Here is a 54,542-nt window from a genome sequence, read left to right as displayed (position 1 = left end):
GTCCAGCGGCTCGCCGCCCCGCAGGATGCGCTCCCCGATCATCGCCGGCTCTCGACGAGCCTCGACGAGGTGATCGAGCGGCGGGTCGCCTTCCTCACCGACTACCAGGACGCGGCCTATGCCGGGCGTTACCGTGCGCTCGTCGAGCGGGTCCGCAAGGTCGAGGCGGAGCGCGTGCCCGGCAGCACGGGGCTCGCCGAGGCCGTGGCCAGAAACTACCACAAGCTCCTGGCCTACAAGGACGAGTACGAGGTCGCCCGGCTCTATTCGAGCCCGTGGTTCGAGCGTCGGATCGCCCAGATGTTCGAGGGCGACTACAAGCTCGTCTTCCATCTCGCCCCGCCGCTCATCGCCCATCCGGATCCTGTGACGGGCGAGCCCGAGAAGCGCGCTTACGGGCCCTGGATGCTCAGGGCCTTTCGCCTCCTCGCCCGCCTCAAGGGCCTGCGCGGCACGGCGTTCGATCCGTTCGGCCGCAGCTCGGAGCGCCGGCTGGAGCGCCAGCTCATCAAGGACTACGAGGTGCTGATGGAGGAGGTCCTCCAAGGGCTCACGGCCGAGACCCATGCCACGGCGGTCGAGCTCGCCGCGATCCCCGACCGCATCCGCGGCTTCGGTCCGGTCAAGGGGCGCTTCCTGCGCCATGCCAAGAAGCGCGAGGCCGAGCTGCTCGAAGCCTTCCGCAAGCGCACGCCGCCTCCGACCCAGCCACCCACGCGCCCGTCGGGCGTGGCGGTCATGGCCGGCTGAAACGGACCGTCGGGCACTCGATCGAGGACATCGCGTTTTTGCGCCGAACCGGCAGAGCCGCCGCTATCCAGCGGCGCGTCGCCGCCGGCACATCGTGCCCCCTGCGGGACATCGTTCTCCTCGGCGTCGCGCTTGAAGGCCGAGGAGCGGCGAGGTACGGGCATACGGAATGGTAGCATGGCTCCTTTCCCGGTGCTTTCGCGATCGCGAGGATCGACGATCGATGGGCTGTTCCGTGGCGTTCCCGTTCCTCACCCCCGGCCCGATGCGGGACAGAGAGCTCGCCCTGGTCCTGGCCGGCCGATCGCCGTCCGATCCGGCACATGGTCTCTCCCCTGCCTATCATTTCCGCCTCGTCGTCCAGCGGCAGAAGGCCGGCTCCTTGAGCCTGCGCATCGGCCGCACTCCCTCGCTCGAGCTCTATGCCGGGCATATCGGCTACGAAGTCGTGCCCCGCTTTCGCGGCCGGCACTATGCGGAGCGCGCCTGCCGGCTCGTCCTGCCGCTCGCCCGTCTGCACGGGCTCGACCCTCTGTGGATCACCTGTGATCCCGATAACCTGCCGTCCCGGCGCACCTGCGAGCGTCTGGGGGCGCGGCTGGTCGAGATCGTGCCGGTTCCGCCGGACAGCGAGCTGTACCGGCAGGGCGAGCGCCGGAAGTGCCGCTACCGGCTCGACCTCGGCTGATCTCGCTGGCCTTTCCGCTCCGACAGGAATCGACCCGATGCGGCATGCGCTCCTCGCCCTTGGCCTTGCCTGCCTCCTGCTCGCCGACTGCGTCGGCGAGCTCGAGCCGGGCTCGGTTTCGCCGGCAGGAATCCCCGATCCCATCACGGTGGCGCGCACCGGCCGGCCCAACGACTGGCTGATCTGCCGGTCCGGTACCTGCAAGGCGGAGCCCTCGGAGGCCGCCCAGATCTATCCCGTGCCCGCGGACGCGTTGTGGGCCGCCTGGCGCACCGTGCTGGCGGAGCAGCCGGACGTCACCGTGATAGCCGCCGACGCGTCCAGACGGCTCATCATGGTCCAAGACCGCACGCCCGTGTTCCGGTTCGTCGACACGATCACGATCCGCGTCTTGCCCCTCGAGCAGGGAGCCTCCACCTTCGCCGCCTACAGCCGGAGCGAGATCGGCCATGCGGATGCCGGCACGAACCGGCACCGTCTTCGCGCCTGGGTCGCCGTGCTCGAGCAGCGCCTCGACAGCCGCTGAGCGCCGGTCCGTCCCGCCTTGACACCCGACCGGCGCGCGGGAACGGTGGCCCGGCTGAACGGGCCGGCATGCGGCCGCAAGAAGCAGGAGAGACGAGGGATGAGGAAGCTGTTCGGCTGCGCTCTGGGCGCTGCCGCCGTGGTGGCCCTCATGGCAGGGATCGGCCGGGTCGAGGCCGCGACACCCAAGGACGGGCTGGTCATCGCCGACTTCATCGACGACATGATCAGCCTCGATCCGGCCGAGGTGTTCGAGTTCTCGGCGGCCGAAGCCCAGGCCCAGATCTACGACCGGCTCGTGACCTACCCGGTCGAGGACGTGACCGAGCTCCAGGGTCTCGTCGCCGAGAGCTGGACCGTCTCCGACGACGGCATGCTCGTGACCTTCAAGATCCGTCCCGGGATCAAGTTCCACTCCGGCAACCCGCTGACGGCGAAGGACGTCGAGTTCTCCTTGCGCCGGGTGGTGAAGCTCAACCTGTCGCCGGGCTTCATCCTGACCCAGTTCGGCTTCACCCCGGAGAACATGCAGGACACGATCAAGGCCGTGAGCGACGACACGCTCGTCCTCAAGCTCGACCGGCCTTACGCGCCCACCTTCCTGCTCTACTGTCTCACCGCCGGTGTCGGTTCCGTGGTCGACAGCAAGCTCGCCATGCAGCACGAGAAGAACGGCGACATGGGCCACGAGTGGCTGAAGACCAACTCGGCGGGCTCGGGCCCGTTCAAGCTGCGCGCCTGGAAGCCCAACGAGAGCATCGCCTATGATGCCAACCCCGACTACTGGCGGGGTGCGCCCAAGTTCAAGCGGGTGATCACCCGTCACGTGCCCGAGCCTGCAACGCAGCGCCTCCTGCTCGAGAAGGGCGACATCGACATCGCAAGGAAGCTGACGCCTGAGGATCTGGCCGCGGTCGGCGGCAACAAGGACATCGACATCGTCAAGGCACCCAAGGGTGCGATCTGGTATCTCGGTCTCAACCAGAAGAATCCGTATCTCGCCAAGCCCGAGGTCCGCGAGGCGATGAAGTGGCTCGTCGACTACGACAGCCTCGTGAGCACGATCCTCAAGGGCAAGGCCGAGGTGCACCAGACCTTCCTGCCGCGCGGCTTCCTCGGCGCCATCGACGACAAGCCCTACCGGCTCGACGTGGCGAAGGCGAAGGAGCTTCTGAAGCAGGCGAGGCTCGAGAACGGCTTCAAGGTGACGATGGACACCCGCAACAACTCGCCGACCAAGGATCTCGCCCAGGCGATCCAGGCGAGCATGGCGAAGGCGGGCATCCAGATCGAGATCATCCCGGCCGACAACAAGCAGACGCTCACGAAGTACCGAGCACGCCAGCACGACATCTATATCGGCCAGTGGGGTCCGGACTATCAGGATCCGCACACCAATGCCGACACCTTCGCCGCCAATCCGGACAACTCGGACGATGCGAAGGCGAAGCCGCTCGCCTGGCGTAACGCCTGGGACATCCCGGAAATGACCAAGATCACGCAGGCCGCCGTGCTCGAGCGCGACGCGCAAAAGCGTGCGAAGATCTACGAGGACCTGCAGCGCGACCATCTCAAGATGTCGCCCTTCGTGATCTTCGCCCAGGAGATCGAGAACATCGCCCAGCGCTCGAACGTGAAGGGCATGATCTGGGGCCCGAGCTTCGACGACAACAGGTATTGGCAGGGCTACAAGGAGTAGTAGACCCGAAACCGATGCACCCTTTCCGCCTTCGCACGCCGAGGCGGAAAGGGGCGAGCTCCTGCCCGCCAGTCGAGACCGATGCTCCGTTTCTCAAGCACCGTCCTCCGTTTCGCCCTGACGCTCGCCGTCACCTTCCTGGGCCTCCTGCTCGTCACCTTCCTGATCGGGCGGGTCGTGCCGATCGACCCGGTGCTGGCGGCGGTGGGCGACCGGGCGCCGCCCGAGGTCTACGAGCGCGTGCGGATCGAACTCGGCCTCGACCTGCCGCTCTGGCAGCAGTTCCTGCTCTACATCGAGGCCGTGCTCCAGGGTGACTTCGGCACCAGCGTGCTCACCTCGCGGCCCGTGCTCGAGGACATCGGCCGGGTCTTCCCGGCCACGCTCGAGCTTGCGACCGTGGCGACGCTCATCGGCGTCGTGCTCGGTATCCCGATGGGCGTTGCGGGTGCCGTCTGGCAGGGCCGCTGGCCCGACCATCTCGTCCGCGTGCTCGGGCTCGTCGGCTACTCCGTGCCGGTGTTCTGGCTCGGCCTCATGGGCCTCCTCCTGTTCTATGCCAAGCTCGGCTGGGTCGAGGGGCCGGGCCGGCTCGACGTGTTCTATGAGGATCTCGTCACACCGGTGACGGGCGTCATCCTGCTCGATTCCGCCATGGCCGGAGAGTGGGACGTGTTCTGGAACGCGTTCGGCCACGTCATCCTGCCGGCTGCGATCCTGGGCTACTTCTCGCTCGCCTACATCGCCCGGATGACCCGCTCCTTGATGCTGGAGCAGCTCCGCCAGGAATACATCACGACGGCCCGGGTGAAGGGCGTTCCCGAATGGCGCATCGTCTGGCGCCATGCGCTCGGCAACTGCGCCGTGCCGCTGATCACGGTCGTGGCCCTGAGCTATGGCGGCCTGCTCGAGGGCTCGGTCCTGACCGAGACCGTGTTCGCCTGGCCGGGGCTCGGCGCCTATCTCACCAGCTCGCTGCTCAACGCCGACATGAATGCCGTGCTCGGCGCCACGATCTGCGTCGGCACCGTCTTCATCGGCCTCAACTTCCTCTCCGACCTGCTCTACCGCCTCCTCGACCCGCGAGCCCGCGCATGACCCTGGCCGCCCACGACCCGAGCCCGAGAGCACCCCTCGACCGGCGTGCCTGGCTTTTGAGCGACACGCCACGCTCCGCGCTCCAGGCCCGCCTCGGGCAGGCCTACGCCTCCTGGATCGCGTTCCGCCGCAATCCGCTCGCCCTCGTCGGACTCGCCATCGTCCTTCTCCTCGTTCTCGTGGCGGTGCTCGCCCCCTACCTGGCGCCGCAGTCGCCGACGGCGCAGGATCTCGCCGCCCGTCTGCAGCCGCCTTCGGCCACGCACTGGTTCGGCACGGACGAGCTCGGCCGCGACATCTACGCCCGGATCGTCTGGGGCTCGCGCATCACGCTCACGATCGTGGTTCTCGTCGTCGTCATCGTGGGCCCGGTCGGCCTCCTGGTCGGCACGGTGGCGGGCTATGCCGGCGGCTGGCTGGATACGCTCCTCATGCGCCTGACCGACATCTTCCTGGCCTTCCCGCGCCTGATCCTGGCGCTCGCCTTCGTCTCGGCGCTGGGCCCCGGCATCGAGAACGCGATCATCGCGATCGCGATCACCGCCTGGCCGCCTTACGCCCGGCTCGCGCGCGCCGAGACCCTCACCATCCGCCACAGCGACTTCATCGCCGCCGCGAAGATGCAGGGCGCTTCCGCGGCGCGCATCGTGCTGGGCCACATCGCCCCTCTGTGCACCTCGTCGCTCATCGTCCGGCTCACGCTCGACATGGCGGGCATCATCCTGACCGCAGCGGGCCTCGGCTTTCTCGGTCTCGGCGCCCAGCCGCCCGCGCCGGAATGGGGGGCCATGATCTCGACCGGACGTCAGTACGTGCTCGATTACTGGTGGGTCGCGGCGATGCCGGGCCTCGCGATCGTCGTGGTGAGCCTCGGCTTCAACCTTCTGGGTGACGGCCTGCGCGACGTGCTCGATCCGAAGCAGCGCTGAGCGCCGCTCGACCTAGCTGCCGATGCACTCTGTCCTGCTGCGCGTTCGCTGCCGCTGCCGGATCGATGCCGCCGGCGAGCAGCGCCACCGCAGCCGCCCATGCCAGGATCGCGGTGCGCATGGTCGTTCCTCCCCCGTGTGGACGGACGAAATACGAGGGTATCATGCGATCCACGCTGCGGCTGAGCCTCACCGCAGCATGCGGCATATCTGAGGTGCAACCCCGATCGGCCTCGACGGTTAAGCGTCACCGGCGTGCAGCTTACCGTGCCGGAGGCTTGGGAAAATCGACAGAGATCGGGGAAAAGGCGTCATGAATGCGACCGGCCAGCGCACCGTCGCCGCCGTCACACGGCATCTCATGCCCCCTTTGGGGCCGATGTACCTGATCGCCTACATCGACCGGCAGAACGTCTCCTATACGCCAAGCTGCAGATGGTCGGCGATCTCGGCCTGAGCGAGACGGCTTACGGGCTCAGTTACTGGCTGCCGACCGTGGTCAAGGGCTTCGGCGTCTTCAACACCGTGAACGGCCTGCTCAACATCATCCCGTGGATCTGCGTCGCCTTCGCCTTGTGGTGGAACCCGTGCCATGCCGAGCTCCATAGAGGCAACAGGACGCTTCACATCGTCGCCCCGATGCTCATCGGCGCCGCCGGCCTGACGCTCAGCGTGCTGGTTCCCGGCCATGCGCTCAAGTTCGCTTTCTCGTGCATCGCCGCTGCGGGTATCTTCGCGGGCCAACCCGTATTCTGGACCCTGCCCCCGACCTTCCTCAAGGGGGCCACTGCCGCTGCCGGCATCGCCGCCATCAACTCGGTCGGCAATCTCGGCGGCATCGCCGCCCAGAACGTGGTACCCATGATCAAGGACGCGACCGGCAGCGATCTGGCACCCATGCTCTTCCTCGCTGCCTGCCTCGTCGCCGGTGCCGCCCTGGTCTTCGTCGTTCAGGCAGTGCTCCGCAGCTACGGGCGCCAGCCGGATACCGTGATCGAGAGCGCCGGCTCGGCGGCACCGGGTTGAGCACGGCCGATATCGGAAGGAGCGAAGCCCATGGCAACGAACGAGCCGGCCGAGCAGGCTCCGAAGCCGGAGCGGCCTCCGGTCGAGCGCGAGCCCTACATCCCGCGTCCGCCGAGCCGCGAGGAGCTCGAGCAGATCAGCCGCGAGCAGGCGCTGATCACCGACGAGTGGACCGGGGAGGAGGAGCCGGAAGGCGGCCGTCAGCCGCCCTCCGGCGGGTAGGGGTGCAGCCTGCCCTCGTAGTCGAGGATACGGCAGGTTCCCCCGCCATCGCCCTCGACATAAACCGGACCGACCGGCGACTTGCCGTGCCCGCCCGGAATGTCGAGGACGTAGGTAGGCTGGCACAGGCCCGAATAGCGGCCGCGCAAGGTGCGCATCAGCGCCTGGCCTTCGGCGAGGCTGGTACGGAAATGCGCCGTGCCGGGAGCGAGGTCGGCATGGTGCAGGTAATAGGGCTTGATGCGGGCCTCGACGAAGGCGCGCATGAGCTGGCCCAGCACCATGGGGTCGTCGTTGACGCCTTTGAGCAGCACGGATTGGCTCAGCATCGGGATCCCGGCGTCGATCAGCCGGGCGGCAGCCGCCCGGGCCGCAGCCGTCAGTTCGCGCGGATGGTTGGCGTGCAGGACGACGTAGGTCGCGATGGCCTCGGCGCGCAGCGAGCGGGCGAGCTCGACCGTCACCGTCTCCGGCGCCACGACCGGAACGCGGGTGTGGAAGCGGACGACCTTCACGTGGTCGATCGCGGCGAGCGAGCCGACGAGTTCGCGCAGCCGGCGGGGACTCAGGATCAACGGATCGCCGCCGGTGACGATCACCTCCCAGATCTCGGGCCGACGCGCGATGTAATCCAATGCCGCCGCCAGCGCCTCGGGCGGGAGCGTGCCCTCGCCGTTCGGCCCCACCATCTCGCGGCGGAAGCAGAAGCGGCAATAGACCGGGCAGACATGGACCGGCTTCAGGAGAACCCGGTCGGGATAACGGTGCACGATGCCCGGCACCGGACTGTGGATGGCATCGCCGATCGGATCGGCCCGCTCCTCGGGGTGCCCTGCGAGCTCCGCCGCGGACGGCACGAACTGGCGGGCGATGGGATCGTTCGGGTCGCCCGTGTCGATCAGCTCCACGACGGCTGGGGTGATCGCCACGGCGTAGCGGGCCGCCACGCGCTCGAGCGCTGCGACATCATGCGCGGATGCCAGACCGGCCGCCGCGAGCTCGGCCGGCGTGCGCAGGCTCCTCGCCTTGGGCGGCACCGACATTCTCCGTAAGCTTGCCTCGGACACGGCGGGTACCTAGTGGGAGCGCCCGCCCCGCGCAAGGCCGCGGCCGTCGGATTGCCGGAGTCCTCGAGCGGCTCTTCTCTCACTCGGCGGGCACAGGGGCCTGCCCCGGCGAGGAAAACGGCTCGCGCACGGGCTTTGTCGGGACGGCAGCATTGCGCAGCGCCAGGCTACCCAAGAGGCTCTCGATGGTGATCTCGAGCGCCATGAGGTCGCGATAGCCGACGGAACGCGGTGCGTGACCGCCGATCCAGTCGCTGACCGCGAACGACTGCGCGAATGCCGGATCGTGGTGCAGCACCGGACCGACCGGAGCGCCGAGCTGGGCGAGCTCCATCGGCAGCCGCGCCCGGCCGACCATGGGCTTGCGCACGAGCGTGGGCACGATCAGGAGACGTGGCGGCCGCTGCGGCCGTTCGCTCACGGCGGCCTTGGCATGGCGCAGCGTGCGGCGGGTCGCCGCGAGGTCGATCGGCGAGGTCGTCGTGGGGATGAGGATGAGGTCGGCGGCGAGGAAGGCGGCGGCCAGAGCCGGCGACAGCACGGCCGGCAGGTCGATGATGACGCGCTGGAAATTCTGGCGCGCCCGATCGAGCGCGTTCAGCCAGTCGCCGACGGCGGCGAAATCGCGGATCGGTAAGGGCTCGATCGCGCATGGCAGGCGGCGGCCGCGGGTCCAGAGCATGGCTGTCTGCTGCGGATCGGTGTCGAGCACCACCGTGCGCAGGTTGCGCACGGCCATGGCACAGGCGAGATTGACGGCGACCGTGCTCTTTCCCGTGCCGCCCTTGAGATTACCTACGGCAATAACGATCCCTGTTTTGTTCATCTATAAGTTCCTGCCCGCTCTCGAGAGGCACCCAAAAGGCGCAGATCGGTCATGCAGCAGTAGCTTGGTGCGTGCTTGCGAGCGATGAGTAAAAAGGACCCAGAGATCGCGATCGTCGTCCACCATGTCGGATGCGCAACCCGCTGCGGCTTCCATTTCGGGGCCCGGAGGGACCAATAGCCGCATCGAGAAGAAAGGGCGCAGCTCACGCCGCGCCCGTGCAGGAGACGAAGGGAGGAAGGCTCAGTTCGTGGCCGCGGCCGCGAAGCTGATGACATTGCCGAGGTTGGTGCCGGAGAGAGTCGCGTTGGCGACGGCACCGCTGGCATCGATCCGGTTCGAGATCGTCTGCGTGATGTCCCTGGTCTTCTGGTCGAGCTCGATGTCGGCCTTGCCACTCTGATCCTTGAGGTCGAAGCTCGCGATGTTGACGCCGTTGAGGGCGCTCATCGTGATGCCGCCCACCCCGCCGGAGCGGACGACGTTCTCGGCCTTCTGCACCGAATCCCGCGCCATCTGGTCGAGGCGGACGATGTTGCCGTACTCGCCCCCGCCGTACTGGTCGACGACGCTCGCGACGTTGGCGAGGTTGGTGATCTCGGCCTTGCTGCCGCTCAGCACCTCGTTGTCGGCGGTGATGCGGTTGGTCGCGGTCTGCAGCGTATCCTCGAGCTTCTGGTCGATGAGGATGTGGTCGCCTACCTCCTCGGAGCCGCCCAGCTTGTCCTCGAGATTGAGGACGTTCTGCAGGTTGGTGGCCGAGAGCTCGGCGCCGACCGCGCCGTACTTCGACGACACCTCGTTGAGAATCCGCTGCTCCTCGTCGGTGTACTGGTCGAACTGGTAGATGTCGCCGTAGTCGGCGCCCATGTCGGGCGAGACGTCGCGCCACTGCAGCACGTTCTGGATGTTGGTGCCGTCGAGCTTGCTGCCGGTGACGCTGCGGGTCGCCTCGAGCTTGTTGGTGACCTTCTGGTCGATCCGGTCGAGATCGAAGTTCTGCTTGATCTTCACCTCGTCGGCCAGGGCCGTGCCCATGCCGACGAGGAGAGCGAGCGCGCTGGTCGCGATGAGCTTCTTCATCGTTGCACCTATCGTTTCCGGTTCGAGGTGATGGGCCGTTCGGGCCCGGTCAGCGGCCCTGCACGGGCAGGACCGTCCCGTCCGGCAGGCGCACGCCGCGCGCTGCCGGGGGTTCCTTGCCGTCGAGCGTCGCGGCGCTGCCGCGCAGGCTCGACGGTGTGGCAGGTGGCGAGGACGACGGCTCCGCCTCGGCTGGCGGGTTGGCGATGGTGGCGGCAGGCGGGAACGGCGCCGCATGGACTAGGGCCACGGGCGAAGGCGTGCTGCGGCTGCCCTCGGGTACCAGGCGGTCGCAGCGGTCGCCGATGCCAGCGAGGTCGCGCACGATCTCGTAGGCCGCCTGCTCGACGACCCAGCGCACGCTCTGGTGGATGGGCTCGTTTTGCTGCCTGCCGAGGCGGATGTCGAACAGCTCGGTGCCGAACTGGCCGATCTTGTCGCCGCCATTGCCGATGTCCCAGAAGCGGAACAGGTTGGCCTCGACCTCCTGGCCCCAGATCTGCTTCCGGTAGGAGCGGGCGAGGACGACCTCGGTCGTCCGGGTGTCGGCGACCACGACGTCGAGCCCGACACCGATATAGTAGCCGCGCGCCTTGGCACCGATCCCGGCAATGTTCGCTTCGACGCCGCCCGACTGCAGGTCGAAGTCGAGCTCGGTGATACCGCCATAGACGGTATGGGTCGAGCCCAGGAGCGCCCCTGCCGGCACCGGGCGGAAAGGCACCGCGGTCGCGCCGACCTGGACCTTGCCGCCGTCGCCGAGCCGCTTCTCCATCGCCTGCTGCAGCTCCCATTCGGCGATGTTGGTGGCCGTGCGGTTGACCTGGCGCACGCCGGAGCGGGCGAGCGCCGAGACCATCATCAGCTCCGCACCCTGGGTCACGTAGGAGCCGGGGCCGTTGTAGTCGACGACACCGGTGCGGTCGGGGATGCTCTGCACGGCGAGGCGCAGGTCGAGACCGCGCGGCAACGCATCGCGCAGGCAGGTCAGTGCCGGCGTCATCGGGGTGAAGGCCCGGCTCGGCAGCGGCCCACGGGCGACCTCGACTGGCCGGTCGCCGGGCGGGACGGCAGCACATCCGGCGGTGGCCAGGAGCGCTGCGAGCACGGCAGCACGCTTGCCGCTCACTGGCCCTTATCCTTCTGCTGCGCGACCGAGGCGCTCTGGCCTTCGCTCTGCTGCGACGCATTGAGGTTCAGGTAGCCGTCGATGGTGACACTGTTGCCGCTGCCGTTGAGATTGACCGTGTAGCTCGTGGCACCGTTGGTCTGGTTGCCGACCGTGGTTCCGGCGACCTCGGGCACGCCGAGGCCGATGGCCGTGGCGCCACCCTGGACCTGCCTGCCGTTGAGCTGTGTGCGCAGCGTCTCGCGATTGAGCTCGGTCTGAAGCTCGGCCGGACCGCGGAACTGCCAGCTCATCTGCTCGCGAAAGCCGGCCTCGGCAGGCGAGGTGATCGCGAGCGCCGCGGCCGATCCGATGGCTAGGGGCAAGACGCGATACATGAATCGGCTCCTCAGGTCGACCTCGAGCAGAACACGACGATGTTTCTCTTGGCGATCTTCATATATTATCAACTTTTGAATGTCTTGGTTAAGAATGTATGAATCTCTTCTTCGCGCACTAGAATACAATTTTTATTTATGTTTTTTATTTATGTTAATCCTCGGCATGTTCTTCTCCGGTTGATCCGGAGCGAGCCACGTCGGCCGATCCGCGCCCGCCGACCAGTGGAAACGAGCTCCACGCGGCCCGATGACGAGGCCGGCGCGATCGTCCAAGATGGCGCCGCTTGCGAACCCCGAGGGAGCCGGACTGCCATGGCAGGTGCGACGGCCGATCGTCGCGTCGCCCGTTACCGCGAGGCGCGTGCCGATCCCTGTCTGGCGGTGCTCGAAGGGCTGCACGCCCTCAAGCACGCGCTGCGCTTCGGGGCCGTGGTCGAGCAGGCGGCCACACCCGACCGTGCGACCGCGCTGGCGCTGGCGGAGCGGCTGGCACCCGACCTCGTGGAGCGGCTGGAGGAGCTGCTGGAGGAGGTTCCGGCCGAGCTGTTCGCAAGGCTAGCGCCGCGGCCGCCTGCGACCGGCGTCCTCGCGATCGCCCGGCGTCCGCCGCTCGCCCTCGAGGCTCTGCTCGACCGTCCCACCAGAGCCCCCCTGGTCCTGCTCGAGAATCCGGGCGATCTCGGCAATGTCGGCGCCGTGGTACGGGTCGCTGCCGCCGCGGGTGCCGCTGGCGTGCTCGCGACGGGACGGCACGATCCCTGGCATCCTGCCGCCCTGCGCGGCTCGGCCGGGCTGCACTTCGCCTTGCCCGTGATGCGGATCGAAGCACTGCCGCTCTCGCCTCGCCCGCTCGTGGCGCTCCACCCGGAAGGCGAGCCCCTGACCGGCCCGGCGCTGCCGGAAGATGCCGTTCTCGCCTTCGGCACCGAGCGGGGCGGGCTCAGCCGGGAGCTTCTCGTACGGGCCTCCAGGCGAATCGCGATCCCGATGGCGCCCGGCGTGTCGAGCCTCAATCTCGCCACGGCGGTGGCGGTGACGCTCTATGCCTGGCGGCTCGGCGGAGCCAGGACCGAACGGGTGGGCTTGCCAGCCACACCGGGAACCCGCTAGGCGTGGCGCCGCTCCGTTCGGCGAGGTGGACCGCTTCGATGCGCAAGGCAGCCCTTCTTTCGACCCTGACCGTCCTTCTCTTCGCCGGCGCTGCCGGTGCCAAGGCACAGCAGGAGCCGTCCGCCCCCTACCGGATCGGCGACAAGCTCGCCGGCACGCGCTGGCAGGCGCAGAGCCTGCGCGGCGGCGCGGTGACCGATCCGGCGAGCGCCACCATCGACTTCCTTCCCGACGACCAGGTGCGCGGGCAGGCCGGCTGCAAGCGGTTCGTAGGTCCCTACGCCACGCGCGACGATAAGATCACCATCGGGCCGATTCGCATGAGCCTCGGCGATTGCCGCGGGTCCGAGGCGGCGCTGGAGGAGCGCATGATCGAGGCGCTGGAGAAGGCCGAGCGGGTCGAGCTCGGCGGGGACAGGCTGATCCTCCACGACCGACAGGGAGAACCGAGCCGCTTCGCGCCTCGCAGGCCATAGCGGCAGCCGACGGCAAAGATCGACCGCATGCCGAAGGTCAGCGCCGGCCTCCTGCTGTTCCGCCGGGGCGCCGGGGGAATCGAGGTGCTGCTCGGCCACATGGGCGGCCCGTTCTGGGCCGGAAAGGAGGCAGGCGCCTGGACGATCCCGAAGGGGCTCCCTGCTCCGGGCGAGGATCTGCTCGTGGCCGCACGCCGCGAGGTGCGCGAGGAGACCGGGCTCGCGCCGGAAGGACCGTTCCTGCCGCTACCGCCCGTCCGCCAGGCGGGCGGCAAGGAGGTCCATGCCTGGGCGGTCGAGACGGACCGTGATCCGACCATGCTGCGGAGCAACACTTTCCGGGTGGAGTGGCCGCCGCGGTCGGGGCAGTGGCGCAGCTACCCGGAGATCGACCGGACCGCTTGGTTCACGCTGCCCGAAGCCCGTGCCCGGATCGTGCGCGGGCAGATCGCGCTCATCGACGAGCTGGAGACCATCGTAGGGAAGAGCCGCCGAGAGGAGAGCCGATCGCTTCACGACCGACATGGGGCCGCGCGTTGAACCACGGCAGGCGATCGGCTAGGCCCGTCTGGTCGGGACGACACGCTGACGGGGAGGCGGGCCTTGGAGCTTGGGGCGACCGTTGTGGCGGCGGCATGCCGGGTACTGGCCGCGTTCTGCGTGGCCGTCACGGCCTTGCCGCTCCTGCCACTCAAGGCCTGGTGGGTGCGCTGCTGGGACTTCCCGCGCCAGCAGATCGCCGTCCTGGGCGCGATCGCCACGGTCGGGCTCCTCCTGCTGCACGACACGCCCTGGAACCTCGATCTGCCGCTTCTGCTCGCGCTTCTCGGGGCACTCGCCTACCAGCTCATCCTGATCCTCCCCTACACGCCCTTGTGGCCGTACCAGGGGCTCGCGACGGAAGGCTCGGTCGACGAGCGCAGCCTCAGGCTCGTGATCGTCAACGTGCTCATGAGCAACCGCGAGAGCGATGGCCTCGACCGCACGCTCGAGGAGACCGACCCCGACCTCGTCCTGGCGATCGAGGCGGACGGCTGGTGGGTCGAGCGCCTGGGCGACAGGCTACCGGGCCATCCCTACCGCGTGCTGCATCCGCTGGACAACACCTACGGCATCGCCCTGTTCTCGCGCCTCGAGCTCCTCCATCCGGAGGTGCGATTCCTGCTCGATCCCGAGATCCCGTCCATCCGCACGCGCGTACGGCTGCCATCGGGTGAGGACGTGCTCCTGATCGGCGTGCATCCGGAGCCGCCGAGCCCGACCGAGAGCGAGACCTCCCTGCCGCGCGATGCCGAGCTCGTCCTGGTCGGCCGCGAGGTCGCGAAGGAGCCGAAGCCGGTGATCGTGGCGGGCGACCTCAACGACGTCGCCTGGTCGCACACCAGCCGGCTGTTTCGTCGCCTGAGCCGACTGATCGACCCGCGCATCGGCCGCGGCTTCTGCAACAGCTTTCATGCCCGCTGGTGGTGGCTGCGCTGGCCGCTCGACCACGTGTTCTACAGCCCGGACTTCCTCCTGCGCGACCTGCGGCGCCTGCCGGCGTTCGGCTCGGACCACTTTCCGATCCTGATCGAACTCGAGTACTACCCGCGTGCTGCCGATATCCAGAACGTGGCGGATGCCGACCACGTGGACCAGCGAGAGGCGAGTACCACCGTGGCCGAAGCCTTGTCCGAGCGCACGGACTGAGCGCATCGGCGGCTTTCGAGGCTTGCCATCGCTCCGGCGGCTCTGCATCGTGATAGTGCCGGCCGGTGACGCGCAAGGCCGGCTTCGGGGAGGATCGAATGGCAAGGCAACTGCGGATGGCCGTCCTGCTCGCCGGCTGCCTGGCACCGTTGCCGTCGGCGCAGGCCGCCTGCACGGTCGAGCAGATCGAGCATCTCCTCGGCCTCGGCTTCAGCCACGAGCAGGTGCTGCAGCTCTGCGCGCCGTCCGAGCCGCCATCCGGGCAGGCGGCTTCTCCCGCTGATGCCGGGCGGTTCGTCTCCGATCTGCTCGTGCCCGAGATCGGCGACGACGGCACCTGGAAGAAGGAGGTGCACGGCGACATCTACATCCTGCAGAACAAGACCGACCTCGGCTCGCACGTCTTCGTCATGTCGAAGGAGCCGGATCCGGCATGGCAGTCGTTCGAGGTCGAGGCCCGCTTCACGCACGAGACGGCCGACGAGGGCATCGTCGGCGTGGCGCTCGTCTACGGCTCCGAGGGGCAGCCCGACCGCCGGTTCCTCTACAATATCGAGCAGGACGGGACCCTGAAGGCGATCGGGATCGACGGCGACAACTACGTCCTGATCGATTCCAAGCAAGACCCGGCCTTCGCCGGCGGCGACGAGCGCTTCATCCGGATCGGGGTGGCAAAGGACGAGCAGGGGACCGAGCTCGTCCTCGACGGCACCAGGACCGGGCTCAAGATCCCCTACCCCGTCGCCGCCAAAGGCAGCGTCGGTATCGCCGCCTTCGGCATCGGCTATTTCGAGTTCCGGAATCTCACCCACCGGGAAGGCTGACCGCGCACGTTCTCGTGCAGAGCCGGGTTCCCGGCAGAAGAGCAGCTTCTGTTCTCTCGCCGGCCGGTTCGTGGTAAATTCCCTGGTCGAAGATCCCGACATCGGGCCAGGCAGAGCAAAGGACAAGGTTCGTCCCGGGACATCCGTGCCGGACACGGATGTCAGAGGAGGAGACGCCCGGATGTTCTTGCTGCTCGTGAGGCGCGGCTCTCTCGGCAGCGCCGCGATGCTCGTGCTGGGCATCGCCGTCGCGTGCCCGTCGTCGGCGGCCAGGCCCGTGCCATCGCCCGCCGACAAGCTCGAGCCGGCTCTTGCCCGCGAGCTGGCCCTGCGACCGGAGGCGATCAGCCGGGTCGTCTACGTGCCGAGCGAGCCGGCTGTCGGTCCGAGCCGCAGCGAGGGCAGAACGACGACCGGGCCAACGCGACCGCTCGCCGACGTGCAAGCCGAGCTCGCCCCGCTTCTCGACGGGATCGCGGCTCTCCTGCGCCGGACCGGGCAGACGGTCGTCTATGCCTCGCCCTACACGGGCATCGTCGTCGCTGCCGGCGATCCGACCGCGATCGTGGCGGCGACCCAGGATCCGCGCATCGCCGCCGTCTATCGGGAGCGCATCCGCGAGCCGCGCCTCGACATCGCGAAGGTGGTGACGCAGGCGATCATCGTGCAGCGACGCGGCGTCCTCGGTAGCGGTGCCAAGGTGAAGGTGGGGATCGTCGAGGCAGGGCGGATCGGCTCCCACCCCGACCTGCCGGCAGCACGGCGGATCTTGTGCCGGCCCGGAGCCTCACGCGAGATCAGCGGCCACAAGACCGAGGTCGCCGGGGTGATCCAGAGCAATCATCCCCGCTACACGGGCATCGCACCCGACGTGACGCTGATCGACGGGATCGGCGCCGACTTCAGCGACGCCGAGATGATGGCGGCAACCGACTGCGTGATCGCGCGCGGCGCGGTCGCCGTCAACATGAGCTTCGGCACCAACACGGACGGCGCTTTCGACGGCTTCGCGGAATATGTCGACCGGCTCGTCTATCGCACCGGCGTTCCGGTGGTGACGGCGGTATCGGACGACTGCACGCTGCGCATGGGCAGCCCCGAGATCGCGTTCAACGACATCTCCGTGGGCGGCTTCTCGGATCGCAATACGGTCCGCCTCGACGACGACCGGCACGGCTGCGATCCGGTGATCACCCCGAGCTTCAGCGCCTATCGCGACCCGCCCTCTCTTCACGGCGATCGCCAGCAGCCCGACGTCGTGGCCCCCGGCCATTTCATCCGCACGACCGAGCCGTTCCCCACCCCGTTCCCCTTCGAGGACGTGAGCGGCACCAGCGTCGCTGCCCCCATGGTCACGGGCGAGATCGCGCTCCTGCAGGGGCGCGCGCCCTTCCCGCTGGCCCGGCAGGCGGAGCGGGTGCGCGCCATCGTCATGGCGAGCGCTCGCCACAACATCGAAGGTGTGAGCCGCCTCAGCGACCGCGACGGAGCCGGCGGCATCCGTATCGCTGCCGCCGACAGCGTGCTTCGCAACCGCCTGTCCTGGTGGTTCGCGACCCCTGGCGGGCTCAGGGGCTTCCCGCACGTCCAGGCGTTCACGGCCGCAGCCGGTCGAGTCGTTCGGGTCGCCCTCGCCTGGGCGCACAAGCCCGCCGCCGGAAACGCCACGGTGAGCACAAACCTCGACCTGCGGGTGCTCGGTCCTGCGGGCGCCGTGATCGCCTCCTCGACCTCCTTCGACAACAATGCCGAGATCGTCGCCTTCACGGCCCGCGTCGGCGGGACCTACCGCATCCGGATCGACAATGTCCGCCCCAGCCCCGGCCCCGAGCATGTCGGGCTCGCGGTGAGCCTGACCGAGAACTGACGACGGGAGCGCTCGCCCATCGCGCGCACCTCCCACGGAGCATCGCCATGACAGCACGCTTGAGCGCTACGGAACCGGAGGGTCGCAAGCTCGGCCGCCGCGAGGCCGGCACCCTGCTACTGGGCGCGTTCGCTGCCGCTACCGTCGGCGGACGCGCGGCACCCGCCCGGAGCTTCGCTTTCGCTGGGGCCGTGCCGGGCAAGGTCGCTGCGGTCACACCCGAGAGCGCCAGCTCGCTCTTTGCCGAGGCGATGGCCGAGATAGCGCCGGAGCAGGGCTTTCAGAGCCGGATCGCACTCGGGGACAGCATCGTGCGGCTGGTGGCCGAGGGTGTCGTCGAGCCGGCAAAGCTCCTCGCTCTCGACGAGCACCGCCGCCGTGGCGCGCCGCTGCCGCCCGACGACGTACTGAGCCTCGTCCGGGGCCGGACATCCGCCCGTGCGCAGGCCGGAATGCCGGGCGAGCTGCGCGCAGCGCTCTCCTGGCGCTCGCCGAAGCCGATCCGCCTGACCCGCGAGAACGTCGGCTACTATCTGCAGCTCCTCTGGCCGATCGGGCTTGCCAACGCCCTCGAGAGCAATCGGGACAGCCCGCTGAACGGCGATCTCCTGTTCCGGTTCGCCTCGACCGCGGGCTGGACGCTGGGCAGGGAGGAGAACGGCGGTGCGTACTTCAACCGATTCCGGGTCGTCGAGCTGACGCCGGAGCAGGAAGCGCTCGCGGTCCGGGTGGCGCAGAGCACCTACCGGCCCTGCTGCGACAACAGCACGTTCTTCCAGGACTGCAACCACGGCTCGGCGCTGTTCGGGCTCCTGCAGCTCGGCGCCGCGCAAGGCCTCGGCGAGGACGAGCTCTACCGCGAGGCGCTCGCCTTCAACGCATTCTGGTTCCCCGACAACTATGCGCAGACGGCGCTCTATTTCCGCCTGTTCGAGGGCAGACGCTGGGCCGATGTCGTCCCCGAGGTGGTGATGAGCTATCCCTTCTCGGCGCTCCGTCCCTGGCAGGACAACGTGCACGCCCGGCTCGCGCGCGTCCCGAACCTCCTGCCGCAGCGGCGCGGCTGGGCCAATTGCGGACTCTGAGGCGGCTTCCGCCGCCTCGATCCATCGAACGGCAATGCGCAGCGGAACGATCTGTCCCGCTGCGCACGGCTCTTCGCGATCCGGTCTACCGGATCGATCTACGCTTCACGATCGGGTCGGTAGATCGGCTGTGACGATCGACCCGCCCTTCTGGGTCGATCCTGCAGCCTCAATTGCAGCACAGGAACGGGCTGCTGTCCGAGCGCGACTGCAGCGCGCCACTGCAGCCGGCGCCGCGCTCGGTCGGCGTGTCGCCCACGGACCGGATCGAGCCCGCGAACACCGGCCAGTCGCCGCCGCAGGTGAAGCAGATGTTGCAGCTGACAGCCGCCTGGTTGTTGATCGCGCGATGCGACCTGTCAGACGAGGTGGGCTTCCCGCCTACAGTTTGAGCGGCCGCCGGGAACGCCAACGCAAGTGCCAGAACGGATGCCACGGCAAACGTCTTCATGGATATTCCCTCAGCAAAAGACATACCTGCCGGCATGACTGCCGGTCGATCCTACTCTCTAGCTCGTTTGGCAAAGCTTTACGGCGCTCAAGCTCTTTTCATGTCGCCACCCTCCAACGCACGGCTCATCCTGACTCTATCGAAGCCGGATGCACCATGGTAGGTTGAATTCGGATGCTGCGAGGGCCAGCCGGTGCGATTATTCGTTATACATATCACAATCATACGGCTGATGTCAATGCAACCTTTTACTTCTACAATCTCGCTGAATAATGTCTTCTGGCGAGACGATAGGGTGAATGTTCCCTCTTCTTCTCCACCTTCGAGTATAAACTTTTCAGTATTCCATATCTTCATTCCAGACAACCATTTCGGGATTTCCAGCATGAGCATGCGAGCAGTAAGACGCGGGATACGGACGGCCGGTCCCGACTCGCGTCTCCGGGGGGTGAGCCGTGCCAAGCTCGGCCACGCTCCCGGAGACTTCGGGCCAGGGCCCGCCCCCGCTGCCCATCAGGGGAGCGAGCGCGCTCGCCGCCCGGACCGGCCGGGCGCTTCTCGACCGGTGGCGAGCCGACAGCATCGTCAGCGGAATCGAGAGCCGACAGAAGGAACGACAGGAGCGCGATGCGATGACGTCGCCCCGGCCTTCCGCAGCTTTACCTGCAGCACAGGAACGGGCTGCCGTCCGAGCGCGACTGCAGCGCGCCACTGCAGCCGGCGCCGCGCTCGGTCGGCGTGTCGCCCACGGACCGGATCGAGCCCGCGAACACCGGCCAGTCGCCGCCACAGGTGAAGCAGAGGTTGCAGCTAACAGCCGCCTGGTTGTTGATCGCGCGATGCGACCTGTCAGACGAGGTGGGCTTCCCGCCTACAGTTTGAGCGGCCGCCGGGAACGCCAACGCGAGCGCCAGAACCGATGTCAAGGCGAAGATCTTCATGAATATTTCCTCAGCAAATGACAGTCCAGCTGACAGATTCGCCAGCGAGATCAAGCTCAACGCTGATTTCGCGATCTACCTCGGCGTTCAGTCGCCTTTCATATCGTCGCCCTCCAGCATGCAGCTCATTCCTGCCCGATGAGGGCAGCTTTCCTGCGATGCATCACTGCTGGTTGGGCCGAGGATCAACGATCTTTTTATTTTTTCTGAACGTTAACATGGACAGTCGATATCCGTCAATGCAGACATCTGCTGCATCACACCCGAGCAACTTTGAGTACAGGCGCCACAGCATCTCGAAGATCGGCGACCCGTCGGATATGCAGGCAGCCGATATGCACGACGGCTTGCGATGCCCCGATCAGTACGCCATGCCGGAACAGCGAGCCGAAAGGCTCCGGCTCCTGCACGTCGGTCACGCGATCTCGCGGCGCTCCATCTGCGGCAGAAGACGGGCGAGATAGCGGCCGGTGTAGCTCGCTTCTGTCGCCGCCACCGTCTCGGGCGCGCCCTCGGCGACGATGCACCCGCCGCCCGAACCACCCTCGGGGCCGAGATCGACCAGCCAGTCCGCGGTCTTGATGACCTCGAGATTGTGCTCGATCACGATCACGGTATTGCCGGCATCGACCAGCGCGTGCAGCACCTCGAGGAGCTTGCGCACGTCCTCGAAGTGAAGGCCGGTCGTGGGCTCGTCCAGGATGTAGACGGTCTGGCCGGTGGCGCGGCGGCTGAGTTCCTTCGCGAGCTTCACCCGCTGCGCCTCGCCGCCCGAGAGCGTCGTCGCCTGCTGACCGAGATGGATGTAGCCGAGGCCCACCTGCTGCAGGGTGACGAGCTTGTTCCGCACCGGCGGCACCGCCTCGAAGAACTCGACCGCCTGGTCCACGGTCATGTCGAGCACATCCGCGATCGACCTGCCGCGGTAGGTGACCTCGAGCGTCTCGCGATTGAAGCGCTTGCCCTGGCAGACGTCGCAGGTGACGAACACGTCCGGCAGAAAGTGCATCTCGATCTTGATCACACCGTCGCCCTGGCAGGCCTCGCAGCGCCCGCCCTTGACGTTGAACGAGAACCGGCCGGGTCCGTAGCCGCGCGCCTTGGCCTCGGGGAGTCCTGCGAACCAGTCGCGGATCGGCGTGAAGGCGCCGGTGTAGGTCGCGGGGTTCGAGCGCGGCGTGCGGCCGATCGGCGACTGGTCGATATCGACCACCTTGTCGAGATGCTCGACGCCCAAAAGCGCGGCGTGCTCGCCCGGCAGGCCGCGTGCACCCATGAGCCGGCGCGCCAGCGCCGGGTAGAGCGTGTCGACGACGAGGCTCGACTTGCCGGAGCCCGACACGCCCGTGACGGCGACGAAGCAGCCCAAGGGAAAGCGCGCCGTGACGTTCCGCAGATTGTTGGCGCGGGCACCCTCGAGCACGAGCCATTTGCCCTTCTTGGGCTTGCGGCGGACGGCGGGCACGGCGATGCCGCGCATGCCGGCGAGGTACTGGCCGGTGAGCGAGGCCGGCTCCTTCATCACCTCCTCGGGCGTGCCCTCGGCGACGACCACGCCGCCGTGCACACCGGCACCCGGCCCCATGTCGATCAGGTGATCGGCGCTCCGGATCGCATCCTCGTCGTGCTCGACCACGATCACCGTGTTGCCGAGGTCGCGCAAGCTCTTGAGGGTCTCGAGCAGCCGGTCGTTGTCGCGCTGGTGCAGGCCGATCGAGGGCTCGTCCAGTACGTAGAGCACGCCGGTGAGCCCCGAGCCGATCTGAGACGCGAGCCGGATGCGCTGGCTCTCGCCGCCCGAGAGCGTGCCGCTGTCGCGCGCGAGCGTGAGGTAGGAGAGGCCCACGTTGTTGAGGAAGCCCAGCCGCTCGCGGATCTCTTTCAGGATCCGTGCCGCGATCTCCTGCTGCTTCGGGGTGAGGGTCGCGGGCAGCGCCTCGAACCAGGCGGCCGCGTCGCCGATCGAGAGGTCGGTGATCTCGCCGATGTGCTTTCCTGCGATCTTGACGCACAAGGCTTCGGGCTTGAGGCGGTAGCCCTTGCAGGCCTCGCAGGTGGAGGAGCTCATGTAGCGCGAGAGCTCTTCCCGCATCCAGGCGCTGTCGGTCTCGCGCCAGCGGCGCTGCAGGTTGTTGACCACACCCTCGAAAGGCTTCCGGCTCTCGAACCTTCGCAGCCCGTCCTCGAGCTCGATCCGGATCGGCTCCGAGCCCGAGCCCCATAAGATCACCTCGCGCACCTTCGCCGGCAGCTTCTTCCAGGGCGTGTCGGGGCTGACGCCGAAATGCTTGCAGATCGAGACCAGCGCCTGCGGGTACCAGGTCATGGTCTGCGACGACCACGGCTCGACCGCACCCTGCGCGATCGACTTCTCGGGATCGGGAACGATGAGTTCGGGGTCCATCAGCATCTTTCTGCCCAGGCCGTCGCAGGCCGGACAGGCGCCGTAGGGATTGTTGAACGAGAACAGCCGCGGCTCGATTTCGGGCAGCGTGAAGCCCGAGACCGGGCAGGCGAACTTCGCCGACATGGTGATGCGCTCGGCCGTGTCGGCGTTCTCGGCGATCACGAGCCCGTCGGCGAGGTTCAAGGCGGTCTCGATCGATTCGGCGAGGCGCTGGGCGAGGTCGGGAGCGATCACCACGCGATCCACCACGACCTCGATCTCATGCTTCTTCTTCTTGTCGAGCGCCGGCACCTCGTCGAGCTCATGGAGCTCGCCGTCGACCTTCACCCGCTGGAAGCCCTGGCGCAGCAGCTCCTGGAACTCCTTGCGGTACTCGCCCTTCCGCCCGCGGACGATCGGGGCGAGAAGGTAGAGCCGCGTGCCCTCGGACAGAGCCAGGAGCCGGTCCACCATCTGCGAGACGGTCTGCGCCTCGATGGGCAGGCCCGTCGCCGGCGAGTAGGGCACGCCGACCCGCGCCCACAGAAGCCGCATATAGTCGTAGATCTCGGTCACCGTCGCCACGGTCGAGCGCGGGTTCTTCGAGGTCGTCTTCTGCTCGATCGAGATCGCGGGCGAGAGACCCGTGATCAGGTCGACGTCGGGCTTCTGCATGAGCTCGAGGAACTGACGCGCATAGGCCGAGAGGCTCTCGACGTAGCGGCGCTGGCCCTCCGCATAGATCGTGTCGAAGGCGAGGCTCGACTTGCCCGAGCCCGAGAGCCCGGTGATCACGACCAGCTTGTGGCGCGGAATATCGACGTCGATGCCCTTGAGATTGTGCTCGCGCGCGCCGCGGATCCGAATGAAGTCGTCCATGCTGATGCAGCTCGATGTCTTGAGAGGGTGCCGGGCCGTGCGCCGCGCGGGGCTGGCTCGCCGGGGCGATGTACGCTTAAATGCGCCCAGCAGTCCTCTCGAGCAAGGTATCAAGGCGTCATGGCCGGCAGCGTGAACAAGGTGATCCTCGTGGGCAAGCTCGGGCGCGATCCCGAGGTGCGCATGACGCAGAACAACCAGAAGGTCGTGAATCTGCGCATCGCCACGAACGAGCGCTGGCGCGACCGTCAGAGCGGCGAGATGCGCGAGCGCACCGAATGGCACACGGTCGTCATCTTCAACGAGAATCTGGCCGATGTCGCCGAGCGCTATCTCAGGAAAGGCAGCTCGGTCTATGTCGAGGGCCAGCTCCAGACCAGGAAGTGGCAGGACCAGAGCGGCCAGGACCGCTACAGCACCGAGATCGTGCTGCAGCGCTACCGGGGCGAGCTGACGCTCCTGGATAGCCGGGGCGAGAGCGGTGGTGGGGGCGGGCCCGGCGACGATTTCGGCGACGAGCCGGTCTATGGCTCTCCTGCCCCGCGCTCCTCGGCACCGGCGGGCCGCGCTCCGTCCGGCCCGGGTGCCGGCAGCGGGCGCGGCGGCCCGAAGATCGCGGACGAGCTCGACGACGACATCCCGTTCTGAACGCCGCTGCGCGCACACCGGGATTGCTCCTGCACGGCTTGCCTACAGGGCGCGGGTGGTGGTTGATCGCGGCTCGCGCCGCGCCAAGTGAGCCGTCAGACAGGGCAGCCGATCGACCTGCCCGCCCGCGAGGTCCTTCATGCGTTCCGGAATCCCAGCGCCGCCGGCAGCGGCATCGCTCGACCATGCCGCGATCCGCTCGATCATGCTCGGGATCATGCTCGCCATGTTCCTGGGTGCCTTGGACCAGACGATCGTGGCGACGGCGCTGCCGACGATCGGGCGGGAGCTCGGCGACGTCGAGCACCTGCCCTGGGTCGTGACCGCCTATCTCCTGAGCTCGACCGCGGTGACGCCGCTCTACGGCAAGCTCAGCGACATCCACGGCCGGCGACGGATGATGCTCGTGAGCGTGGCCACGTTCGTCGTGGGCTCGATCGCCTGCGCCGTGGCTCCTTCGATGCTGATTCTGATCGTGGCGCGCGGGCTCCAGGGTCTCGGCGGCGGCGGGCTGATCTCGCTCGCCCAGACCATCATCGCCGACATCCTCGCTCCCAAGGAGCGCGCCCGCTACCAGGCCTACATCGCCGCCGTGTTCGTGACCTCGAGCGTCGCCGGCCCCGTCATGGGCGGGTTCTTCGCCGAGCATCTTCACTGGTCGATGATCTTCTGGATCAACCTGCCGCTCGGGCTCGGAGCCTACTGGATGACCGACCGCACGCTGCGCCGGCTGCCCAGGCACGAGCGCCCGCACCGGCTGGACCTCGCCGGGGCCGTCCTGATCGTGCTGGCCACGGTGGCGTTCATGCTCGCCCTCAACTGGGGCGGCGTGCGCTTCTCGTGGAACTCGGCGCCGATCCTGGGCCTCCTTGCTGCCACAGCGATCCTCGCCGTCCTGTTCGCGCTGCGCCTCCTCACCGCTGCCGAGCCGTTCCTGCCGCTCTCGGTGCTGTTCAACCCGGTCGTCGCGCGCGGCACGGCCGCGGCCTGCTTCGGCATGGGCACCTTCATCGGCCTTTCGATCTTCGTCCCGGTCTATTTCGAGCTCCTGCTCGGGCTCGAGGCCAGCCGTTCCGGCCTCGCCCTGATCCCGCTCATGGGCGGAGTCGTCACCGGCGCCACCCTCTCGGGCCGGCTGATGACGTCGCTCCGTCACTACAAGCGTCCCGCCATGGCAGGCCTCGCCTTGGCCGTGCTCTGCCTCGCCTTCCTTGCCTGGCGCCCCGATGGGCTGCGGCTCGCCCTCGTCGAGCTCCTGCTCGGGATCATCGGTGTCGGCATCGGCACGCTGCTCCCGGTCACCACCGTATCGATCCAGAACGCCGTGCCCATGCACCAGCTCGGCACCGCCACAGGCGCCATGAACTTCTTCCGCTCGCTCGGCAGTGCGGTTGCCGTCGCGGCCTTCGGTGCCATCGTGCTGGGCGGCATCGTGGCACCGGGCGCGAGCCTCGAGAGCCTGCAGCAGAGCGCGCTCCCGGCCGGCATGGATCTCGGCCATGTCTTCCGTCTGCTGTTCGCGGCCGCCGCTCTGGGGCTCGGCACGAGCCTGCTCTGGCTGATCACGATGGAGGAGCGGCCGCTACGCGGACGGCTGCCGGAGACGGTCCGGCCCACCGAGGTTCACTGAGCGGCGCTTCGACGTGCGTCCTGCGCCGGCCTGCCAGTGATTCGGCATCAAGACGCCGTAGCCTCGCAACGAAAGAGCCTGTAGCTAGGATGGGGCAAGAAAGCAGGGGGGAGCCCTATCCGATGGACTCGATCTCGACATGGCCGCGAGCGGCGTGGATCGCCCTCGGTGTGCTGCTGCTCGCAGCGCTCGTCGGCTGGGGGGTGGTGGTCGAGCGCAACAGCCGCCTCGGCGAGATGCAAAGGACGCTGGCCGCGACCCAGGACCAGCTCAAGGCGCGCGAGCAGCGCATCGCCGAGCTCGAGGCCACGCTCACGGCGGAGCGCCAGGCCGCGGGCGATCTCGCCGCGATCACCCGACGCCTCGATACCGCGCGCAACGAGCTGAGCCAGAGCGAGAGCCGCGCCCGCGAGCTGCAGGATGCGCAAAAAGCCGCCGAGCAGCAGGTCTCGGGCCTGAGGCAGGCGGCAGCCGACGCCGAGCAGCGGCTGGACGCGCTGAAGGCACAGCTCGACCAGGCGCAGCAGGATCTCGCGGCCCGGCAGCAGGAGATCAAGGCGGCCGAGACCGCGAGCGCCCGCGCCAAGGAGCTCGAGGCAAGGGCGACCGAGCTCGCCGCGAGCGTGGCGGCGGCCGAGCAGCGCCTGCAGTCGCTCACGAGCGACATCGGCACGGCCGAGGGCGAGCTCGCCAAGCGCCGCTCCGCGCTCGAGGAGGCGACCGCCAGGCTGGAGCAGGCCGACAAGGCGGCCGAGGAGACGGCGGGCCGGACCCGTGGCCTCGAGAGCCGGGCGACCGAGCTCACGGCCGCCGTGTCGGGCACCGAGGCGCGCCTCGCCCAGCTCACCCAGGAAGCGGCCGCGGCCGAGGCCGAGCTGCAGAAGCGGCGCTCGGCCCTGGATCAGGCCAAGAGCGAGCTCGAGCAGGCGACCGCGAATCGCGACCGGATCAACGCCGAGCTGCAGGCGCTGCAGCAGCGCATGACCGAGCTCACGAGCGCCGCGGGCGAGGCGGAGGCGCGTCTCAACAAGCTGCACGCCGACGCCGGCACCGCCGAGGCGGAGCTCGCGGCACGGCAGACCGCGCTGCAGGAGGCGCAGAGCCGGCTCGACCAGCTCGGGCGCGCCGCCGAGCAGGCCCAGGCCAGGGTCTCGGGCCTCGAGGCGCAGGCTGCGAAGCTCGAGCAGAGCGTCAGGGACGCGCAGCAGCAGCTCCGAGAGACCGCCACGAATCCGCCGGTAGCCGCGCCCGAATCGTCCACCCCACAACAGGGGGCGCCCGCCCCGCAATAGACGCGGGCGGCGAGCCATGGAATGCTGCCGATCGCGAGCGGCGACGGCGGCATCCGCTCTACATCGTCCTGCGGGCAGTCCGGGTTCGGTCGGCACGGGCCGGGTCACGAGCGGCCCGCGCCCGCCCCGCATCGTCCGATCGCCCTTGCCGTCCGCGATCCGCTCCGGCATGGAGCTGGATCGGACTGCCCGTGGGGCAGACCGTCACCGAAGGAAGCTTGCATGATCGTCACCACCACGGGCGAGATCCAGGGCCGGCCCGTCGTCGAGTATTACGGCCTCGTCAGCGGCGAGGCGATCCTGGGTGCCAACGTGTTCCGCGACTTCTTCGCCTCCATTCGCGACGTGGTCGGCGGCCGCTCCGGGGCGTACGAGCGCGTGCTGAAGAGCGCCCGCGACCGTGCGGTCGAGGACATGGTCGAGGAGGCCAAGGCGCTCGGCGCCAATGCCGTGATCGGAGTCGATCTCGATTACGAGGTCGTCGGCAAGGAGGGCAGCATGCTGATGGTCTCGGCCAGCGGTACGGCGGTAAAACTCGGCTGAGCCCGGCGCGCTCTGCGCCTCGCGCATGGCAGGGCTGCGGCACGATGTCCGCCCCGAAGCTGGTGTTTCCCGAATGAGCGCCCCTACATCTCGGACTTGAGCTCCCTCTTCGCTCGGGCCCGCTATGGCAACCGTCGTTCCCAGCTTCCGGCACGATGCCCGGATCATCGGCGTCGTGGGCGTCGCCCATGGCGGCAGCCATTTCTTCCAGCTCGTCCTGCCGCCCTTGTTCCCGCTGCTCAAGGCGAGCTTCGGCGTGAGCTACGTCGAGCTCGGCCTCTTGATGTCGGTGTTCTACGCGACCTCGGGCTTGTGCCAGACGCCGGCCGGATTCGTGGTCGACCGGATCGGTGCCGCGCGCGTGCTCGCCGGCGGCCTCGCCTTTCTCGGCGCCGGCGCCATCCTCGCGAGCCTCGCCCCGAGCTGGGCCATGCTCCTACCCGCCGCCGTCCTCATGGGGCTCGGCAACAGCGTGTTCCATCCGGCCGACTACGCGATCCTCGGTCATCACGTGGCCCAGAACCGGATGGCGCGCGCGTTCAGCATCCATACGGTGGGCGGCACGGTGGGATGGGCGCTCGCCCCCGTCCTCGTCGCCTCCCTCGCCGCCGCCACATCGTGGCGGGCGGCTCTGCTCGCGAGTGGTGCCATCGGCCTGGTACTCACGGCCCTCGTCCTCTCCCACCGCAGCCTGCTCGAGACCCCGGCGCACCGCACGCCGGAAGGTGTCGGCGCCGGCGCCGCGCTCGTGGGCCATCTCAGAGTGTTCACCGCCCTGCCGATCGTCTTGTGCTTCGCCTTCTTCGCCCTGCAGTCGACCGCGCTCGTGGCGCTCCAGAGCTTCATGCCGCTCTCGCTGACGAAGCTCTACGGCCTGCCCATGGTGGTGGCGACCGCCTCCGTGACCGCCTTCATGGCCGGCAGTGCGGCCGGCACCATGGCAGGCGGGGTCCTTGCCGACCGGAGCGGCCGGCATCAACGCATCATCCTGGGTGGCCTGGCGCTGGCCGCGCTCGTCCTGCTCCTCGTCGGCCGGGTGGCCATGCCACCGCTCGTGCTCCTCGTCATGGTGACGCTCGCCGGCGCTCTCAGCGGCCTCACCACGCCGTCGCGCGACATGCTGGTGCGCTCGGCAGCCCCCAAGGGCGCTTCGGGCAAGGTGTTCGGCTTCGTCTATTCCGGGCTCGATCTCGGCGCCACCTTGAGCCCGGCCCTGATCGGCACGCTGCTCGACGCCGGCCGACCGGCTGCCGTGTTCGCGACCGCCGCTGCCGTGATGACCTTGAGCATTCTCACTGCCGTCTCGATCTCGCCGCGTCGCCCGCAGCCGGCGGCAGCAGGCGGCTGAGCCCGCCTCGAGGCCCATGACCGGGGTTTGTGCGTCCGGTCACAGATTGCTCCGCCCAAAGCTGGGATAGTCTGCAGGACTATCGGCCATTCGAAGATGGAAGCGGGACATGGCGATATGTGACGGGGCTCGGCTCGGCTACGTCCGTCCAGGCGATCACCTTGCCGCTTGGCTGGTTGTAGCCGGGCTGTTCCTTCTGCTGCTGCTCTCCTGAGGCAGGCGGAACCGGACCGGCGGACGCGGAGCGATGGCCCCGGCCTGCGGTCCGGCCCTCCGGCACGGTTTGCACTTTTTCCGGGAAGACGAGGCGCGCGCGCTGCGCTAAGCGGCCCCTGTCACGGTGGGAGCAGCGCCTTGTCGTTCTTTCAGATTCTCCTCCTGTTCGTCGCCGGGTTCGCTGGTGGCACGGTCAACGCCATCGCCGGCGGAGCCACCTTCTTCACCTTCCCTGCCATGCTGGCCGTAGGCATTCCGCCCGTCACGGCCAACGCCTCCAACACCACGGCCCTCGTCCCGGCGAGCCTGGTCGCGGCCTGGGCGCAGCGCCGCGATCTCGCCGACATCGAGCGCATGCTGCCGATCCTCGGCCTGTTCGGCCTCGCCGGCGGAGCTGCGGGTGCTGTGCTCCTGCTCGTGACCAGTGATCGCGCCTTCATGGTGCTGGTGCCGTTCCTGCTGCTCGTGGCGACCCTCCTGTTCGCCTTCAGCCCGCGCATCCTGACGGCCGTGCGCGCACGCCACGCGACTCACCAGGGCGGCCTGCGCCTCTCGCCGGGCGTGGTCCTGCTGCTCCTGGCCGTCATGATCTATGGCGGCTATTTCGGCGCCGGGCTCGGCATCATGCTGCTGGCCGGGCTCGCCATCGCCGGACTCGAGGAGCTGAGGGTCGCGAACGCGGTCAAGAACGGCGTCTCGGCGCTGGTGAACGGCGTGGCGGTGGCGATCTTCATTTTCCAGGGCGTGGTGGTCTGGCCCGCAGCGCTCACCATGATGGCGGGTGCCGCGCTCGGCGGCTTCGCCGGGGCGCGGATCGCACGCCGCCTGCCGCAGCGCATCTTCCGGATCATCGTCATCGGGGTGGGTGCGCTGCTCACGGTCTGGTATTTCCTGAAGCTGTGATCTGCCAGGAAGCGCCCATGACCGTCCCGTTCGCCAGCGGCACACCCGCGGCTGCCTGCGATGTCCTCGCCCCCGACGGCTCGGAGATCCGCCTCCTGCCCCAGGTGAGGGGCGGCAGCATGGTCCATTGCACGCTGCCGCCCGGGGGCGTCTCGCTCGCCGTCACCCACCGCACCGTCGACGAGCTCTGGTACGTGCTCGAGGGCGAGGGCGAGCTCTGGCGCCGCCAGGGCGAGCACGAGGCGGTGGTGCCGCTCCTGCCCGGCACGGCGCACTCGATCCCCCTGGGTACCCGCTTCCAGTTCCGCAACGTCGGCACCGAGCCGCTGCGGCTCGTCATCGTCACCATGCCGCCCTGGCCCGGCATGGACGAAGCGGTGCGGGTCGAGGACCATTGGCCCACGGACAGCGCCTGAAGCTCTGGCGATTCCGCCGAACGCTCGCTATGTCAGGCCCTCCGATAGCCGAGGAGGGAGCGACTCGTCATGGTGGCAGCGGTCCACGTGATCGGCGGCGGGCTCGCCGGAAGCGAGGCCGCCTGGCAACTGGCCCGTCGCGGCGTGCCGGTGATCCTGCACGAGATGCGGCCGGTGCGGGCCACGGATGCGCATAAAACCGACCGGCTCGCCGAGCTCGTCTGCTCGAACTCGTTCCGCTCGGACGACGCCATGGGCAACGCCGTCGGCCTTCTGCACGAGGAGATGCGCCGGCTGGGCTCGCTCGTGATGGCGATGGGCGACCGGCACAAGCTGCCGGCGGGCGGTGCGCTCGCCGTCGATCGCGAGGCGTTCGCCACCGCGGTGACCCGGACCCTCGAGGACGAGCCGCTCGTCACCATCCGGCGCGAGGAGGTGACGGCACTCCCGCCCGCCGATTGGGGCCTTGCCATCGTCGCGACCGGCCCCCTCACCTCGCCGGCGCTGGCCGAGGACATCCGCAGGAAGGGCGGCGAGGAGCATCTCGCCTTCTTCGACGCCATCGCCCCCATCGTCCATCGCGAGACCATCGACATGGAGGTGGCCTGGTTCCAGTCGCGCTACGACAAGGCGGGTCCGGGCGGCGGCGGGGCCGACTACATCAACTGTCCTTTGGATCGCGAGCAGTACGAGGCCTTTGTCGACGCTCTCCTTTCGGCCGAGAAGGCCGAGTTCAAGGACTGGGAGAAGTCGACCCCCTACTTCGAAGGCTGCCTGCCGATCGAGGTCATGGCCGAGCGCGGCCGCGACACGCTGCGCTTCGGACCGATGAAGCCCGTGGGCCTCACCGACCCGCGCACCGGCCGCCGGCCTTGGGCCGTGGTCCAGCTCCGCCAGGACAACGCGCTCGGCACGCTGTTCAACATGGTGGGCTTCCAGACCAAGCTGCGCCACGGCGAGCAGGTGCGGGTGTTCCGGATGATCCCCGGCCTCGAGCATGCCCAGTTCGCGCGCCTCGGCGGCCTGCACCGCAACACCTTCATCAACAGCCCGCGCCTTCTGGACGGCACCTTGCGCCTCAAAGCCGCACCCCACATCCGCTTCGCGGGCCAGGTCACGGGCTGCGAGGGCTATGTCGAGAGCGCCGCCGTGGGTCTCCTGGCAGGGCTGTTCACGGCGGCGCAAGCGCGCGGCGAGCGGCCGATGCCGCCGCCGCCCGAGACCGCGCACGGCGCGCTGCTCGCACACATCACCGGTGGCGCGGATGCCGCCACCTTCCAGCCCATGAACGTCAATTTCGGCCTGTTCCCGCCGCCTCCGGAGGGCACGCCCAGGCACGAGCGCAAGCCGGCACTCGCGCGCCGGGCGCTCGCGGCGCTGGATGCCTGGTCTCTTGCCTGTGGAAATCCCAGGATGGCTGCTTGCCAATCGGCTGAAAATGACTAGTAATGCGCGAACTACCGAATGCATGATCCGGCTCGCGCCGAGCTACAAGATCTTGTGGACACAATCGATGACGAACAAGCGCGCGCCGGTCGCGGGGCAGCGCGCGCAGGACGAGGTGGTCAGGTGGGAACAGTGGCCGTGACCAGGGCGTCAGGCGAGGTGCGCCAGCTTCCGTTTCAAGTGCGAGGCTCGCTGCAGACCATGCTTGCGCTTCGTCTGCTCGCACCGGACAGTCCCGACTTCTTTCCACTTCTGGTCGACAAGGTGGCGCACTCGCCGGACTTCTTCCGCCATGCGCCGGTGGTGCTCGATGTCGGCCCGCTCGCGGCTTCTTCACCCATTGACCTCGCTGCCTTCGTCGAGCGGCTGCGGGAGCATCGGCTCACACCGGTCGGTATCCAGAACGGCTCGCCGGCCTGGAACGAGGCGGCGCTGGCGGCAGGGCTCGCCGTCTTCGGTGCGGGCAGCCAGCCCAGGGAGGCAGCACCTCCCGAAGGACCGCCGGCGGCTCCCCGGCGGCCGGCGGCGACGGCAGCCGTGCCTCGCCGCGCGCCGGCGCTCGTCGTGCGCGAGCCCGTGCGCGGCGGTCAGCAGATCACGACCGAGGGTGATCTCGTGGTTTTGGCCTCGGTCAGCCCCGGCGCGGAACTCGCCGCAACCGGGCACATCCATGTCTACGGCACGCTGCGCGGGCGCGCTTTCGCCGGGATCGAGGGCGACGAGAGTGCTCTGATCTTCTGCGACCAGCTCGAGGCCGAACTGATCTCGATCGCAGGTGTGCATCTCGTCAACGAGGAGATCGAGCCGAGGCTCCTGCGCAAGCGCGCACGCGTGGCGCTGGAGCACGAGCGGCTGGTCATCCATGCCGCATCGTGAGCGGACAAGAGCAGCGGGATCCAGGGGCCGGTTCGAGGAGGGTGATTTGGCAAAGGTTATCGTGGTCACGTCGGGCAAAGGCGGGGTCGGCAAGACCACTTCGGCTGCCGCCATCGGCACGGGCCTGGCGCTCCAGGGCAAGAAGACGGTCGTCATCGACTTCGACGTGGGGCTGCGCAACCTCGATCTCGTCATGGGCTGCGAGCGGCGCGTCGTGTTCGACTTCATCAACGTCATCAACGACGGCATCCGCCTGCACCAGGCCTTGATCAAGGACAAGCGGGTCGAGAATCTCTACATCCTCCCGACCTCGCAGACCCGCGACAAGGACGCGCTCCACCGCGAGGGCGTCGAGAAGGCACTCGAGGAGCTGCGACAGGACTTCGACTATATCATCTGCGACAGCCCGGCCGGGATCGAGAAGGGCGCGCAGATGGCGCTCTACTTCGCCGACGAGGCCATCGTCGTCACCAACCCGGAAGTCTCCTCGGTCCGCGACAGCGACCGGATCATCGGCATCCTCAACAGCAAGTCGCGCCGCGCCGAGCTGGGCCAGGAGCCGATTAGGCAGCACCTCCTGCTCACCCGTTACGATGTCGAGCGGGTGCAGAAGGGCGAGATGCTGAAGCTCGAGGACGTGCTCGAAATCCTGGCGATCCCGCTCCTGGGCGTGATCCCGCAGGACGAGGCCGTGCTCCAGGCCTCCAACATCGGCATGCCGGTCGTGCTCGACGAGCGCTCGACCGCCGGGCAGGCCTACATGGATGCGGTTCGCCGCCTCATGGGCGAGCAGCTCGAGCTGCGCTTCGTCGCCCCGCCCAAGCGCGGCTTCATGCAATGGCTCCTGCGGAGAAGCGCGTGAGACTGCTGGAATTCCTGAAGCTCAGCCGTCGCCCGCCGTCGGCGGAGACGGCGAAGCAGCGGCTGCAGGTGATCATCGCCCACGAGCGCACGGCGGGGCCGGCCTACGATTTCCTGCCGCTGCTGCAGCGCGAGCTGCTCGAGGTCATCCGCAAATATGTCGAGGTCGACCCGAACAAGGTGAAGGTCGACATCGACAAGGGCGAGAGCATCTCGGTGCTCGAGGTCAACATCGAGCTGCCGCCGGGTCTGCCGCGCAGCCAGCTCGTCTGACGAGGCTGCAGGAAGCCTGCGGGCGAGCCGCGTCAGGCCGCGATCGTCGCCCGAACCAGCCGGCGCAGGAAGCGGTCGCAGCTTGCTAGCTGCTCGAGCTCGATGAACTCGTCCGGCTTGTGCGCGACCCCGATGTCGCCGGGGCCGCAGACGACGGTCGGGATGCCGCGCGCGGCGAAGCAGCCGCCTTCCGTGCCGAAGGCGACCCTGACCGGCTCCGCCGTGCCGGTGAGCTCGCGGCAGAGTCGCGCGAACGGACTGTCGCCGGCCGGGACGAGCCCGGGATAGGACAGCACCTCCTCGAACGCGATCCCGGCCTCGGGTGCCCGCTCGCGCAAGCCGGGCAGCACCTCCCTTGCCGCGAAGGCCTCGACCGCCCGCACGAAGCGCAGCGGATCCTCGTCCGGCAGGGTCCGGAACTCGAACTCGAAGCTGCAGCGCTCGGGCACGATGTTGAGCTGCGAGCCGCCTTCGATCCGCCCCACGCCTGCCGTGTGATGCGGCGGGTCGAACCCTGCCATGAACGGCCCCTCCTGTGCGAAGCGCTCGCCCATGGCAGCGATCTCGCCGACGAGGCGCGCGGCGGCGATCACGGCGTTCGCCCCGAGCTGCGGCAGCGCCGAGTGCGCCGCCCGACCCGTGACGGTGCAGCGATAGCCGGCCTTCCCCTTGTGCCCGTCGACGAGGCGCATCATCGTCGGCTCGCCGACGAGGCAGGCTCGTGGCCGCGGCAGCGCCTCCAGCATGGCATCGATCAGCCGCGGCACGCCCTTGCACCCTACCTCCTCGTCGTAGGAGAAAGCGAGGATGACGGGCTTTGCGAGCCTCGCGCGGGCGAGCTCGGGCACGAGCGCCAGCACGCAGGCGAGAAAGCCCTTCATGTCGGCGGCACCCCGCCCGTAGACGCGCCCGTCCCTGACCACGGCATCGAACGGATCGTGGCTCCAGGCCTGCCCTGCTACCGGCACCACGTCGGTATGGCCCGAGAGCACGATGCCGGGCCGATCCTGCGGCCCGATCACCGCCCACAAATTCGCCTTCTCGCCGCTGTCGTTCGGCACCAGCCGGCTCTCGATCCCACAAGCGGCCAAATGCTCGCGCACGAAGCCGACGAGCTCCAGGTTCGAGCGGAAGCTCTGGGTATCGAACGCGATCAGACGGCGCAGGAGATCGGCGCTGGACGTGGTCGGCATCGGCTGGGTGGTCCCTTGCTGCCGGGGAACATAGGTCGCAGCCCCCTGCCTGTCACCCGCGCCGGAAGCGGAAGGAGGGTGCGCACTCCTTCCCGGGCCTGCTTCCCGGGGACACCCTCACCATCCCTCGTCTTCCCTCGGATCGTGACGAGCGTGACCCGCGTCTCCGCCAGCGGAAGGCGCGGGACACCGCACACCCGTCGGCTTCGGAGGCTCAGCCCGCCTTCCCGCCGGTGAGCGCTCGGATCTCGTCCTCGGTCATGCCCAGCCGCTCCTGCAGCACCTCCACCGTATGCTGCCCGAGGAGCGGCGGGGCCAGCTCGTAGCGGGGCGGAGTGCGCGAGAGGCGGATCGGGCAGGCGGTGCCGGGAGCCGTGCCCCCGCTCGCGTGCGGCAGCTCCACCTTCAGGCCGCGCGCCACCGCCTGCGGGTCGGCGAAGGCGCGATCCAGCGTGTTGATCGGGCCGCAAGGCACGCCCGCCGCGTCGAGGGCCGCGAGCCACCAGTCGAGCGGCCGCTGCGCGATCAGCTCGGCCACGCGCGGGGTCAGCAGCGCGCGGTGGCGCACCCGGCCGGCGTTGGTGGAAAAGCGCGGGTCGTCGGCGAGCCCGGGAGCGCCCGCGATCTCGCAGAACCTGCGGAACTGGCCGTCGTTGCCGACGGCGAGGATCATCCAACCGTCGGCCGTCCTGAACGCCTCGTAGGGGACGATGTTGGGGTGCGCGTTGCCGAGGCGGCCGGGTGCCCGGCCGCCGACGAGGTAGTTCGCGGCCTGGTTGGCGAGCGCTGCCAGGGTGACGTCGAACAGCGCCATGTCGACGTGCTGGCCCTCGCCGGTCCGGTCGCGGTGCGCCAGAGCGGCCAAGATGCCGATCACGGCGTAGAGCCCGGTCATGATGTCGGAGACCGCCACCCCGACCTTGACCGGGCCGCCGCCCGGCACGTCGTCGGGCAGGCCGGTGATGCTCATGAGCCCGGCCATGCCCTGGATCATGAAGTCGTAGCCGGCCTGGGTCGCGCGCGGGCCCTCCTGGCCGAAGCCGGTGATCGAGCAGTAGACGAGATCGGGCTTGACCACGCGTAAAGAGTCGTAGTCGAGGCCGTATTTCCTGAGACCATCGACCTTGAAGTTCTCGATGACCACATCGGACTGCGCCGCGAGCTTGCGGACGATCTCGGCTCCCTTCGGGTCGGCGATGTCGAGCGCCACCGAGCGCTTGTTGCGATTGGTGGAGAGGAAGTAGGCGGCATCACCCGTCTCCCGCCCCTCCCCGTCCTTGAGGAACGGCGGGCCCCAGCCGCGCGTGTCATCGCCGCGGACGGGGTGCTCGACCTTGATCACGTCGGCCCCGAGATCGCCCAGGATCTGTCCGGCCCAGGGGCCGGCGAGCACCCGGCTGAGGTCGAGGACCTTGAGATGTGCGAGCGGTCCCGCCATGGCTCCTGCCTTCAGAAGAACGCCTGCAGCCCGGTCTGGGCGCGGCCGAGAATCAGGGTGTGGATGTCGTAGGTGCCCTCGTAGGTGTTGACGGTCTCGAGGTTCGCCATGTGGCGGAAGACCTGGAACTCCTCCGAAATGCCGTTGCCGCCGTGCATGTCGCGCGCCGCTCGTGCGATCGCGAGCGCCTTGCCGCAATTGTTGCGCTTGATGAACGAGATCATCTCGGGTGCTGCCCGGCCCTCGTCCATGAGCCGGCCGACCCGCAAGGCCGCCTGGAGCCCGAGCCCGATCTCGGTCTGCATGTCGGCGAGCTTCTTCTGGAAGAGCTGGGTCTGTGCCAGCGGCCGGCCGAACTGCTTCCTGTCGAGCCCATACTGGCGGGCGGCGTGCCAGCAGAACTCGGCGGCCCCCATCACCCCCCAGGCGATGCCGTAGCGCGCCTTGTTGAGGCAGCCGAAGGGGCCTTTCAGGCCCTCGGCGCCGGGCAGCAGGTTCTCCTCGGGCACGAACACCCGGTCCATGACGATCTCGCCCGTGATCGAGGCCCGTAAGCTGAGCTTGCCTTCGATCCTGGGCGTCGTGAACCCCTCCATGCCGCGCTCCAGGACGAAGCCGCGGATGGCACCGTCGTGGGCCGCCGACTTCGCCCAGACCACGGCGATGTCGGCGATCGGGCTGTTCGTGATCCACATCTTCGTGCCGGTGAGGCAGTAGCCGCCGTCGACCTTCTCCGCCCGGGTGCGCATTCCGGCCGGATCGGAACCGGCGTCGGGCTCGGTGAGGCCGAAGCAGCCGACGAGCTCGCCTTTGGCGAGCTTCGGGAGATATTTCCGGCGCTGCGCTTCCGAGCCGTAGGCGAAGATGGGGTGCATGACGAGCGAGGACTGCACGCTCATGGCCGAGCGGTAGCCGGAATCGACCCGCTCGACCTCGCGCGCGATCAGGCCGTAGGCCACGTGGCTCAAGCCCGCGCAGCCGTACTGCTCGGGGAGCGTGCAGCCCAAGAGCCCGAGCTCGCCCATCTCGGTCAGGATCGCGCGGTCGAAGCGCTCCTCGCGGAAGGCGGCGATCACCCTGGGCTGGAGCTTTTCCTGGCAGTAGGCCCGCGCGGTGTCGCGGACCATGCGCTCCTCCTCGGTGAGCTGGTCTTCGAGGAGCAGCGGGTCGTCCCAGACGAAGTCGGGCTTGCTCATGGGATCGCTCGTCTCAGGCGGCGGCGTGGAGCTTGGCGATCGAGGCCTCGAGCGCGGCCTCGAGGATGGCGAGGCCTTCGTCGACCTGCTCCCAGGGCGTGGTCAGCGGAGCCAGGATGCGGATGACGTTGGCGCGCGTGCCACAGGAGAGGAGGACGAGGCCGCGCTCTTGCGCTTCCGCGACCAGGGCCGCGGTCAGGGTCGGGTCGGGCGCCTTGCTGGCCCGGTCCTGCACGAGCTCCATCGCCACCATCGCACCCAGCCCGCGCACGTCGCCGATGCACTCGAAGCCCTGCCGGCGTGCCAGCTCCTCGAGGCGCCCGGTCATGCGCGCGCCCATCTCGAGCGCACGGGCGCACAAATTCTCCTCCTCGATCACGTCGAGGACGGCGTTGGCGGCGGCGACGGCCAGAGGATTGCCGCCATAGGTACCGCCCAAGCCGCCGGGCTGGGCCGCGTCCATGAGATCGGCGCGGCCGGTGACGGCGGCGAGCGGGAAGCCGCCGGCGAGGCCCTTCGCCATGGTGATCAGGTCGGGGACCACGCCTGCGTGCTGAATCGCGAACATCTTGCCGGTGCGCGCCATGCCGGCCTGGATCTCGTCGGAGATCAGCAGGATGCCGTGCTGGTCGGCGATGCGGCGCAGAGCCTGGAGGAACTCGGGCGGGGCCACGTTGAAGCCGCCCTCGCCCTGGACGGGCTCGACGATGAGCGCCGCCACTCGCGCCGGGTCGACGTCGGCCGCGAGCAGTCGCTCGAGGCCGGCAAGGGCGTCCTCGACCGAGATGCCGTGATAGGGGTGTGGAAACGGCGCGTGGTAGACCTCGGCCGGGAACGGGCCGAAGCCCTTCTTGTAGGGCACCACCTTGCCGGTGAGCGCCATCCCCATCATGGTCCGGCCGTGGAAGGCGCCCGAGAATGCTATGACGGCCGAGCGGCCGGTGGCGGCGCGCGCGATCTTGACGGCGTTCTCGACGGCTTCCGCACCCGTGGTGACCAGCATGGTCTTCTTGGGGGCATCGCCCGGAGCGAGCGCGTTCAGACGTTCGGCGAGGCGGATATAACCCTCGAACGGACCGACATGGAAGCAGGTGTGGGTGAAGGCCTCTGCCTGCTCGGCCACCGCCGCCATGACCTTCGGGTGGCGGTGGCCGGTGTTGAGCACGGCGATGCCGGCCGCGAAGTCGATGTAGCGGCGTCCGTCCACGTCCCAGAGCAGGGCGTTCTCGGCCCGGGCGACGTAGAGCGACTTCGTGGCGACGCCCGCCGCCACCGCACGGCCCTGACGCTCGCGGAGAGCGGCGGACTGGCTCATGGGATGTCTCCAGAGTTTGCTCAAAATTCTGAGCGAAAGCGATAGCATTGCTCGAAATTCTGGTCAAGCCCGTGCGCGATCTGCTAGAACCATGGTCGGGCCAGCGTGGGGACGGCGGATGTGAGCGACCTGAGTGAAGCGGAGTTCGATGTCGGTGCGCGGCTGCGCGAGGTGCGGCTGGCGGCCGGGCTGACGCAGCGGCAGCTCGCCGAGCGCGCGGGCGTGCCGCACGGCCAGATCTCGATGATCGAGCAGAACAAGAGCAGTCCTTCGGTAGCGTCCTTGCGCAAGATCCTGAGCGGGGTGCCGATGACGATGGGCGAGTTCTTCGAACCGGAGCGGCGCCATCCCGACAAGGTGTTCTTCACACCCGCAGAGCTGCTCGATCTCACCTCGCGGCTCTACAAGGCGGAAGGAATCGAGCCCAGGGGGCGGATGACGCTGCGTCAGGTGGGCGATGCGCGGGCACACAACCTGCAGATCCTGCACGAGCACTACGAGCCGGGGGCCGACACCGGCGAGACCATGCTCGAGCACGTGGCGCACGAGGGCGGGATCGTGATCGCGGGCGAGATCGAGATCACGGTGGGGGACCGGCGCCAGATCCTTAAGGCCGGCGACGCCTATCTGTTCGACAGCCGCCTCCCCCACCGCTTCCGCAACGTGAGCGACCGCCCGGCCGAGGTGATCTCGGCCTGTTCGCCGCCCTATCTTTGAGGCTTACGCCGTCTCGCTGCCGAGCCGGACGTGCCGGGGCGACATCGCCGTCCCGGCACGTCCGGCTTGACCGGCTTTCCGTCAGCTCCTATCCGGCCTCGTCCGGTCGCGACACCTTTCGTGGAGCCCGATGCGCGTCGACCTGTTCGACTTCGACCTCCCACCCGAGCGGATCGCCCAGGAGCCCGTGGAGCCGCGCGATGCCGCGCGCCTGCTCCTCGTGGACGAGGGCCCCTTGCGCGAGGCCGTGGTCCGCGACCTGCCGGGCCTGCTGCGTCCGGGCGACCTCCTCGTCCTCAACGACACCCGCGTCCTGCCGACCCGCTTCTTCGGCCGGCGCGGCGCGGTGCCGGTCGAGGTCACGCTCGTCGAGCGCATCGACGATGACGCCTGGTGGGCCTTGGCCCGTCCCGGCAAGCGGCTCCGCCCCGGCGACCGGGTCGATCTCGCCCCGGAGCTTACGGCCGAGGTCGTCGCCAAGGACGAGGAAGGCAGGGTGCATCTGCGCTTCCCGCTTCTTCGGGGCGAGGCTCTGCTCGCCGCCATGCGCGCGCACGGCGCCATGCCGCTCCCGCCCTATATCCGCCGCCCCAGAGGGGGCGACCCCCGCGACCGCGCCCTCTATCAGACCGTCTTCGCCCGCCGCGACGGTGCCGTCGCGGCACCCACGGCCTCGCTCCACCTCACCGAGGAACTCCTGGCCCGCCTCGCGGCCGCCGGCATCGAGCGCACCTTCGTCACCCTGCACGTGGGCGCGGGCACCTTCGCTCCGGTCAAGGCCGAGGACACCGAGAGCCACAGGATGCACGCCGAATGGTGCGAGGTACCCGAGGCTGCGGCGGCCGCCATCGCCGCGGCCCGTGCCCGCGGCGGCCGCATCGTCTCGGTCGGCACCACCGTCCTGCGCACGCTCGAGAGCCTGGCCGCGCCGGACGGCACGGTGCGTCCCGGCAGCGGCGAGACGCGTCTGTTCATCACCCCCGGCTATCGTTTCCGCGTGGTCGACCTTCTCCTCACCAACTTCCACCTGCCGCGCAGCACGCTGTTCATGCTGGTCTGCGCCTTCTCCGGCCTCGAGCGCATGCGCGCCGCTTATGCCCATGCGATCGCCGAGGGCTTCCGTTTCTTCAGCTACGGCGATGCCTGCCTTCTGACCCGAGCGCACGATCCCGCATGACCGACTTCCGCTTCGAGCTCCTCGCCGAGGACGGCCCCGCCCGCCGCGGCCGGATCTTCACCGCGTTCGGCACCATCGAGACCCCGGCCTTCATGCCGGTCGGCACCGCCGCTACCGTCAAGGCCATGACCAACGAGATGGTCGAGGCCACCGGTGCCGAGATCATCCTCGGCAACACCTACCACCTCATGCTCCGCCCCGGTGCGGAACGCATCGGCCGTCTCGGCGGGCTGCACCGCTTCATGGGCTGGCAGAAGCCGATCCTGACCGATTCCGGCGGCTTTCAGGTCATGTCGCTGGCCGAGCGCCGCAAGCTCACCGAGCGCGGCGTGGTGTTCAGCTCGCATCTCGACGGCAGCCGCCACGAGCTGACTCCCGAGCGCTCGGTCGAGATCCAGCACCTCCTCGATGCCACCGTCACCATGGTACTCGACGAGTGCATCGCCCTACCGGCGCCGCCACGGGAGGTCGCCCGCGCCATGGAGCTCTCCTTGCGCTGGGCCGAGCGCTCCAAGCGCGCCTTCGTCCGGCGCGCGGGCTATGGCCTGTTCGGCATCGTCCAGGGCGGCACCGATCCCGAGCTGCGCCGACGCTCGGCCGAGGGCCTGGTCGAGATCGGCTTCGACGGCTACGCCGTGGGCGGGCTCGCGGTCGGCGAGCCACAAGAGCTCATGTTCGCGACGCTCGAAGCCACCTGCCCGCTACTGCCGGCCGGCCGGCCACGCTACCTCATGGGGGTGGGCAAGCCCGCCGACATCGTGGGTGCCGTCGCCCGCGGCATCGACATGTTCGATTGCGTGCTTCCCACCCGCTCCGGCCGCACCGGCCAGGCCTTCACCCGCCGCGGTCCCGTCAACCTCAAGAACGCCCGCCACGCCGACGATCCGCGGCCTTTGGACGAGACCTCCGACTGCCCGGCCGCGCGCGACTATTCCCGCGCTTATCTCCATCACCTCGTCAGGTCGGGCGAGATCCTGGGTGCCGTGCTGCTCACCTGGAACAATCTCTGGTACTACCAGGATCTCATGCGGAACCTGCGCACGGCGATCGCGGCAGGCCGGCTCGCCGAGTTCGTCGCCCGGTTCGAGGCGGAGCAAGCCATGGGGGACCTCGAGCCCTGGTCCGGCTGAGGCCTCGTGCGCTCGGCAGACCGGCACGACCTCGGTCGGCGCGCCAGCGCACGGCATGCGCCGGCACCTGGGAAACGGTCGGGTGGATGGCGGTGGGGAGCTCCGAAGCGGGCACGGCCGGCAGGTGGCGAAGGGACGCGGTGCGCCGGATCGCGCCCGGCTGCGCCACGGACACGCCCGAGCCCGTCCGTCCGATCGTCCTGCCATCCAACGTCTCGGCGCTTGACGTCCGCATCAGCGGGGTCATTATGCCGCCCGTCGCGAGCGGGCGCTTAGCTCAATTGGCAGAGCAGCTGACTTTTAATCAGCGGGTTCAGGGTTCGAGTCCCTGAGCGCCCACCAGACAAATCAACGGCTTATATAGGCGCAAATTTTCGGGATCGGCGATCGGGTAAGCACCGGGCAAGCAAGGCGAGGCGCTTTCGGTTTTGCCCGCCTGCCGCAAGCCGTTGTAGAGGGACAAATCACCGCCCTGCGGGACCAGGCCGGATCAACCGGGATCTCCTGGGATAAGCCTTTGCCATATCAGCAAAAATTGGTGCGGGCCGCCGGACGGCCGATGCCAATCTATTTCGGACTTCTGCAGTCGGCAAGCCGAACTCCGAATCGTGAGCCAGCAATCATCGCGTTCCTATTTCGGAGCTGATTCGGAGTTCGTGGGCGATTCGGACTTCCGGAAAACCCAGCATCCGCGCGGCTTTCGGCCTCTATTTCACAGCCGGAAATGTGGCTATGCCATTTCGCTTCTAAGGCGAGCGCAAACGCCGCTCCAAGCGCTTTTGGCGCATCGCCCGCCGAAATCTAGGATTGTGGTCTTGCGCCGCCCGGTGGCCCGCGGCCGCCCCGGCGCTCAGTCGAACAGGCCGGGCTGGCCGTCGTCCTCGCCGGTGCGGCGAAGCGCGGCACGGGCGCGATGCACGCTGCGGATGTGGTAGCCCGTGCGGGCGGCGATCTGGTTCGCCGAGCCACCTTCCAGGACCGCCCGCGCCAAAGCGATGGCCCGCTGGCGCACGCCCGCCAGCGGGCCCAAGGGAATCTCGACGTGGCCCGGGCCCAAGAGCCGGACCACTGCCTCGGCGAGCTCGCGGCCGAGCTCGCGCTCGAGGGCGTGGCCCGGCGGCAGGCTGAGCGGCACGAACAGCTTGCGGCCGCCATAGGCGGCGGCCAGGCGCAGCGCCTCGGCGTCGCCGAGCGCGTCGGCGATGAGCTGCAGGGTCGCAGGCCAGCTCACCCGGCTCACGCCAGCGCGATCCCCTCGCGCACGCGCCAGCCTTTGAGCGCCTCGACCACCTGCGCCGCCTGGTTGGAGGCGAGCCATTGCACGGCGTCCACCCCGGTCTGGCGCTTGACGAAGCGGTCGAGCGCCCGGTCGGAGCGGTCGCGGAGCACGCCGGCTTTGCCCAGCTCGGCCCACAGCACCACGATCTTGCGCTGCAGGGGATTGAGCTTGCGTTTGGGCCGTACGCCGAATCCGAGCCGGCGCAGCGCGTCCACGACCAGGTCGAGCTGCTCGAGGTCGAGCTCGGCCGAGCTGCCCTTGCCAGTGACCCGGCGCAGCAGCAGGCGGTACTCGCCATCGCCCAGCCCGAGCCGGCGCTTGCCGGCGTGGATCAGCGCGATCCGCCGCGATCTCGGGTCGACTTTGCCTCGACTTGCGCTCGACTTGCGCACGGGCGCGCCGGCCCTGGTCGCGGCGTCAGCCATGGCCGGCCGCCCCCGCGAGCAGCGTCCGGCGCATCTCGGCCATGCGCTCGACCTGGCCAGGAAGGTCGCGCACGAGCTCGGCTACGAACCGGGCCCGCTCGCGCGCGGGCTCGATTGCGGCGAGCCCCGCCACCACCGCCCCCATCACCAGCGCGAACGCCTCCTGGCCGCGGCCGCCGGCCTCGGCCTGCTCGAGGATGGCGCCGAGCCGGTCGGCGAGCTCCCGGCACTCGGCGCTCTCGTACCAGCCACCCGTCGTCATCGCCGGACCTCGATCCGGATCTCGCGGCAGCCGAGCGCCCGGCGGATGTCGCCGAGCCAGCGGCTGCGCACATGATCGGCCTGGAAGCGGGACGGGGCGGTGACCGTGGCCCTCCCGGCCTCGATCGCCACCTCGAGCGGGGCGATGAAGTGGCGGTACTCGGCCTCGGCGAGGTGCCGGAAGGCCTCCTTGAGCGTAGCGGAATGCGGGTTGAGCGGCATGGCGGGCTCGGGCTCCGGGAGCGGCAAAGGCTGAGGGATGGCGAGGTAGTCCTCGTAGCGGCGCTGGTAGAGCCAGGTGCGGGCGTGCGGCACGAACGCGGCCGCGATGCCCTTGCAGGCGCACTCGGCGGCGAAGGTTTCGGCCGCCGCCACCAGCCGCTCCGGCTCGGCGCCGCCGGCGACGAGCCGGGCGAAGACCTGCCGGGCTTGGGCCTTGGGGTTGGGGCTCCGGGCGGGGTAGGCCTGCCAGAAGCGCTCGAAGGCGGCCGCCACCACGGGCGGCACAGCCTCGGCCTCGAGTGGGCGCAGCGTCATGGCGCGCCCCCGAGCGGGCTGCGGCAGGGAGCCGGGCGGCGACGCTGGCGCGAGCCGCGGCCTGCGCCAGCAAGGAAAGCCGCCGCCGCCGCGAGCGCCTCGCCTGCGGTGGGCTCGGTCGCGGTGCGGAGCAGACCGGTGCTGGCGAGGTAGGCGCACCACTGGCAGCCGTGTCGGCCGACGGCGACCCACGCCAGGAAGGAGACACCATCGATCGTCGTGGCGGAGGTCGTCATGGCACCCACCGAGCCTCCCAGGCGCGCCTTGATGGCCTCGGCCTCGAGCCGGCGCACGAGCTTGCGCACGCCGGCCTCGGGCACGCCGCAGACGGCGCCCCAGGCGACGAGGAAGGTCAAGCTGTGCTCGCGCACGGCGGCGAGCGTGTCCTTGATATCGGCCTGACGCATGGCCTCGGCGCCGTCGCTCGCCCGCCAGCGCGGGTAGAGGCGGTCCCAGGCGCTCTCGACGAAGCCGACCACGGCTCGGGCCTGCTCGACGAAAAGGAGACGCGGCTCGGTCATGACACCCACCACAGGATCAGGGTGATCAGCAGTGCCCAGAGGGCGGCCGAGGCCAGCAGCATGCCCCACACCGCCAGCGGCAGGGGCAGCCTGCGGTCGGAGGGGGCGCTCATGGCCGTGCCTCCGGCAGGACGGCGCCGATCGCGCGGGCCTTGGCGACCATCTCGGCCGCCGCCACCCCTCACCACCGCGAGCGAGGCCACGAGAGCCCATGCTGACCCCCTGGGACATCGACGTCATGGCGCGCACGCTCTACGGCGAGGCGCGCGGCGAGCCCGACGAGGGCAAGGTGGCGGTCGCGCACGTGATCCGCACCCGCTGGCTCAAGGGGCCGCTGCGCACCGCGCTCGCCGCGGTCTGCCTCAAGCCCCGGCAGTTCTCCTGTTGGGACGACGGCAACCGCGCGGCGATGGCCGTGGTCGATCTCGAGAGCCCGCAGTTCCTGCGTTGCATGGCGATCGCCTGGGGTGTGATCGCCGGCATCATCCCGGACAACACCGGCGGCGCCGACCACTACCTCAACCCCAAGGCCCTCGAGCGCCTGCCCGCCTGGTACGACCCCAAGAAGGTCACCGCCCGACACGGCGCCCACGAGTTCCTGAGGCTGGCATGAGCTACGCCAGCCAGGCCGACCTCGAGCGGCGCTACGGGGTTGCCCAGCTCCTGCAGATCGCCGACCGCGACGACGACCAGGCGATCGACGCCGCCGTGGTGGCCCAGGCGCTCGACGATGCCGACGCCATCGTCAACGCCTACCTCGCCGGGCGCTACGAGCTGCCGCTCCCGACCACGCCGCCGCTGCTCCTAGCGCTCGCCTGCGACATCGCCTTCTACAAGCTCCACCCCGGCGCCCAGCCCGAGGACGTGCGGCGGCGCTACGAGGATGCGCTCGCCACGCTCAAGGACCTCGCCGCCGGCAAGGCCGAGCTCGACCTCGCGGGCGGCGCCCCGGCTGCGGCCCCGGCGGGCGAGGCCGCCTTCGCTGGCCCCGAGCGGGTGTTCTCCCGCGCTTCCTTGCGGGGCCTGTGATGAGCGGCGCCGGCTTCGAGATCCGGGTCGAGGATGCCGAGGTCCGTGCAGCGCTCGGCCGGTTGCTCGAGCTCGGCCAGGACCTCGGGCCCGTCATGGACGAGATCGGCCGCACGCTGGTCAAGAACACCCAGCTCCGGTTCGAGGACCAGCGCGGCCCGGACGGGAGTGCGTGGCTGCCGTCGCTGCGGGCGCGGCTCCAGGGCGGGCAGACGCTCAAGGACACCGGCCGCCTGGTCGCCTCGATCACCCACGTCGCCACGGGCGACCGGGTCGAGATCGGCACCAACGTGCTCTATGCGGCGCTCCACCAGTTCGGCGGCACGATCCGGGCCAAGCAGGCGCCTTATCTCCGCTTCCGGCTCGCCGACGGCACACCGATCGCCGTCAAGGAGGTGACCATCCCGGCCCGGCCGTTCCTCGGCCTCGGCGACGACGATCGCGAGGACATCCTCGCCATCGTCGCCCACCAGCTGCGGGAGGCGGCAGGCGCATGATCGAAGCCGTCGTCGCCCGCCTCCGCGACCAGGCCACGGCCTTGCGGCGCGTGCAGCCCACGACCGATCTCGCCGCCATCATCAAGCAGGGCGACCGCACCATGCTGCCCTGCGCGCACGTCTACCTCGCGAGCGATCAGGCGGCCCCGAATCGGCTCGCCACGGCCGCCGTCTCGCAGAAGGTGACCCGGCGCTTCGCCGTGCTGCTCGGGGTCGCCGCCACCGGCGCCGACCGCGAGGCCGGCGTGATCGACCAGCTCGAGCCCACCGTCGCCGTCGTCCGCGCCGCCCTGGTCGGCTGGGTGCCGCCCGAGGCGGCCCAACCCTGCACGCTGGTGCGGGGCGCCTTCGTCGACGTCGTCGTCGGCATCGCCTGGTGGGTCGAGGGGTACGCCACGTCTTTCTACCAGTGGAGCGTGTGATGGCCCCACCGGGCACCCACTATATCGTCGACCCGGCCACGGGGGAGGTCACCCCGCTCGCGGGCGGCAGCTACGTCGTCGACCCCGAGACCGGCGAGGTGCGGCGGATCGCCTGGACCGAGCCGCCGGCCTACGCCGCGGGCGGGCCGCGCGACCGGAGCGGCCCGCCGGACGACCCCGCGCCGGCCGGGGGCGGTCCGGGCGAGGAGGGCTGAGCCGTGCCGCGGTTCCAGACGCAGCAGGTCCTGCTCGCTAGGGTCGAGGCCGCCTACGGCCAGGATCCTGCACCCACCGCCAGCGCCGACGCGCTCCTGGTGTTCGATCTGCAGCACCGGATCCAGTCCACCGAGATCGCGCGCCGGCCGGTCAAGCCGAGCGAGGGCAGCCTCGCCAGCCTCTACGCCGACCAGTTCGTCACCTTGAGCTTCCGCACCGATCTCGCCGGCTCCGGCACGCCCGGCACGGCCCCGGCTTGGGGCAAGCTGCTGCGCGGCTGCAAGATGGCCGAGCTGATCACGCCCGGCGTCAAGGCGCAGTACAGGTTCGTCGTCGGCAGCCCCGAGTCGCTCGGCTTCTACTATTACCTCGACGGCGAGCTCCACAAAGTGCTGGGGTCGCGCGGCACCTTCACGATCGAGGCGCCGACCAACCAAATCCCGAGCATCCGCTTCGACTTCACGGGCCTCTACGCGCCTCCGAGCGCTGCCGCGGTTCCGACGCCGACGCTTGGCACCTGGAAGGAGCCGGTGCCGGTCAACAAGAACAACACGACCTGCACGCTGCACGGGCTGGCCTCGGTCGTGAGCGCCTTCCAGATCCAGGCCGGCCTCAGCCCCAAGCACCGCGACCTGATCGGCGGCCGGGACGTCCAGTACAGCGGCCAACGCAGCACGCGCGGCTCGATCACCGTCGAGGCGCCACCAGTCGCCACCAGGAGCTGGCGCGACGTCGCCGACGCCCGGACGCTCGACGCCTTGCAGCTCACCCATGGCACCACGGCCGGCAACATCGTCGAGGTGAGCTGCTCCAAGGTGCAGCCCCTGCAGCCGCAGGACAGCTTCCAGGACGGCATCCTCTACCAGCAGATGGCCCTGGTCATCTGCGAGGGTGGGGTGGACGAGCTCACCATTACCGCGAGATGACCGATGTTCGTGATCAAGGACGCCTATTCCTTCAGCGCCACCGTCGAGGTCGCCGTGCCCGGCGTCGGCGCGCCCACGCTCCAGAGCTTCTCGGCGAGCTTCACCGTGAGCCTGGATGCGATGGAGGAGATCCTGGCCGGGAGGCTCGGCGACCAGGAGGCGTTGCGGCGGACCTGGGACGGCTGGGCCGGGATCGCCGGCGAGGACGGCCAGGACGTGCCCTTCTCCGAGCCGATGCGCGAGCGGCTGATCGCGATCCCCTTCGTCAGGCTGGCGGTAGCCAAGACGCTGCTCGACGCGCTGATCGGGCGGCGGGCAAAAAACTGAGGGCGGCGGGCAAGGCCTGGGCGCGCCATGTCCGCCGACCGGCATCCACGAGCCGTGACGGCCTCGCCGAGCAGGCACAGGCGCTCGGGCTCGGCCCCGAGGCGGCGGCCCAGCTGGCCGCGCGTGGGCGCCGCCACCGCGAGCCGCACCCGCTTCTGCGCGACGAGGTCGAGCCGGTGCGGCTGTTCATGGCCTGCGCCACCCAGTGGCGCCGCGCCGGCAGCGCGGGGGTGCCGGTCGGGCTCGACTATCCGGCCGTGCGGGCCACAGCCGACTGGCTGGGCATCGCGGCGACGCCGCAGCTCCTCGACGACCTGCGCTACCTCGAGGCCGGGGCGCTCGAGGGCTTTGCCGAGGACGACGGCTGATGGCTGACCTTCAGCTCGCGATGGTGCTGCGGGCCGACGCCACCGAGCTGGTCGAGAAGGTCGGCCGGGCGCGCGACGAGCTCGGCCGGTTCGTCGCCACGGCCAAGAACGGCGCCGAGGAGCTCGGCAAGGTCGGGGGCGCTGGGCAGCAAGCGGGCGAGGGCATCGGGGCTGCGACCCGCGGGCTCCTCGGCTTCAACATCGAGGCTGGTAAGGCGAACCAGGTCCTGAGCCAGCTGCCGCTGCAGCTCAATGACCTGTTCGTGCAGCTCGCCAGCGGCCAGGGCTTCCTGACCGCCTTCGTACAGCAGGGCTCGCAGGTCGCTCCCATCCTGAGCCCGTGGGCGGGCGTCGCGCTTGCAGCCGCCGGCGGGCTCGCCGCCCTGGTGAGCGCGTTCGCGGACTACGAGGAGGCCGCCGACCCGATCGCGGCGCTCAACGAGCGTCTCGATGGCTCGGTAAAGGACCTTTCGGAGACCATCGACGGCCATATCCGGCGGATGCGGGAAGCATCCGACGCGGTGCGCGACCAGGAGCGGTCGGCCCTCGGATCTCCGCCACAGCCATGCCGCGCACAAGGCGACGTACCCCGACGACGACTTCTTCGAGTACCTGACCGGGGTGGAGAGCCGGGCGGTGGTCTGGCCCCATCTCGTCCAGGGCCCGGGCTGATGCGACGGCGACCCGACTGGAAGCTCCGGCTGATGCGCTGGCTCGACACGCAGCGCCGGGTCGGCTTCGCCTATGGCCTGCACGACTGCGCGATGTTCGCGTCCGGTGCGCTCGAGGCGATGACGGGCGAGGACCCGGCCGCGTCCTGGCGCGGCACCTACGGCAGCCGCGACGAGGCCGAGGCGGTCCTGGCCGATCACGGCGGCCTGGCCGCGCTCGTCACCGCGCTCATCGGCCCGCCCCGGCCGGAGGCGGCGGCCGCGCGGCAGGGCGATGTCGGGCTGATCCGCGTCGCGGAGGCCGGCATGGAGACGTTGTGCGTCGTCACCAGCCGCGGCCTCGCCGCCAAGACCGCGCGCGGCGTCGCGTACCTGCCGCGGACGCTCCTGGTGACGAGCTGGCCCGTCGGAGAAGACCATGGGTAAGGTCGGCGCTCCGATCGCGATCGGCGCGGCCCTGGTCGGGGCGTCGTTCCTGCTGCCGGGAGCGCCCATCTTCGCCGGGGCCGCCATGAGCTGGAGCGGGTTGGCGTTCGGCACCGGCGTGTCCGTGATCCTGGGCGCCGCCGCAACCGCCTTGACGCCCAAGCCCAGCACCGGCCTTGGGGGGCAGGCGGCACGCCAGACCGTGGTGCCGATCCCGGTCCCCTACCAGCGCTACGTCTACGGCCGGACCAGGACCGGCGGCAACCTGATCTGACATCTCACCCACAAGCGGCAGCGCAGCGGCGCCGATTGGGACCTGCTCAGTATGGTCGTCCTGATCGCGAGCCACGCGTGCGACGCGATCGAGGGTGTCTTCATCAACGACGACTGGGTGCCGCTGGAGCGCAACAACGGCGCCGAGGACTGGGTCGGAGCGGACGCCTGGATCCCGCCCGAGAACAGCAAGTACCGGCCGAGCGGCATGTCGCCGTTCGTCTGGTGCTACTTCCATCTCGGGCCGGAGATCACCGGCGATAGCTGGTTCGAGGAGAAGTCGGGCGGCGTTTGGTCGGCGACCCGGCACGTCGGCCGCGGCCTGTGCTGGGCGCGGGTGACGTTCCGCTACCGGTCGGACGTCTACAACGCGGGCATCCCGCGCGTTGCCTTCCTGGTCCGCGGCAAGCAGCTCTACGACCCCCGCACGGGCTCGGTGGCGTACTCCGACAACCCTGCCCTGGTGCTGGGCGATTATCTGCGCAGCCCGCTCGGCTACGGCTCGACCCTGACCGACATCGACCTGGACCTGTGGCGGGCCGCGGCCGACACCTGCGACGAGCTCCTCACCGTCGGCAGCTGGACCGTCCCGCGCTACAGTTGCTCGGGCGTGATCACGGCGGACATGAGCCGACGTGAAGCATGCGAGGCGATCTGCGACGCCATGGCCGGCACCCTCGTCGACATCGGCGGCGAGTGGCGCATCTACGCCGGCGAGCCGGCGCCCGTGGTCGCCACCATCGGCAAGGACGACCTCGCCGGCCCCTACGAGGTGACCCCGACCCGCTCGCGCAAGGACCTCTACAACCGGCTCGTCGGCACCTTCCTGGACGTCGGTCAGAACTGGGCCAAGAACGCCACGCCCGTGATCCGCAAGCCCGAGTGGCTGGCACAGGACATAGGCGTGGAGCTGCCGCTGGATATCGAGCTGGCGCTGGTCGACCGGCAGGACCAGGCGCAGCGGCTGTTGTGGATCGAAGGCAAGCAGAACCGGCTGCAAACCGTGTTCGCGAGCCGGCTGACCTGGGCGGCCGGACTGCTGCTGCAGCCGATGGACGTGGTCGAGCTCGACCTGCCCGAGCTTTGGCCCGTCCCGAAGACGTTCCGGATCGTTGAGTGGATCGACAACGGCCTCGAGGGCGTCGACTTCGTCGCGGTCGAGTACGACGACGCGGTCTGGGCCGACGAGCCCTACATCGACCCGCCAGCCAGCGCCGACCCGGGCCTGTGGGTGCTCGCGATCGACGACGTGGTGACGATCACGGGTGACGAGGAGGCCAGCGTCGACCTGGTCGCCAACGACTTACCCGACCCGAGTCGGCTCAAGGTGAGCCAGCTCGGCAGCGACGACAACCTCGTGGTCACGCTCCAGCCCGACCAGCGCACCGTCAAGGTGAGTCGGATCGGGACCTACGTGGGCACGACATCGGTCTCCTACACCGTCGACGACGGCGTGCGACAGTCCACGGGGCGGCTGCGTGTCACCGTCGAGGACGACGGCGGCGGTGGTCGAGACGGGGGCGCTTACGTTTACGCCCACAAGCCGCCGGTATCGCTCCTGCCCGCCAGCGACAGCGACATCGTGGTCTGGGAGGTGCCCGCGACCGGCGGCACCTGTCCCTATCAGGGCGATCCGGGCCAGGTGCTCCTGATCGTGGGGCCGGACGGCCGCTCGAGGGCAAGATCACCGCCGAAGACCTCAAGTCACGAAGGCTGCTCGAGCCGGCTTCGAGCGGCCGGTGAGGGCGCTTTGAGCAAAGCCCTCATCGGCGGCTGCATGACATTGCGCCTATATAGGACTGTGATCGCTCTGCGATCCTAAACCTGGCAGCGCCGCACAAAAAATTTGGCACGCTACACCCGCTGGTCCGGCGCGTGGCCGAGCCGGTCTGGCAGAAGGTGCGGGGCCGAGCAGCCGGGTGATTGGACGCCCGGAGCCTTCTTCGGCTCTGGCCTTGGCGGGATTGCCGGAGCACAGTGGCGTCTCCGGTCCTGCGGGAGGATGGCCGAGAAGCGAAGGGAGCGCGGACATGCTGGCGATCGTGCTCGGTGCGCTGCTGGTCGTGGGCGGGGTGCTCTACATGGCGGCCCAGCCGATCTGGCGCGGGCGGCTCAGCGAGAGGCGGACACCGGCGGGTGCCACGCTGGAGCCCGAGAAGCCGGCGGCGGGCTTCGGGCTCGCGGCGAACTGGCCGGGCCTGGCGCTGGTGGCCCTCGGCGCCCTGCTCCTGCTGGTCGGCGCCGTTCTTTAGGATCGGGTGGCGCTGCAACCCGCCGCCGGCCGAGCGCACGCCCGGGGAGTCGGCAGCTTCGACAGGAGCTATGGGTGCAGCCGGACAGCTAAGGGTTTGCCGAGGCTTCAGGGTCGTCGCGATCCCGGGACAAGCTACGGTTGAAGCTCAGCCGTCCACTGAGCTGATTCCAGGCGCGCTCGTACGCCTTTTGGAGCATCTCCGGCTGCGAGGCAAAAGCCGGATGCCGCGCCCGGTCCTGCAGGCGGCGGAAGGCCCGATCCACGTCCGGCACGATGTCGGCCAACCCGACCCGCTGCACCACCTCGCGGGGCGGCTCGGTGCCGTGGAACAGCGAGACCAGACGGTCGAGCCCCTCGTTCTCCTCGAGGAGGCAGGAGGCCGCCGCCTCGAAGGAGCCGTCCCACCTCGGCGGGTCTGTCCACCGTAGGACCCGCAACGGGGTAGGATCTGCCAGCGAGAACAGCTCGCCTGCAGTCGAGCGATCCCTGCAAGCTGCCGCGAGCCGGTCGAGCAGCATGTCGAGATGGTCGGCATTCAGCGCCTCGACCCTACGCTCTTCGATCTGCGACCCGTTACGAAAGTAATAACGGGAGTCGGCTTCTGCCACTTCGTTGGCCAGAAATGCGGTCAGCTCCAGAACGTGCGACGCCAGGACGAGCCGTCCCGATCCGATCCATTGCTGCTCGATGATCTCTGCCCAGTAATCCGGGCCGCTATAGGGCAGATCTCGTTCCATGTCCGCCAGCATGAACTTCGCGAGAAGGCGGTTGCAATGCTGCGCCTGCCCCGGCGGCCAGATGTCGGCCTCAGCGAGATCCCGCAACAGATCGGGAAATGCATGCGGGTCCGAGCTGAACCGCCGGGATCGCCAACCGAACGCGAGGATAGCCCAGAGGAGTTCCGCGAGCCGGCCGGCAGCCGCGGCCGAGATGATGGCCTCCCGCCGCCATGTCGCATCCTCGCGCTCGAGGAGGTCGACGATCTCGTCCGGACGCCAATGCCCCTCGAGGTTGCCGGAGTGTAGAACCTTCAGGAGAGGGATCGGATATCGCAGCCCGTCGTCGCCCACGCGACGTTTCGTGTCGAAAATGAACTCCTGTAACTCCCGGACGAGGCCGTCCTGCGATGCCGCCTCCACCATCTTGCGCCAGTCGGCCCGGCGGGAGCGCTCGGGCTCGAGCATCTCATCCAGCAGGATTTCGCCATTCAGTTGAAGGCGGTCACCCAGAACGGTTCCCAGGTTCGATTGGAGGCTGGCGACCACTTCCGGGGACCTGATGCGCAAGGCGGTGAACGCGAGCAGGTCGGCGGGGTTCACCTCGCGGCGCAAGAGGCCGATAGCCGCGTGAAACGCGCTCATCACACGCTTCTGCTCGCGAACGGTGCCGATGACGCGAGGAACGAGGATCGATACGAGCGTGTCTTCCGGCGCGTCCATCTCCTGCGCGGGAACGATGCGCTGCCATTCGGCGACGAGAAGCGTCTCGAGCCGCTCCGGCACGACGACCGGCAGCGGAATCTCGAACTGCACGATCTTCTCGAGATAGGAGCGGCCGCGCAGGCGCGCCTGCTTCGTCCGGCCGCCCCCGAGTGCCTCCTCCACCCGCCCCCTGTCGTAGGTCAGGAGGTAAGAGACCCGGGGGAAGTCCGCGACGGCCCGCACGAGCTGAGCCACCGTCCGGACCTCCGCGTCTTCGACGCGATCGAGCTCGTCGATCAGTACCACGATCGGAAAGCCGACCTCCGCCAGTTGTCCGGCGAGCTTCGCCCGCAGCTCCGCGAGGCTCGGGCCCTCCAAGGTCTTCTCCTGGGCCTCTATCAGCTTTTCAGCGAGGTCGAGGGCAGCCTTGGCACCCTCCGCCACCGGCTGCGGCAGCACCAGACCAGCCGCCGGCACCAGCCGTTTGCCATACTCGAGCACGCTTCGAGCGATGGCCGTGCGCTTCTCGGTGACGACCCCGCCCGTGGCCGCCGTGAGCGAAGCGTGCAGATCTTTCAGGAACGATCGTACCAGATCGTCCCGGCCGGACACCAGCCATGGATCGAAGCGGACCACGACGGCATCGGGCCATCTCCCGGTGATCGCGCGGGCGAGCAGGTTCAGGAGCGAGGACTTGCCGCTTCCCCAGGAGCCCGTCACGCCGACGACGATGCCCGAGGCCGCCCGCGTGTCCGGGTCGACGAGCATTCGCGCCAATCGTGCCGCGAATTCCGCCCGTCCGAGACGGTCGTCCTCGGGATCTCCGATCGGCCGCTCGGGCGAGAGTGGCTGGTTGCCGGTCATTGCCGAAGGTCCCGAGTTGCCGGGGCAGGATCGTTTTTCCGCAAGCCTTGTCCAGCCCCCGCTCAGGTCGGGCCATC

Annotated in this window: 61 protein-coding genes, 1 tRNA gene and 1 pseudogene (1 of these 63 cut by a window edge); 43 read left to right on the top strand and 20 right to left on the bottom strand. The window is 69.2% G+C overall.

Annotation, left to right across the window (positions count from 1 at the left end; genetic code table 11):
• The 9 genes and pseudogenes from U1T56_RS07175 to U1T56_RS07135 form a co-directional block, all read left to right on the top strand.
• On the top strand, positions 1-750 hold the 3' end of the coding sequence (locus U1T56_RS07175; RefSeq protein ID WP_418158767.1) for an indolepyruvate ferredoxin oxidoreductase family protein. 2,817 nt of this gene lie to the left of the window's left edge; only the last 750 of its 3,567 coding nucleotides appear in the window; its start codon lies off the left edge, out of view; it ends in the stop codon at positions 748-750.
• A 223-nt stretch (positions 751-973) separates the two neighbouring features.
• Complete coding sequence (locus U1T56_RS07170; protein ID WP_418158766.1) at positions 974-1,438, top strand: GNAT family N-acetyltransferase; 465 nt, start codon at positions 974-976, stop codon at positions 1,436-1,438.
• A gap of 37 nt (positions 1,439-1,475) precedes the next feature.
• A complete protein-coding gene (locus U1T56_RS07165) occupies positions 1,476-1,964 on the top strand; it encodes a DUF1499 domain-containing protein (RefSeq protein WP_418158765.1) in 489 nt (162 codons plus the stop codon).
• A 99-nt stretch (positions 1,965-2,063) separates the two neighbouring features.
• Entirely contained in the window at positions 2,064-3,662 is a 1,599-nt protein-coding gene (locus U1T56_RS07160; protein ID WP_418158764.1) for an ABC transporter substrate-binding protein, read from the top strand.
• Positions 3,663-3,743: 81 nt separating this feature from the next.
• Positions 3,744-4,760 (top strand): ABC transporter permease, encoded by a 1,017-nt coding sequence (locus tag U1T56_RS07155; RefSeq protein WP_418158763.1) that lies wholly within the window; start codon positions 3,744-3,746, stop codon positions 4,758-4,760.
• Positions 4,757-5,689, top strand: coding sequence for a nickel transporter permease (nikC, locus tag U1T56_RS07150; protein WP_418158762.1), 933 nt, complete (start codon positions 4,757-4,759; stop codon positions 5,687-5,689). The genes U1T56_RS07155 and nikC overlap by 4 nt, the downstream gene beginning before the upstream one ends.
• Before the next feature lie 313 nt (positions 5,690-6,002).
• Entirely contained in the window at positions 6,003-6,146 is a 144-nt protein-coding gene (locus tag U1T56_RS07145; protein WP_418158761.1) for a hypothetical protein, read from the top strand.
• Between the two features lie 5 nt (positions 6,147-6,151).
• Positions 6,152-6,715, top strand: a pseudogene (locus U1T56_RS07140) (MFS transporter); the annotation flags it as partial.
• A 30-nt stretch (positions 6,716-6,745) separates the two neighbouring features.
• Positions 6,746-6,937: a hypothetical protein gene (locus U1T56_RS07135; RefSeq protein ID WP_418158760.1), complete on the top strand. Its 192-nt coding sequence runs from the start codon at positions 6,746-6,748 to the stop codon at positions 6,935-6,937.
• Here U1T56_RS07135 and U1T56_RS07130 read toward each other — a convergent pair.
• The 5 genes from U1T56_RS07130 to U1T56_RS07110 all read right to left on the bottom strand — a co-directional run bounded on the left by U1T56_RS07130 (position 6,916) and on the right by U1T56_RS07110 (position 11,419).
• Positions 6,916-7,974, bottom strand: a complete 1,059-nt coding sequence (locus U1T56_RS07130; protein WP_418158759.1) for a lysine-2,3-aminomutase-like protein — start codon at positions 7,972-7,974, stop codon at positions 6,916-6,918. The genes U1T56_RS07135 and U1T56_RS07130 overlap by 22 nt on opposite strands.
• A 109-nt stretch (positions 7,975-8,083) precedes the next feature.
• Positions 8,084-8,830 carry a ParA family protein gene (locus U1T56_RS07125; RefSeq protein ID WP_418158758.1) on the bottom strand — a complete coding sequence of 249 codons (747 nt, stop codon included), beginning with the start codon at positions 8,828-8,830 and terminating at the stop codon, positions 8,084-8,086.
• Between the two features lie 243 nt (positions 8,831-9,073).
• The gene (locus U1T56_RS07120; protein WP_418158757.1) at positions 9,074-9,913 is read right to left on the bottom strand and encodes a hypothetical protein; all 840 of its coding nucleotides are present in this window, start codon (positions 9,911-9,913) and stop codon (positions 9,074-9,076) included.
• 49 nt (positions 9,914-9,962) lie between these two features.
• Entirely contained in the window at positions 9,963-11,042 is a 1,080-nt protein-coding gene (locus tag U1T56_RS07115; RefSeq protein ID WP_418158756.1) for a CsgG/HfaB family protein, read from the bottom strand.
• Positions 11,039-11,419, bottom strand: a complete 381-nt coding sequence (locus U1T56_RS07110) for a hypothetical protein (RefSeq protein WP_418158755.1) — start codon at positions 11,417-11,419, stop codon at positions 11,039-11,041. Before U1T56_RS07110 ends, U1T56_RS07115 begins: the two co-directional genes overlap by 4 nt.
• 315 nt (positions 11,420-11,734) lie before the next feature.
• On the opposite strand from U1T56_RS07110, the gene U1T56_RS07105 reads away from it, so the two are divergent.
• The 7 genes from U1T56_RS07105 (at position 11,735) to U1T56_RS07075 (ending at position 18,473) form a co-directional block, all read left to right on the top strand.
• Positions 11,735-12,532, top strand: a complete 798-nt coding sequence (locus U1T56_RS07105; protein WP_418158754.1) for a TrmH family RNA methyltransferase — start codon at positions 11,735-11,737, stop codon at positions 12,530-12,532.
• Between the two features lie 38 nt (positions 12,533-12,570).
• Entirely contained in the window at positions 12,571-13,008 is a 438-nt protein-coding gene (locus tag U1T56_RS07100; protein ID WP_418158753.1) for an META domain-containing protein, read from the top strand.
• A gap of 27 nt (positions 13,009-13,035) precedes the next feature.
• Positions 13,036-13,548, top strand: a complete 513-nt coding sequence (locus tag U1T56_RS07095) for an NUDIX hydrolase (RefSeq protein ID WP_418158752.1) — start codon at positions 13,036-13,038, stop codon at positions 13,546-13,548.
• Positions 13,549-13,611: 63 nt separating this feature from the next.
• Complete coding sequence (locus U1T56_RS07090; protein WP_418158751.1) at positions 13,612-14,697, top strand: endonuclease/exonuclease/phosphatase family protein; 1,086 nt, start codon at positions 13,612-13,614, stop codon at positions 14,695-14,697.
• Positions 14,698-14,795: 98 nt separating this feature from the next.
• On the top strand, positions 14,796-15,521 hold the full coding sequence (locus tag U1T56_RS07085; RefSeq protein WP_418158750.1) for a hypothetical protein: 726 nt from the start codon (positions 14,796-14,798) through the stop codon (positions 15,519-15,521).
• A gap of 181 nt (positions 15,522-15,702) precedes the next feature.
• Positions 15,703-17,388, top strand: a complete 1,686-nt coding sequence (locus U1T56_RS07080) for a S8 family serine peptidase (RefSeq protein ID WP_418158749.1) — start codon at positions 15,703-15,705, stop codon at positions 17,386-17,388.
• A gap of 47 nt (positions 17,389-17,435) precedes the next feature.
• A complete protein-coding gene (locus tag U1T56_RS07075) occupies positions 17,436-18,473 on the top strand; it encodes a hypothetical protein (RefSeq protein ID WP_418158748.1) in 1,038 nt (345 codons plus the stop codon).
• A gap of 169 nt (positions 18,474-18,642) precedes the next feature.
• Here U1T56_RS07075 and U1T56_RS07070 read toward each other — a convergent pair whose 3' ends face one another.
• The 5 genes from U1T56_RS07070 to uvrA form a co-directional block, all read right to left on the bottom strand.
• The gene (locus U1T56_RS07070) at positions 18,643-18,924 is read right to left on the bottom strand and encodes a hypothetical protein (protein WP_418158747.1); all 282 of its coding nucleotides are present in this window, start codon (positions 18,922-18,924) and stop codon (positions 18,643-18,645) included.
• A gap of 87 nt (positions 18,925-19,011) precedes the next feature.
• Positions 19,012-19,386 (bottom strand): hypothetical protein, encoded by a 375-nt coding sequence (locus U1T56_RS07065; protein WP_418158746.1) that lies wholly within the window; start codon positions 19,384-19,386, stop codon positions 19,012-19,014.
• Positions 19,387-19,583: 197 nt separating this feature from the next.
• The gene (locus U1T56_RS07060; protein ID WP_418158745.1) at positions 19,584-19,865 is read right to left on the bottom strand and encodes a hypothetical protein; all 282 of its coding nucleotides are present in this window, start codon (positions 19,863-19,865) and stop codon (positions 19,584-19,586) included.
• 257 nt (positions 19,866-20,122) lie between these two features.
• Positions 20,123-20,284 carry a hypothetical protein gene (locus U1T56_RS07055; RefSeq protein WP_418158744.1) on the bottom strand — a complete coding sequence of 54 codons (162 nt, stop codon included), beginning with the start codon at positions 20,282-20,284 and terminating at the stop codon, positions 20,123-20,125.
• Positions 20,281-23,130 (bottom strand): excinuclease ABC subunit UvrA, encoded by a 2,850-nt coding sequence (gene uvrA / locus U1T56_RS07050; RefSeq protein WP_418158743.1) that lies wholly within the window; start codon positions 23,128-23,130, stop codon positions 20,281-20,283. The genes U1T56_RS07055 and uvrA overlap by 4 nt, the downstream gene beginning before the upstream one ends.
• Positions 23,131-23,250: 120 nt before the next feature.
• Here uvrA and ssb point away from each other — a divergent pair, with 120 nt between their 5' ends.
• The 11 genes from ssb (at position 23,251) to minE (ending at position 33,582) form a co-directional block, all read left to right on the top strand.
• On the top strand, positions 23,251-23,778 hold the full coding sequence (ssb, locus tag U1T56_RS07045) for a single-stranded DNA-binding protein (protein WP_418158742.1): 528 nt from the start codon (positions 23,251-23,253) through the stop codon (positions 23,776-23,778).
• Between the two features lie 139 nt (positions 23,779-23,917).
• Complete coding sequence (locus tag U1T56_RS07040) at positions 23,918-25,408, top strand: MDR family MFS transporter (RefSeq protein WP_418158741.1); 1,491 nt, start codon at positions 23,918-23,920, stop codon at positions 25,406-25,408.
• Between the two features lie 122 nt (positions 25,409-25,530).
• A complete protein-coding gene (locus U1T56_RS07035; RefSeq protein WP_418158740.1) occupies positions 25,531-26,700 on the top strand; it encodes a tropomyosin in 1,170 nt (389 codons plus the stop codon).
• A 222-nt stretch (positions 26,701-26,922) separates the two neighbouring features.
• Positions 26,923-27,243 (top strand): heavy metal-binding domain-containing protein, encoded by a 321-nt coding sequence (locus U1T56_RS07030; protein ID WP_418158739.1) that lies wholly within the window; start codon positions 26,923-26,925, stop codon positions 27,241-27,243.
• Positions 27,244-27,367: 124 nt separating this feature from the next.
• Positions 27,368-28,591: an MFS transporter gene (locus U1T56_RS07025; protein WP_418158738.1), complete on the top strand. Its 1,224-nt coding sequence runs from the start codon at positions 27,368-27,370 to the stop codon at positions 28,589-28,591.
• A gap of 354 nt (positions 28,592-28,945) precedes the next feature.
• Entirely contained in the window at positions 28,946-29,710 is a 765-nt protein-coding gene (locus U1T56_RS07020; RefSeq protein ID WP_418158737.1) for a sulfite exporter TauE/SafE family protein, read from the top strand.
• Between the two features lie 17 nt (positions 29,711-29,727).
• On the top strand, positions 29,728-30,126 hold the full coding sequence (locus tag U1T56_RS07015) for a cupin domain-containing protein (RefSeq protein ID WP_418158736.1): 399 nt from the start codon (positions 29,728-29,730) through the stop codon (positions 30,124-30,126).
• 69 nt (positions 30,127-30,195) lie between these two features.
• Positions 30,196-31,572 (top strand): methylenetetrahydrofolate--tRNA-(uracil(54)-C(5))-methyltransferase (FADH(2)-oxidizing) TrmFO, encoded by a 1,377-nt coding sequence (gene trmFO, locus U1T56_RS07010; protein WP_418158735.1) that lies wholly within the window; start codon positions 30,196-30,198, stop codon positions 31,570-31,572.
• Between the two features lie 138 nt (positions 31,573-31,710).
• Positions 31,711-32,448 carry a septum site-determining protein MinC gene (gene minC, locus U1T56_RS07005; protein WP_418158734.1) on the top strand — a complete coding sequence of 246 codons (738 nt, stop codon included), beginning with the start codon at positions 31,711-31,713 and terminating at the stop codon, positions 32,446-32,448.
• A 46-nt stretch (positions 32,449-32,494) separates the two neighbouring features.
• A complete protein-coding gene (minD, locus tag U1T56_RS07000; RefSeq protein ID WP_418158733.1) occupies positions 32,495-33,310 on the top strand; it encodes a septum site-determining protein MinD in 816 nt (271 codons plus the stop codon).
• Positions 33,307-33,582, top strand: a complete 276-nt coding sequence (gene minE, locus U1T56_RS06995) for a cell division topological specificity factor MinE (protein WP_418158732.1) — start codon at positions 33,307-33,309, stop codon at positions 33,580-33,582. Before minD ends, minE begins: the two co-directional genes overlap by 4 nt.
• A 32-nt stretch (positions 33,583-33,614) precedes the next feature.
• Here minE and argE read toward each other — a convergent pair whose 3' ends face one another.
• The 4 genes from argE to gabT all read right to left on the bottom strand — a co-directional run bounded on the left by argE (position 33,615) and on the right by gabT (position 38,724).
• Entirely contained in the window at positions 33,615-34,775 is a 1,161-nt protein-coding gene (gene argE / locus U1T56_RS06990) for an acetylornithine deacetylase (protein ID WP_418158731.1), read from the bottom strand.
• A gap of 214 nt (positions 34,776-34,989) precedes the next feature.
• A complete protein-coding gene (locus U1T56_RS06985) occupies positions 34,990-36,213 on the bottom strand; it encodes a CaiB/BaiF CoA transferase family protein (RefSeq protein WP_418158730.1) in 1,224 nt (407 codons plus the stop codon).
• An 11-nt stretch (positions 36,214-36,224) separates the two neighbouring features.
• Positions 36,225-37,409: an acyl-CoA dehydrogenase gene (locus U1T56_RS06980; RefSeq protein WP_418158729.1), complete on the bottom strand. Its 1,185-nt coding sequence runs from the start codon at positions 37,407-37,409 to the stop codon at positions 36,225-36,227.
• Between the two features lie 13 nt (positions 37,410-37,422).
• Positions 37,423-38,724: a 4-aminobutyrate--2-oxoglutarate transaminase gene (gabT, locus tag U1T56_RS06975; RefSeq protein ID WP_418158728.1), complete on the bottom strand. Its 1,302-nt coding sequence runs from the start codon at positions 38,722-38,724 to the stop codon at positions 37,423-37,425.
• Positions 38,725-38,844: 120 nt separating this feature from the next.
• On the opposite strand from gabT, the gene U1T56_RS06970 reads away from it, so the two are divergent.
• The 4 genes from U1T56_RS06970 (at position 38,845) to U1T56_RS06955 (ending at position 42,090) form a co-directional block, all read left to right on the top strand.
• Positions 38,845-39,441: a cupin domain-containing protein gene (locus tag U1T56_RS06970; RefSeq protein WP_418158727.1), complete on the top strand. Its 597-nt coding sequence runs from the start codon at positions 38,845-38,847 to the stop codon at positions 39,439-39,441.
• 130 nt (positions 39,442-39,571) lie between these two features.
• Complete coding sequence (queA, locus tag U1T56_RS06965; RefSeq protein ID WP_418158726.1) at positions 39,572-40,618, top strand: tRNA preQ1(34) S-adenosylmethionine ribosyltransferase-isomerase QueA; 1,047 nt, start codon at positions 39,572-39,574, stop codon at positions 40,616-40,618.
• Positions 40,615-41,748 (top strand): tRNA guanosine(34) transglycosylase Tgt, encoded by a 1,134-nt coding sequence (tgt, locus tag U1T56_RS06960; RefSeq protein WP_418158725.1) that lies wholly within the window; start codon positions 40,615-40,617, stop codon positions 41,746-41,748. Before queA ends, tgt begins: the two co-directional genes overlap by 4 nt.
• A 266-nt stretch (positions 41,749-42,014) precedes the next feature.
• Positions 42,015-42,090 (top strand) — tRNA-Lys (locus U1T56_RS06955).
• A 508-nt stretch (positions 42,091-42,598) separates the two neighbouring features.
• Here U1T56_RS06955 and U1T56_RS06950 read toward each other — a convergent pair.
• The 5 genes from U1T56_RS06950 to U1T56_RS06930 are packed head-to-tail and all read right to left on the bottom strand — an operon-like array spanning position 42,599 to position 44,771.
• Positions 42,599-42,988, bottom strand: coding sequence for a hypothetical protein (locus U1T56_RS06950; RefSeq protein WP_418158724.1), 390 nt, complete (start codon positions 42,986-42,988; stop codon positions 42,599-42,601).
• Positions 42,985-43,452 (bottom strand): gp16 family protein, encoded by a 468-nt coding sequence (locus U1T56_RS06945; protein ID WP_418158723.1) that lies wholly within the window; start codon positions 43,450-43,452, stop codon positions 42,985-42,987. Before U1T56_RS06945 ends, U1T56_RS06950 begins: the two co-directional genes overlap by 4 nt.
• Positions 43,445-43,714 (bottom strand): hypothetical protein, encoded by a 270-nt coding sequence (locus U1T56_RS06940; protein ID WP_418158722.1) that lies wholly within the window; start codon positions 43,712-43,714, stop codon positions 43,445-43,447. The genes U1T56_RS06945 and U1T56_RS06940 overlap by 8 nt, the downstream gene beginning before the upstream one ends.
• The gene (locus U1T56_RS06935; protein ID WP_418158721.1) at positions 43,711-44,250 is read right to left on the bottom strand and encodes a DnaA N-terminal domain-containing protein; all 540 of its coding nucleotides are present in this window, start codon (positions 44,248-44,250) and stop codon (positions 43,711-43,713) included. Before U1T56_RS06935 ends, U1T56_RS06940 begins: the two co-directional genes overlap by 4 nt.
• Positions 44,247-44,771, bottom strand: coding sequence for a hypothetical protein (locus U1T56_RS06930; protein ID WP_418158720.1), 525 nt, complete (start codon positions 44,769-44,771; stop codon positions 44,247-44,249). Before U1T56_RS06930 ends, U1T56_RS06935 begins: the two co-directional genes overlap by 4 nt.
• A gap of 211 nt (positions 44,772-44,982) precedes the next feature.
• On the opposite strand from U1T56_RS06930, the gene U1T56_RS06925 reads away from it, so the two are divergent.
• The 12 genes from U1T56_RS06925 to U1T56_RS06870 all read left to right on the top strand — a co-directional run bounded on the left by U1T56_RS06925 (position 44,983) and on the right by U1T56_RS06870 (position 52,178).
• Entirely contained in the window at positions 44,983-45,384 is a 402-nt protein-coding gene (locus U1T56_RS06925) for a cell wall hydrolase (RefSeq protein WP_418158719.1), read from the top strand.
• A complete protein-coding gene (locus U1T56_RS06920) occupies positions 45,381-45,800 on the top strand; it encodes a gp436 family protein (RefSeq protein ID WP_418158718.1) in 420 nt (139 codons plus the stop codon). Before U1T56_RS06925 ends, U1T56_RS06920 begins: the two co-directional genes overlap by 4 nt.
• Positions 45,800-46,297, top strand: a complete 498-nt coding sequence (locus U1T56_RS06915; protein WP_418158717.1) for a phage virion morphogenesis protein — start codon at positions 45,800-45,802, stop codon at positions 46,295-46,297. Before U1T56_RS06920 ends, U1T56_RS06915 begins: the two co-directional genes overlap by 1 nt.
• On the top strand, positions 46,294-46,719 hold the full coding sequence (locus tag U1T56_RS06910) for a phage tail terminator protein (protein WP_418158716.1): 426 nt from the start codon (positions 46,294-46,296) through the stop codon (positions 46,717-46,719). The genes U1T56_RS06915 and U1T56_RS06910 overlap by 4 nt, the downstream gene beginning before the upstream one ends.
• Complete coding sequence (locus tag U1T56_RS06905; protein WP_418158715.1) at positions 46,719-46,934, top strand: hypothetical protein; 216 nt, start codon at positions 46,719-46,721, stop codon at positions 46,932-46,934. The genes U1T56_RS06910 and U1T56_RS06905 overlap by 1 nt, the downstream gene beginning before the upstream one ends.
• 3 nt (positions 46,935-46,937) lie before the next feature.
• The gene (locus U1T56_RS06900; RefSeq protein WP_418158714.1) at positions 46,938-47,861 is read left to right on the top strand and encodes a phage tail tube protein; all 924 of its coding nucleotides are present in this window, start codon (positions 46,938-46,940) and stop codon (positions 47,859-47,861) included.
• A 3-nt stretch (positions 47,862-47,864) separates the two neighbouring features.
• Positions 47,865-48,188 carry a hypothetical protein gene (locus U1T56_RS06895; RefSeq protein WP_418158830.1) on the top strand — a complete coding sequence of 108 codons (324 nt, stop codon included), beginning with the start codon at positions 47,865-47,867 and terminating at the stop codon, positions 48,186-48,188.
• A complete protein-coding gene (locus U1T56_RS06890; protein WP_418158828.1) occupies positions 48,185-48,556 on the top strand; it encodes a DUF1799 domain-containing protein in 372 nt (123 codons plus the stop codon). Before U1T56_RS06895 ends, U1T56_RS06890 begins: the two co-directional genes overlap by 4 nt.
• The gene (locus U1T56_RS06885) at positions 48,556-49,653 is read left to right on the top strand and encodes a DUF6950 family protein (protein ID WP_418158713.1); all 1,098 of its coding nucleotides are present in this window, start codon (positions 48,556-48,558) and stop codon (positions 49,651-49,653) included. The genes U1T56_RS06890 and U1T56_RS06885 overlap by 1 nt, the downstream gene beginning before the upstream one ends.
• Positions 49,646-49,927: a hypothetical protein gene (locus tag U1T56_RS06880; RefSeq protein WP_418158712.1), complete on the top strand. Its 282-nt coding sequence runs from the start codon at positions 49,646-49,648 to the stop codon at positions 49,925-49,927. The genes U1T56_RS06885 and U1T56_RS06880 overlap by 8 nt, the downstream gene beginning before the upstream one ends.
• Before the next feature lie 51 nt (positions 49,928-49,978).
• Positions 49,979-51,748, top strand: coding sequence for a phage tail protein (locus U1T56_RS06875; protein WP_418158711.1), 1,770 nt, complete (start codon positions 49,979-49,981; stop codon positions 51,746-51,748).
• Positions 51,749-51,956: 208 nt separating this feature from the next.
• Positions 51,957-52,178, top strand: a complete 222-nt coding sequence (locus tag U1T56_RS06870) for a hypothetical protein (RefSeq protein ID WP_418158710.1) — start codon at positions 51,957-51,959, stop codon at positions 52,176-52,178.
• An 88-nt stretch (positions 52,179-52,266) separates the two neighbouring features.
• Here the strand turns inward: U1T56_RS06870 and U1T56_RS06865 are convergent, their stop codons facing one another.
• On the bottom strand, positions 52,267-54,465 hold the full coding sequence (locus U1T56_RS06865) for a KAP family P-loop NTPase fold protein (RefSeq protein WP_418158709.1): 2,199 nt from the start codon (positions 54,463-54,465) through the stop codon (positions 52,267-52,269).
• Positions 54,466-54,542: the final 77 nt, after the last annotated feature.

The organism is Benzoatithermus flavus, assembly GCF_037908215.1.
In the GTDB taxonomy this organism is placed as follows: Bacteria; Pseudomonadota; Alphaproteobacteria; order Geminicoccales; family Geminicoccaceae; genus Benzoatithermus; species Benzoatithermus flavus.
This window is presented reverse-complemented; position numbering and strand designations above follow the sequence as displayed.

Excerpts from the sequence above, each read along its gene's own strand:
- U1T56_RS07170 (WP_418158766.1), top strand. The coding sequence starts at position 974 with ATGGGCTGTTCCGTGGCGTTCCCGTTCCTCACCCCCGGCCCGATGCGG.
- U1T56_RS07165 (WP_418158765.1), top strand. The coding sequence starts at position 1,476 with ATGCGGCATGCGCTCCTCGCCCTTGGCCTTGCCTGCCTCCTGCTCGCC.
- U1T56_RS07160 (WP_418158764.1), top strand. The coding sequence starts at position 2,064 with ATGAGGAAGCTGTTCGGCTGCGCTCTGGGCGCTGCCGCCGTGGTGGCC.
- U1T56_RS07155 (WP_418158763.1), top strand. The coding sequence starts at position 3,744 with ATGCTCCGTTTCTCAAGCACCGTCCTCCGTTTCGCCCTGACGCTCGCC.
- nikC (WP_418158762.1), top strand. The coding sequence starts at position 4,757 with ATGACCCTGGCCGCCCACGACCCGAGCCCGAGAGCACCCCTCGACCGG.
- U1T56_RS07145 (WP_418158761.1), top strand. The coding sequence starts at position 6,003 with ATGAATGCGACCGGCCAGCGCACCGTCGCCGCCGTCACACGGCATCTC.
- U1T56_RS07135 (WP_418158760.1), top strand. The coding sequence starts at position 6,746 with ATGGCAACGAACGAGCCGGCCGAGCAGGCTCCGAAGCCGGAGCGGCCT.
- U1T56_RS07125 (WP_418158758.1), bottom strand. The coding sequence starts at position 8,830 with ATGAACAAAACAGGGATCGTTATTGCCGTAGGTAATCTCAAGGGCGGC.
- U1T56_RS07120 (WP_418158757.1), bottom strand. The coding sequence starts at position 9,913 with ATGAAGAAGCTCATCGCGACCAGCGCGCTCGCTCTCCTCGTCGGCATG.
- U1T56_RS07110 (WP_418158755.1), bottom strand. The coding sequence starts at position 11,419 with ATGTATCGCGTCTTGCCCCTAGCCATCGGATCGGCCGCGGCGCTCGCG.
- U1T56_RS07105 (WP_418158754.1), top strand. The coding sequence starts at position 11,735 with ATGGCAGGTGCGACGGCCGATCGTCGCGTCGCCCGTTACCGCGAGGCG.
- U1T56_RS07100 (WP_418158753.1), top strand. The coding sequence starts at position 12,571 with ATGCGCAAGGCAGCCCTTCTTTCGACCCTGACCGTCCTTCTCTTCGCC.
- U1T56_RS07095 (WP_418158752.1), top strand. The coding sequence starts at position 13,036 with ATGCCGAAGGTCAGCGCCGGCCTCCTGCTGTTCCGCCGGGGCGCCGGG.
- U1T56_RS07085 (WP_418158750.1), top strand. The coding sequence starts at position 14,796 with ATGGCAAGGCAACTGCGGATGGCCGTCCTGCTCGCCGGCTGCCTGGCA.
- U1T56_RS07080 (WP_418158749.1), top strand. The coding sequence starts at position 15,703 with ATGTTCTTGCTGCTCGTGAGGCGCGGCTCTCTCGGCAGCGCCGCGATG.
- U1T56_RS07075 (WP_418158748.1), top strand. The coding sequence starts at position 17,436 with ATGACAGCACGCTTGAGCGCTACGGAACCGGAGGGTCGCAAGCTCGGC.
- U1T56_RS07070 (WP_418158747.1), bottom strand. The coding sequence starts at position 18,924 with ATGAAGACGTTTGCCGTGGCATCCGTTCTGGCACTTGCGTTGGCGTTC.
- U1T56_RS07060 (WP_418158745.1), bottom strand. The coding sequence starts at position 19,865 with ATGAAGATCTTCGCCTTGACATCGGTTCTGGCGCTCGCGTTGGCGTTC.
- uvrA (WP_418158743.1), bottom strand. The coding sequence starts at position 23,130 with ATGGACGACTTCATTCGGATCCGCGGCGCGCGCGAGCACAATCTCAAG.
- ssb (WP_418158742.1), top strand. The coding sequence starts at position 23,251 with ATGGCCGGCAGCGTGAACAAGGTGATCCTCGTGGGCAAGCTCGGGCGC.
- U1T56_RS07040 (WP_418158741.1), top strand. The coding sequence starts at position 23,918 with ATGCGTTCCGGAATCCCAGCGCCGCCGGCAGCGGCATCGCTCGACCAT.
- U1T56_RS07035 (WP_418158740.1), top strand. The coding sequence starts at position 25,531 with ATGGACTCGATCTCGACATGGCCGCGAGCGGCGTGGATCGCCCTCGGT.
- U1T56_RS07030 (WP_418158739.1), top strand. The coding sequence starts at position 26,923 with ATGATCGTCACCACCACGGGCGAGATCCAGGGCCGGCCCGTCGTCGAG.
- U1T56_RS07025 (WP_418158738.1), top strand. The coding sequence starts at position 27,368 with ATGGCAACCGTCGTTCCCAGCTTCCGGCACGATGCCCGGATCATCGGC.
- U1T56_RS07015 (WP_418158736.1), top strand. The coding sequence starts at position 29,728 with ATGACCGTCCCGTTCGCCAGCGGCACACCCGCGGCTGCCTGCGATGTC.
- trmFO (WP_418158735.1), top strand. The coding sequence starts at position 30,196 with ATGGTGGCAGCGGTCCACGTGATCGGCGGCGGGCTCGCCGGAAGCGAG.
- argE (WP_418158731.1), bottom strand. The coding sequence starts at position 34,775 with ATGCCGACCACGTCCAGCGCCGATCTCCTGCGCCGTCTGATCGCGTTC.
- U1T56_RS06985 (WP_418158730.1), bottom strand. The coding sequence starts at position 36,213 with ATGGCGGGACCGCTCGCACATCTCAAGGTCCTCGACCTCAGCCGGGTG.
- U1T56_RS06980 (WP_418158729.1), bottom strand. The coding sequence starts at position 37,409 with ATGAGCAAGCCCGACTTCGTCTGGGACGACCCGCTGCTCCTCGAAGAC.
- gabT (WP_418158728.1), bottom strand. The coding sequence starts at position 38,724 with ATGAGCCAGTCCGCCGCTCTCCGCGAGCGTCAGGGCCGTGCGGTGGCG.
- queA (WP_418158726.1), top strand. The coding sequence starts at position 39,572 with ATGCGCGTCGACCTGTTCGACTTCGACCTCCCACCCGAGCGGATCGCC.
- tgt (WP_418158725.1), top strand. The coding sequence starts at position 40,615 with ATGACCGACTTCCGCTTCGAGCTCCTCGCCGAGGACGGCCCCGCCCGC.
- U1T56_RS06945 (WP_418158723.1), bottom strand. The coding sequence starts at position 43,452 with ATGGCTGACGCCGCGACCAGGGCCGGCGCGCCCGTGCGCAAGTCGAGC.
- U1T56_RS06940 (WP_418158722.1), bottom strand. The coding sequence starts at position 43,714 with ATGACGACGGGTGGCTGGTACGAGAGCGCCGAGTGCCGGGAGCTCGCC.
- U1T56_RS06935 (WP_418158721.1), bottom strand. The coding sequence starts at position 44,250 with ATGACGCTGCGCCCACTCGAGGCCGAGGCTGTGCCGCCCGTGGTGGCG.
- U1T56_RS06930 (WP_418158720.1), bottom strand. The coding sequence starts at position 44,771 with ATGACCGAGCCGCGTCTCCTTTTCGTCGAGCAGGCCCGAGCCGTGGTC.
- U1T56_RS06925 (WP_418158719.1), top strand. The coding sequence starts at position 44,983 with ATGCTGACCCCCTGGGACATCGACGTCATGGCGCGCACGCTCTACGGC.
- U1T56_RS06920 (WP_418158718.1), top strand. The coding sequence starts at position 45,381 with ATGAGCTACGCCAGCCAGGCCGACCTCGAGCGGCGCTACGGGGTTGCC.
- U1T56_RS06915 (WP_418158717.1), top strand. The coding sequence starts at position 45,800 with ATGAGCGGCGCCGGCTTCGAGATCCGGGTCGAGGATGCCGAGGTCCGT.
- U1T56_RS06910 (WP_418158716.1), top strand. The coding sequence starts at position 46,294 with ATGATCGAAGCCGTCGTCGCCCGCCTCCGCGACCAGGCCACGGCCTTG.
- U1T56_RS06905 (WP_418158715.1), top strand. The coding sequence starts at position 46,719 with ATGGCCCCACCGGGCACCCACTATATCGTCGACCCGGCCACGGGGGAG.
- U1T56_RS06895 (WP_418158830.1), top strand. The coding sequence starts at position 47,865 with ATGTTCGTGATCAAGGACGCCTATTCCTTCAGCGCCACCGTCGAGGTC.
- U1T56_RS06885 (WP_418158713.1), top strand. The coding sequence starts at position 48,556 with ATGGCTGACCTTCAGCTCGCGATGGTGCTGCGGGCCGACGCCACCGAG.
- U1T56_RS06880 (WP_418158712.1), top strand. The coding sequence starts at position 49,646 with ATGGGTAAGGTCGGCGCTCCGATCGCGATCGGCGCGGCCCTGGTCGGG.
- U1T56_RS06875 (WP_418158711.1), top strand. The coding sequence starts at position 49,979 with ATGGTCGTCCTGATCGCGAGCCACGCGTGCGACGCGATCGAGGGTGTC.
- U1T56_RS06870 (WP_418158710.1), top strand. The coding sequence starts at position 51,957 with ATGCTGGCGATCGTGCTCGGTGCGCTGCTGGTCGTGGGCGGGGTGCTC.
- U1T56_RS06865 (WP_418158709.1), bottom strand. The coding sequence starts at position 54,465 with ATGACCGGCAACCAGCCACTCTCGCCCGAGCGGCCGATCGGAGATCCC.